The sequence below is a fragment of the Anthropogastromicrobium sp. genome, assembly GCF_037349415.1.
Classification (GTDB): Bacteria; Bacillota; Clostridia; order Lachnospirales; family Lachnospiraceae; genus Anthropogastromicrobium; species Anthropogastromicrobium aceti.
Map to the genome: position 1 here is coordinate 1 of NZ_JAXWCK010000056.1, position 47,726 is coordinate 47,726.

37 protein-coding genes and 2 pseudogenes are annotated in these 47,726 nt (G+C 40.8%); 10 read left to right on the forward strand and 29 right to left on the reverse strand.

What is annotated here, in order from left to right:
- Nucleotides 1–412: pseudogene (locus tag WJP93_RS12535) on the reverse strand (hypothetical protein); the annotation flags it as partial.
- Between the two features lie 15 nt (nt 413–427).
- Nucleotides 428–1,369, reverse strand: coding sequence for an ABC transporter permease subunit (locus tag WJP93_RS12540; RefSeq protein WP_066556624.1), 942 nt, complete (start codon nt 1,367–1,369; stop codon nt 428–430).
- A gap of 251 nt (nt 1,370–1,620) precedes the next feature.
- Here WJP93_RS12540 and WJP93_RS12545 point away from each other — a divergent pair, with 251 nt between their 5' ends.
- The 3 genes from WJP93_RS12545 to WJP93_RS12555 all read left to right on the forward strand — a co-directional run bounded on the left by WJP93_RS12545 (nt 1,621) and on the right by WJP93_RS12555 (nt 4,290).
- Nucleotides 1,621–2,637: a LacI family DNA-binding transcriptional regulator gene (locus WJP93_RS12545; protein WP_337548642.1), complete on the forward strand. Its 1,017-nt coding sequence runs from the start codon at nt 1,621–1,623 to the stop codon at nt 2,635–2,637.
- A gap of 10 nt (nt 2,638–2,647) precedes the next feature.
- Nucleotides 2,648–3,841 (forward strand): metallophosphoesterase, encoded by a 1,194-nt coding sequence (locus WJP93_RS12550; RefSeq protein WP_262537843.1) that lies wholly within the window; start codon nt 2,648–2,650, stop codon nt 3,839–3,841.
- Between the two features lie 68 nt (nt 3,842–3,909).
- The gene (locus WJP93_RS12555; protein ID WP_066556632.1) at nt 3,910–4,290 is read left to right on the forward strand and encodes a DUF1622 domain-containing protein; all 381 of its coding nucleotides are present in this window, start codon (nt 3,910–3,912) and stop codon (nt 4,288–4,290) included.
- Between the two features lie 53 nt (nt 4,291–4,343).
- On the opposite strand, the gene WJP93_RS12560 is transcribed toward WJP93_RS12555, so the two are convergent.
- The 12 genes from WJP93_RS12560 to WJP93_RS12615 form a co-directional block, all read right to left on the reverse strand.
- Complete coding sequence (locus WJP93_RS12560) at nt 4,344–11,288, reverse strand: prepilin-type N-terminal cleavage/methylation domain-containing protein (protein ID WP_337548643.1); 6,945 nt, start codon at nt 11,286–11,288, stop codon at nt 4,344–4,346.
- 41 nt (nt 11,289–11,329) lie between these two features.
- The gene (locus WJP93_RS12565) at nt 11,330–12,373 is read right to left on the reverse strand and encodes a type IV pilus twitching motility protein PilT (RefSeq protein ID WP_262537836.1); all 1,044 of its coding nucleotides are present in this window, start codon (nt 12,371–12,373) and stop codon (nt 11,330–11,332) included.
- Between the two features lie 11 nt (nt 12,374–12,384).
- Nucleotides 12,385–14,064, reverse strand: a complete 1,680-nt coding sequence (locus tag WJP93_RS12570) for a GspE/PulE family protein (protein WP_337548644.1) — start codon at nt 14,062–14,064, stop codon at nt 12,385–12,387.
- The gene (locus tag WJP93_RS12575; RefSeq protein WP_337548645.1) at nt 14,054–14,767 is read right to left on the reverse strand and encodes a hypothetical protein; all 714 of its coding nucleotides are present in this window, start codon (nt 14,765–14,767) and stop codon (nt 14,054–14,056) included. The genes WJP93_RS12570 and WJP93_RS12575 overlap by 11 nt, the downstream gene beginning before the upstream one ends.
- Nucleotides 14,757–15,395: a hypothetical protein gene (locus tag WJP93_RS12580; RefSeq protein WP_337548646.1), complete on the reverse strand. Its 639-nt coding sequence runs from the start codon at nt 15,393–15,395 to the stop codon at nt 14,757–14,759. The genes WJP93_RS12575 and WJP93_RS12580 overlap by 11 nt, the downstream gene beginning before the upstream one ends.
- A gap of 21 nt (nt 15,396–15,416) precedes the next feature.
- Nucleotides 15,417–16,331 carry a pilus assembly protein PilM gene (pilM, locus tag WJP93_RS12585; RefSeq protein WP_337548647.1) on the reverse strand — a complete coding sequence of 305 codons (915 nt, stop codon included), beginning with the start codon at nt 16,329–16,331 and terminating at the stop codon, nt 15,417–15,419.
- Between the two features lie 12 nt (nt 16,332–16,343).
- The gene (locus WJP93_RS12590) at nt 16,344–17,549 is read right to left on the reverse strand and encodes a type II secretion system F family protein (RefSeq protein WP_337548648.1); all 1,206 of its coding nucleotides are present in this window, start codon (nt 17,547–17,549) and stop codon (nt 16,344–16,346) included.
- 12 nt (nt 17,550–17,561) lie between these two features.
- On the reverse strand, nt 17,562–18,350 hold the full coding sequence (locus WJP93_RS12595; RefSeq protein ID WP_337548649.1) for a prepilin peptidase: 789 nt from the start codon (nt 18,348–18,350) through the stop codon (nt 17,562–17,564).
- An 8-nt stretch (nt 18,351–18,358) separates the two neighbouring features.
- A complete protein-coding gene (locus WJP93_RS12600) occupies nt 18,359–18,778 on the reverse strand; it encodes a prepilin-type N-terminal cleavage/methylation domain-containing protein (protein ID WP_262537824.1) in 420 nt (139 codons plus the stop codon).
- 15 nt (nt 18,779–18,793) lie between these two features.
- Entirely contained in the window at nt 18,794–19,321 is a 528-nt protein-coding gene (locus tag WJP93_RS12605) for a type II secretion system protein (RefSeq protein ID WP_227100525.1), read from the reverse strand.
- Between the two features lie 106 nt (nt 19,322–19,427).
- The gene (locus WJP93_RS12610) at nt 19,428–21,974 is read right to left on the reverse strand and encodes a glycoside hydrolase family 2 protein (protein WP_337548650.1); all 2,547 of its coding nucleotides are present in this window, start codon (nt 21,972–21,974) and stop codon (nt 19,428–19,430) included.
- Between the two features lie 111 nt (nt 21,975–22,085).
- Complete coding sequence (locus tag WJP93_RS12615; protein WP_337548651.1) at nt 22,086–24,377, reverse strand: hydratase; 2,292 nt, start codon at nt 24,375–24,377, stop codon at nt 22,086–22,088.
- A gap of 195 nt (nt 24,378–24,572) precedes the next feature.
- On the opposite strand from WJP93_RS12615, the gene WJP93_RS12620 reads away from it, so the two are divergent.
- Nucleotides 24,573–25,583 carry a sugar kinase gene (locus WJP93_RS12620; RefSeq protein ID WP_118611924.1) on the forward strand — a complete coding sequence of 337 codons (1,011 nt, stop codon included), beginning with the start codon at nt 24,573–24,575 and terminating at the stop codon, nt 25,581–25,583.
- A 75-nt stretch (nt 25,584–25,658) separates the two neighbouring features.
- Here WJP93_RS12620 and WJP93_RS12625 read toward each other — a convergent pair whose 3' ends face one another.
- Nucleotides 25,659–26,069, reverse strand: a complete 411-nt coding sequence (locus WJP93_RS12625) for a hypothetical protein (protein WP_337548652.1) — start codon at nt 26,067–26,069, stop codon at nt 25,659–25,661.
- Nucleotides 26,070–26,081: 12 nt separating this feature from the next.
- The gene (locus tag WJP93_RS12630) at nt 26,082–27,254 is read right to left on the reverse strand and encodes an aldo/keto reductase (protein ID WP_337548653.1); all 1,173 of its coding nucleotides are present in this window, start codon (nt 27,252–27,254) and stop codon (nt 26,082–26,084) included.
- Nucleotides 27,255–27,641: 387 nt separating this feature from the next.
- Between WJP93_RS12630 and WJP93_RS12635 the strand changes: the two genes are divergently transcribed.
- The 4 genes and pseudogenes from WJP93_RS12635 (at nt 27,642) to WJP93_RS12650 (ending at nt 30,648) form a co-directional block, all read left to right on the forward strand.
- Nucleotides 27,642–28,856 carry an ATP-binding protein gene (locus WJP93_RS12635; protein WP_337548654.1) on the forward strand — a complete coding sequence of 405 codons (1,215 nt, stop codon included), beginning with the start codon at nt 27,642–27,644 and terminating at the stop codon, nt 28,854–28,856.
- Between the two features lie 190 nt (nt 28,857–29,046).
- On the forward strand, nt 29,047–29,754 hold the full coding sequence (locus WJP93_RS12640; protein ID WP_337548655.1) for a 5'-methylthioadenosine/adenosylhomocysteine nucleosidase: 708 nt from the start codon (nt 29,047–29,049) through the stop codon (nt 29,752–29,754).
- Nucleotides 29,755–29,816: 62 nt separating this feature from the next.
- Nucleotides 29,817–30,128 carry a thioredoxin gene (gene trxA, locus WJP93_RS12645; protein WP_262538587.1) on the forward strand — a complete coding sequence of 104 codons (312 nt, stop codon included), beginning with the start codon at nt 29,817–29,819 and terminating at the stop codon, nt 30,126–30,128.
- A gap of 31 nt (nt 30,129–30,159) precedes the next feature.
- Nucleotides 30,160–30,648, forward strand: a pseudogene (locus tag WJP93_RS12650) (QueT transporter family protein).
- Nucleotides 30,649–30,693: 45 nt separating this feature from the next.
- On the opposite strand, the gene hslO reads toward WJP93_RS12650, so the two are convergent.
- From hslO to WJP93_RS12680, 6 genes are read right to left on the reverse strand one after another with little or no spacing between them, the layout of a single operon-like run.
- Entirely contained in the window at nt 30,694–31,560 is an 867-nt protein-coding gene (gene hslO / locus WJP93_RS12655) for an Hsp33 family molecular chaperone HslO (RefSeq protein ID WP_337548656.1), read from the reverse strand.
- Nucleotides 31,561–31,577: 17 nt separating this feature from the next.
- Nucleotides 31,578–32,342, reverse strand: a complete 765-nt coding sequence (locus tag WJP93_RS12660) for a class I SAM-dependent methyltransferase (RefSeq protein WP_337548657.1) — start codon at nt 32,340–32,342, stop codon at nt 31,578–31,580.
- Between the two features lie 49 nt (nt 32,343–32,391).
- Nucleotides 32,392–33,450, reverse strand: a complete 1,059-nt coding sequence (locus WJP93_RS12665) for an FUSC family protein (RefSeq protein ID WP_337548658.1) — start codon at nt 33,448–33,450, stop codon at nt 32,392–32,394.
- A 24-nt stretch (nt 33,451–33,474) separates the two neighbouring features.
- Nucleotides 33,475–34,503, reverse strand: coding sequence for a HAMP domain-containing sensor histidine kinase (locus WJP93_RS12670; protein WP_337548659.1), 1,029 nt, complete (start codon nt 34,501–34,503; stop codon nt 33,475–33,477).
- A complete protein-coding gene (locus tag WJP93_RS12675) occupies nt 34,500–35,174 on the reverse strand; it encodes a response regulator transcription factor (RefSeq protein WP_337548660.1) in 675 nt (224 codons plus the stop codon). The genes WJP93_RS12670 and WJP93_RS12675 overlap by 4 nt, the downstream gene beginning before the upstream one ends.
- 12 nt (nt 35,175–35,186) lie before the next feature.
- Nucleotides 35,187–36,629, reverse strand: coding sequence for a phospholipase D family protein (locus WJP93_RS12680; RefSeq protein ID WP_337548661.1), 1,443 nt, complete (start codon nt 36,627–36,629; stop codon nt 35,187–35,189).
- 184 nt (nt 36,630–36,813) lie between these two features.
- Here WJP93_RS12680 and WJP93_RS12685 point away from each other — a divergent pair, with 184 nt between their 5' ends.
- On the forward strand, nt 36,814–37,809 hold the full coding sequence (locus WJP93_RS12685) for a DUF6709 family protein (RefSeq protein ID WP_337548662.1): 996 nt from the start codon (nt 36,814–36,816) through the stop codon (nt 37,807–37,809).
- A gap of 241 nt (nt 37,810–38,050) precedes the next feature.
- On the opposite strand, the gene WJP93_RS12690 is transcribed toward WJP93_RS12685, so the two are convergent.
- The 3 genes from WJP93_RS12690 to WJP93_RS12700 form a co-directional block, all read right to left on the reverse strand.
- A complete protein-coding gene (locus WJP93_RS12690) occupies nt 38,051–39,355 on the reverse strand; it encodes an O-acetylhomoserine aminocarboxypropyltransferase/cysteine synthase family protein (RefSeq protein WP_066556735.1) in 1,305 nt (434 codons plus the stop codon).
- A gap of 145 nt (nt 39,356–39,500) precedes the next feature.
- Entirely contained in the window at nt 39,501–40,412 is a 912-nt protein-coding gene (locus tag WJP93_RS12695) for a LysR family transcriptional regulator (protein ID WP_227100548.1), read from the reverse strand.
- A 237-nt stretch (nt 40,413–40,649) separates the two neighbouring features.
- A complete protein-coding gene (locus tag WJP93_RS12700; RefSeq protein ID WP_337548663.1) occupies nt 40,650–42,062 on the reverse strand; it encodes a Sapep family Mn(2+)-dependent dipeptidase in 1,413 nt (470 codons plus the stop codon).
- A 198-nt stretch (nt 42,063–42,260) separates the two neighbouring features.
- Between WJP93_RS12700 and WJP93_RS12705 the strand changes: the two genes are divergently transcribed.
- Complete coding sequence (locus tag WJP93_RS12705) at nt 42,261–43,613, forward strand: MATE family efflux transporter (RefSeq protein ID WP_337548664.1); 1,353 nt, start codon at nt 42,261–42,263, stop codon at nt 43,611–43,613.
- A 75-nt stretch (nt 43,614–43,688) separates the two neighbouring features.
- Here WJP93_RS12705 and WJP93_RS12710 read toward each other — a convergent pair whose 3' ends face one another.
- From WJP93_RS12710 to WJP93_RS12725, 4 genes are all read right to left on the reverse strand, one after another.
- Nucleotides 43,689–44,384, reverse strand: a complete 696-nt coding sequence (locus WJP93_RS12710) for a CvpA family protein (RefSeq protein ID WP_337548665.1) — start codon at nt 44,382–44,384, stop codon at nt 43,689–43,691.
- A 20-nt stretch (nt 44,385–44,404) separates the two neighbouring features.
- Nucleotides 44,405–46,756: a hypothetical protein gene (locus WJP93_RS12715; RefSeq protein ID WP_337548666.1), complete on the reverse strand. Its 2,352-nt coding sequence runs from the start codon at nt 46,754–46,756 to the stop codon at nt 44,405–44,407.
- Between the two features lie 20 nt (nt 46,757–46,776).
- The gene (gene recR, locus WJP93_RS12720; RefSeq protein WP_227100553.1) at nt 46,777–47,376 is read right to left on the reverse strand and encodes a recombination mediator RecR; all 600 of its coding nucleotides are present in this window, start codon (nt 47,374–47,376) and stop codon (nt 46,777–46,779) included.
- Nucleotides 47,376–47,726, reverse strand: a 351-nt coding sequence (locus tag WJP93_RS12725; RefSeq protein ID WP_337548667.1) for a YbaB/EbfC family nucleoid-associated protein, incomplete at its 5' end; no start/stop codon positions are given. The genes recR and WJP93_RS12725, both read right to left, overlap by 1 nt.

Genomic DNA, 47,726 nt, shown 5'->3' on the forward strand with positions numbered 1-47,726 from the left:
TCTTGGCTTCATCCCAGGGGCAAGCCCCTGGGTTTTCGCCTAAAAATTTTATAACATAGAAGATCATGATTGCGCGTCGAAATGGAATCGTCTTTTTTGACATACAATAACCTGTCGTCAATACAAGTGCAACAGATACTACTGTTCCAAGAACAGTATAATAAATACTATTCAGATAGCCGCCTGCAATTGAGTTTTCTTTAAATACTCTCTTGTAACCCTCAAATGTGATCTTCGAAGGCAATAAGAATGTTTTTCTCGCATAAACCTCATATGGATCAGAGATTGACGCAATTAATACATAATACAGCGGATACGCTACTAAAATAACAAGAATCAATAAAAACGCACCATTGATAATGTCAAATGTCTTCTCGGAAGATTTCTTTTTTATTTTCATATTGCTTGCCATATCTTATTCCCCCTTTTAAATAAAGCTCACATCTGACAGGCGTTTACATACTGTATTCACCACAACCAGCAACACTATATTAACAACAGTATTAAACAATCCAACTGCTGTTGAAAAACTGTACATTGCCTTCAAAAGACCCTGCTCATATACATAAGTTGCGATAATTTCTGATGTTGCCTTGTTTAAGCTTGTCTGAAGCAGATATGCCTTTTCAAATCCGACATTCATCAAGTTTCCAAACGACATAATCAGCTGAATTACAATAACAGGTATAAGTTCAGGAATGTCAATATAGAAGATTCTCTGAAGCGGTGTCGCACCATCCACTCTTGCAGCTTCATGCAGTGACGCATCTACGCTTGATAATGTTGCAATGTAAATGATTGTTCCCCAACCTGCGTCCTGCCATACACTAGATGAAATGTAGATGGTACGAAATGCAGTTGCAGAGTCAATTAAGTTAGTTGCTTTTCCGCCGAATGCCTGAATGATTGTACTGATCAGTCCTCCATATGGAGAAAGGAAAATACGAAGCATACCACACAGGATCATTGTTGAAATAAAATGAGGTGCATAGAGTATCGTCTGCGAAACACGCTGGAACTTTTTCCACTTCACCTGATTGATTAAAAGTGCCAGTATGATCGGAATTGGAAATGTCCACAAAATACTGTAAAGACTCAACACTACCGTATTTTTAATCATTCGCATACTGTTATAATTATTAAAGAAACGCTCAAACCATTTCAATCCTACCCACGGACTTCCAAAAAAGCCTCCAACTGGATTGTAATCACGGAAAGCAATCTGTACACCATACATTGGAACATATTTAAAAATAATTGTCAGAATGATGCCTGGAAGCAGCAGCACATAAAACTCCCAATGCTTTGCGATTTGCTTCCACAGATTTTTCTTCGGAACAGGCACTGCTCCTTGTTTTGCCTTCTTCATGCTCTTCCCTTCTTTCTTTTACTTTGAGTGTTACTTGAAACGTTTCATGTTTGCATTTTTATTATAGTTATGTTTTTTCATATTGCCAACTATTTTCCTTGTATTTTTCTCATTTATATGCAGTATATTCAATTTTATCGTCTTGCTTTTGTGCGTATGTAACAATATAACGTTTCATATTTTTGTGGTATACTATTTATAAATAAATTATGATATACTATTCATTAATATCTTGTTTCAGGAGGATCTTTATGACAAAAACAAACGCGCCCACTATGAAAGACGTTGCTAAGGAGGCTGGAGTTTCACTTGGCACCGTATCTAAAGTTATTAACGGAATTACTGTGCGCGAGGAATATAAAAAGAAAGTGGAAGCTGCCATTGCCAGCCTCCACTATGAAATAAATACCTATGCACGAGGATTAAAAACAAAAAAAACAGGACTAGTTGCCGTGATTATTCCCAACATGCTGAATCCTTTTTTTGCTGCCTTTACCGATTACATTGAGGATGCCTTATATAAAAAAGGCTTAAAAACAATGCTTTGCTGCTCAGATGGTATTCCTGAAAAGGAGATTACTTATTTAAATCTGGCAACGCAAAACAAAGTTGACGGAATTGTTGCACTGACCTACTCAGATATTGGAAATTTTATCAATCCTGATATTCCGATTGTTGTCTTCGACCGCTTCTTTAAAAATCGCAACATTCCTCGAGTTGGGTCAGATAATTATAATGGCAGCATGATGGCTATTGAAAAGCTGCTTGAGCTTGGCTGTCGCCATCCAGTATACATTCGTTTTCATTCTATCTTTCCTGGAGAATCTGACAAGCGAAAAGATGGCTATTTGGCTGCCTGCAAAAAATTTCATATAACTCCCGACTTTCTTGACATGGAAGATTGTGATAATTTCATTGATATGATGAAGCAATTTATTGATAAGCATAAAAAATCAGATGGCTCTCTTTCCTTTGACGGAGTTTTCTGTCATACAGATTATCACGGTTATCTATTCAAGAAGCTTTTGCAAAAGGAAGGATACCGTGTCCCAGAAGATGTACAGCTTATTGGTTTTGACGGTATCCGCAAATTTGGTGGGTTAAAAGAAGATCTTTTTGTCTCCTCAATGTGCCAACCACTGCCGCAGCTTGCCGCAAAATGTGTAGAAATTATCACAACAAAGGATCGTTCTATGATCCCTAGCCTGACACTTCTTCCAGTGACTTTCGAGGATGGCGGCACAACACGATCACTCAAAAAAGGTTAAGGTAACGCCTATGCTGAAATGGTTCATGCTAACTGTCTATATAACCCTCTGCTGCTACGTTATGTGGTCATTTTGCAGATGGACAAAAAAGATATATCTTCCAAAGCGCCGCGCCTTTAACATTATTGTGTGCGGACTAATATTAATCTTTGCTGCCAGCATTTTTTTAGGGAAATTTCTTCCTGAAAATGATTATCAGCTCTTGATTTTGCGATTCAGCAATTATTGGATTGGCTTCTTAATTTATCTGATTTTCTTTATTCTCACAGCTGATCTTTTTTTGCTGCTTCTAAAGCTTGCTTCACGTTATATAAAATCAAGCAAGCATCTTTTGTCTTCTGTATTTCTTCGCACTATACTTGGCTTTCTTGTCATTTTACTTAGTATCAGCTTTACCGTATATGGATGCTTTCACGCAAAGATGCTGACTACCGCCCACTATAAAGCCACTATTCAAAAAAGTGCCGGCAATCTGACAGATTTACGAATGATTTTACTTGGAGATTTTCATCTTGGCTACAGTGTTGGCTGCTCCCAGATTGAGGACATGGTTGCTGCAATTAATTCCGAGAATGCTGATATTGTTGTTATTGCAGGAGATATTTTTGATAATAACTTCGATGCTCTTGATAATCCAGAGCGCCTCGAAATGCTCCTGTCACAGATAAACAGCACTTACGGAACATATGCCGTATTTGGAAACCATGATGTGACAGAGACATTGATTGCCGGTTTTCCAATTTCTTCAAAAAATGCACCGCGCGATCCGCGCATGTATGAATTTCTTAAAAAAAGTAATATTAGCGTGCTTGAGGATGAGACAGCAATAATAGACAACAGCTTTTATCTTACTGGACGTCTTGATGAAAAACGCACCGGAAATGGAACAAAAAAACGTGCTTCTCTTGATGAACTCACAAAGAATCTTGATCCATCTATGCCGCTTTTTGTGATAAGCCATGAACCTGATCATCTGTCTGATTACAATGCGCACGGTGTTGATATAGTTCTTTCTGGTCACACACATGCCGGCCAGTTTTTCCCACTGACGATTGTTCAACCGTTTGTGTGGGAAAATTACTGGGGCATGAAAATGATTGACAGCATGTACAGCTTTGTCACTTCCGGCATTGGTGTCTACGGACCCGACATGCGTGTTGGAACAAATAGCGAAGTCATGGTAATTGATGTTCATTTTGAATAAAAAATCATTTGCTATTTCCTCCTATGTATACTATGATGGATGTTAAGTATACACAGGAGGATTTTTTTATGTCGGCAGAATTTCTTGATTTTATTCTTGAAGTGGTCATCTCATATCTTGTTCCCATCCTAGAACTGATCGGCGTCTTTATTGTCGCCTATGGAACGATAAAATCATTTATCAAATTTATACGTTCCGGTCTCAATTCCGATGATACAAGAGTAAAGATTGATCTGGCTGAAACACTGGCGCTGTCTCTGGAATTTAAAATGGCAGGCGAGATTTTAAAAACAGTTGTCTCCCATACAATTGAGGAACTGAGTATTCTTGGAGCCGTAATTGTACTGCGTGCGCTTTTAACATTCCTGATCCATTGGGAGCTGAAAATGGAACGCCAGACAGAGCATGCCGAGCGCGAACATGCTAAAATTCAGGAAAAAACAAAGTAAAATTAGAAAAAGCTCCCCTAGCTTATTTTGAAGCTAGGGGAGCTTTTTCTAATTTACTCGCTAATTATTTCTACATCAATCTGTCCATAATATGGGCTGTCCTCATCCTGCAGTACAACTGCTGTCTCCACATGATCAAGCTGCATCAGCTGCAGTTTATTTTGTTCTGCATCTGTATACTTGTCTGGTACTTCTTTTGGAACTGTCAGTGTAAACTGATATTGTGTACTTCCGTCTGTAAGAACAGTGGATGTTATCGTAAGTACAGCTTTTACTTCGAATAAAAACGATTTTAAGCTTGGTGCTGCTGCGCGCAAAATGACATTCTTTCGCTCAATCTTTGCCTCTTGCACTGGTGCTGGTGATTCCTCCTCCATCGTCTGCTGTATCTCTGGCAGTGATGTTTCTGACTGCTGCATCGGCGTTTCTATAACTTGTTCTAGCGTTGTGCTTTCTGCTGCAGACGTCGGCACTGTTTCTGATGATGGCAAAAGTGTTGTCGCTTCTGGCGTTTGCAGTGGTGTTGTACTTTCCTGCTCTTGTGTCTGCGTTGTTTCTTCTGAGGATATGCTTTCTTTAGAAGTCGCCTCTATAGTTGTGGAAGGCTCACTAGACGCACTTTCTGTTGTTGCCTTCTCACTTGAAGCTTCCTCGATAGAACTTTCTTCTGTAGAGCTTTCTTCTGTCGATTTTTCTTCTGTTTTTTCCTCAGTAGTTTCTTCCTCTTTTGCTTCACAAACTGTCAGTTTTTCCAACAAACTGCTTCCATATGATGCTTCCCATGCAGCAGGATCCTTTATCCAATCCTCTGCCCTCCAATAAAAGGTAATCTCTTTTGTCTGACCATCTTGACAATTAAAGAAAATTGTCGCATCAAAACCTGCTGCCTTTTCCCAGTCGCTGTTTAAGCTCCAGGAAACTTCATTTGTCTTTGCCAATATCTCTGACACAGGCTGATTAGTTTGATCTAAAAGCGTATACGATTTCTCTTTCTCACCTGCCAAACCAGTAAACTTTGGCGCTGTCAAACGACCAAGGCTTGTATTTTTTGAAAGTACAAATGTCTTATTATCACCGTCATGTGCGCTTGCACTAATCTTTGACCAATCACTTATGCCAATCTCATCCATCGATGCAAAGCAAATGGAAAGATCGTATAAAAGATATGGCTCGTTTCCATTGACTTGCTCAGTATAAGGCACTGCATAACCGTCTTCTGGTAAATAGACACTGTATCTCTTTTGAACACCATCTGCATCATATTTCCAATAAACAGGAAGCAAACGATATGTGCATGTTTGTTTTCCTTCCCTTGTAACACGCTGCTGCATAGTTTGAACAAGATATTCACTAATTCCAGTTCCTTGTGCAAAACAATATGCAAAGCCTGTATTGTCACATTGCTCTACATTGGCATCAGAAAAAGTATCCTCCATCTTTTCTTTTTCTTTCTGTGTCTTTTTAAATTCATCTGTACCTTTATCTCGATAAAGGCTTGTCACATCTGAATCTAACCACTGCTTTTGTTCACCCTCTGCAGTCGTTGTCTCTGCAAGTGCCTGCACACTCATTACAGCACAATCTGAGTCTGCTATGTAAGCCTCTCCAAGCGGTGCTGCTCCATCTGTCACAAACACTTCAAACCTGGCAGAAAGAATATCTCCATTTTCATCTGTCGTGTTTGTCTGCTTTAGCCATGCATATACAAGGACCTTTTCCTGCTTACTTTCACATGAAACATAATATGGAATAAGATATGTATAGATACCATTTGAACGGTCTGTATACATCTCATATACACCAATAAGGCCACCCTGTGTATCATTTTGCTCCATCGTGTAGCCGCCTGACTTTGTTGAAAGCATACTGCGAACATAAAAACCTGCCTGACTGTCATCCTTTACAATTTCAAAGGAAAAGGCATCGCGATAAAAAAGTGTATCTCTTGTCATTTGCCTTGATTTAAGCAGTGACAGCACATTGATCTTATAGCCTGCACATCCTTCTTCATTCGCATCCACATCAAAATAAATGCTTCCCTGCCATGCAGATGCCTTTCTTCCAGAATCTTTCCAGTTTCCATTTTCATCCAGATCAAAAATCGGGTACAAAAATTCCTGCTTTTTGTCTGAAATAAAAAGCTCTGGTGCTGCAAGAGGTTCTGGCTCTGGCGGTGTCTCTGACTCAGATTCGCTTTCTGATTCAGACTCACTTTCTGTCTCAGTCTCTGATGGCTTTTCAGATTCACTTTCTGTTTCAGTCTCTGGCTCTGATTCGTCTTCTTTAATACGCACAGAAAGTGTACTTGTTGATGGTCTGCTTATTGTAAATCCATTTTTGTCTGTAATGCCTTCTCTTTTTACCTGCACAGTCAGGCTTACACAGTCTTCTGGCACACTGACATGACACGAATATGAAGTTTCTTCATCTGAAGCTATTTCTTCTTTTGATAGTAAAAGTGTCTCCTCGTTTGTCTTCGATAAAGCTGTAACGTTAACTTCATATGATGTACCCTCATACTTTGGTTTCTCACTTTCAGCATCCCACATGACAAGCGCGCCATTTGAAGCATCAATCTCGTCATCATCTGTTGTCTTTTTATTTACGCTAATCAATACAGGAAGTGTAATTTCGCTTTCTTCTTGAGTAAGTTCATAGCGCCAAACACCGTACAGACTCTGATCAGATGATGAGTGCTGCATTAATGCGCTATTTTTCAAAAGAGGTGAATAATAAAGTCTGTAGCCATCATCTTCTGCTAAAATCGCATAGCCATCCATAACTTTTCCTGACTGAATCAGACTGTTACCTAATGAAAACGCAGGATCTTCTGGCGCAGCCAAAACTCCATCATTTGTCACTCGCGCTGCAAGAAGCTCTGACGCACTCCAACTTTCGCTTCCATTTGCCTGACACACAATATGACCAAGCTCAACCTGACCTGACATTAAGGTAACAGGATATGCAACAACTGTCATTTCAGTACAATCAGCTGTATCAAAATGCATCTGCTCCATCTTGTCTGTGCTGCATTTCTTTATTGCTGCCTGATACTGAACCGGTACCTGAAGCTCTTCATCAACAGCCTCTAACGCTGTTTGAATCTCCATTTTCTTCTTTTGTGCATGACCTGCCAAAATCTGATACAAAGATGCATCCTTGTTTTTAAAACCAGAATACATTCTGTCTGGCTTTAATGAAGTATCAAATACCGCTTCGTTTTCACATACAGTATTTGCACTCAGCACATCAAATGTTTTTTCTGAATAGGTAGAGCTCTTATAACCTTGACACGACACACGACAATTAATAGTAATCGCCTCTTCACTTGTAACTGCAATATTTCCTGTCTCTTCCCATCCAAACTTCACAGATGATGATTGACTTTTTTCTTCATCTGAATCGGCTGATGAATACACAGCTGTCACTGTTAACTCTCTGTCGCCAGCAGTAATTGACGTAAAATCATCCTTGTTGTCAATTACAATCTCATACAAGGCTGTCTTATCTTTATCATCTGACACACTAGTGTTTTCGCTGCAAAGCCTCAGATGATATGACAAAGCTGGCAGCTGTATTCTTTCGTCTGCCGCCTGCGCAGTACTCCACTCAGACGTTCCCTCTTTATTGACGGCTCTTACATGAAATACAACAGCGTCAACCTTTTGTCCTTCTAATTCATCTGGCAGTTCTAAGAAATTATCTGTTATCTCTCCATTCTTACTTCCAATTTTAATCCACTTTAAAAGACTGTTTTCCAGAACAGGCTGATTATTACTGTCTCTTTCATATGTTTCATACTCAGCTTCATACTCATAGTATTCGGCAAAAAGACCTGGCCAAAAACGAATCATCCATGATCCGTTCTCCTTTGTAAATGTGATTCCGCCTGGAATACCAGGCTTTGGCTCTGACTTATCGAATACTGTAAGATCTGTCAACTCACTGCTTAGCTTTTCCCATACACGTATACGTATATTTTCACTGTCCTCATCTGTCTTTGCTTCTTCTGTATTTAAAAGAAGAGGTGAGACAGACAAACTTCCTGCAAAAGCTGTCCACTTTGTGTAAATTTCCGCCTGATCTTCTTCTGTAAGTTCATCTTCTTTATAAACATACAGCTCAGTTCCGATACCTGGTGTTTTTTGCTCCTTTTCTGACTTATTATCATCTGTATTTTCTTTTTGGTCTTCCTGGTCTTCGTTATTGTTTGAATCATCTGATTCACAGGCAACTTTTACGCCTTCAGTGTTCCAGCTTCCTGCTGCCTCGATGCTTCCTAGTGCCACGTCACATCCATCTGTCGCACCTGTCACTATGATTTTGAGCGCACTTGCCTCTACTGCGTCAGGTGCTTTCACAGAAACTGTACCACCATCATCAGCATCCTTGCCTGCTGCCTGCAAACCTGCGGCAAGTTCCTTCCAGACACCGTCCTCTGCATCTGCGTACAGCACATCAAACTTATATGTCCCTTCATTAAGCCATGTAAGCGTCACATCGGACAGCTTGCATGTGCCATTCAAAAAAGCCGTATAGATAGGGCAGCGCTGCTCTTTTATATCAAATGAGGATGCTGGAAAAACAGGAACATCTACCGACTGATGTTTAATCAGATTTTGAAGCTGTTCTTCTGATGCTTCCATAAATGGATACTCTCTGTAAGAGCCATTTGCATCTGTCTCGCCTATTGTAAGTGAAATATCACATATATCAGCTAGCAACGCATCTTCAAGTTTTTCTCCTCCTGATATGAAATACAGGCAGTTTTCACTTTCATTTGCATCTGCTGCAATTGGATAAACGTTTTCACTCACGCCGACACAATCAGTCAAATTTGCTGTTAAATTACTCGTAATGCCATATGACTCGTTGTCAGAGGAAATTATCGGTGCATAATTCTGACAGCGCATCAGAACCAGATTTTCGCATTCTGCTGTTGTGATTCCTGCTGCCACAGCTGCCTCTATTACTCCTGTGTTAACACAATCTTCCAATAAAACTTTTTCTTTTGTCTGTGCCACAATTCCTGCGGCTGTCCCGTCTGCTGTAACCTTTGCATGATTGACAAGCTTTGAAAGTGTCTCATCTTCCTCCTTCATTGGAAGTGATGTTGCAAAAATACCAGCTGCAAAATCTTTTGCTTCAATACTTCCTGCAACTGTCAGATTTTCCAGCGTTCCGCCATTGTAAGCACAAACTGCTGCCGTATTCTGATCACCAGTAACTGACACATGATCAAGGCAAAGATCATGAATCGTACCTAAATTTTCCAGTACAAATGCTGTGCCATCGCCCTGCGGATACCAGCGGATTGAACTTCCTGTTCCCATATTTGCTGTATCTGACAATGTAAGGTAGTCAATCGTGCAAACTTCATCGCCGTCCTTAGAGCCAAGACTACTTCCCTCTCTAAGCTGTGTAATCATAGGAAATGCTGTGTCTGCCTCTTTTACCGGAAGTCCATTTTGATAGACCATTCCCTTCGCCAAAATTGAATCTGACTCTTGCAATGTCTCATCACTCTCGTCATCTTCTTTTTCATAGCCCCAGGCAAAGTCTCTTGAAACGATATATGCATTTTCGCTTTTTTCATCTTCCTCTGCTGCATAGACAGCTGCATCCGTAATCATTTCTGCAAAACGGATGTTGTAAAGATGTCTTGCGTTTTGAATTTCATACGATGTACCAATGTCCTCATCAGTATCTTCGCCATCCTCACGCGCAAAATACATAAGCTCAGAATTGCTTTGTCTGCGCCCTGTAATTTGATAGCCTGATCCGCCGCCCTGCACAATACAGCTGATTTCATCAACACCATATTGTTCCAGTCCAAAACGATGCAGACTAAGCGTATTCATAAGCTCACCTGGCTCGCCTGTTCTTCTGTATGTCTCATAGGCAGCCTGTGTTGCACTTAAATCAACTGCATCAAGCACGAGCGTGACGTTTAGCTCTTCATCTATATATGCAAGAAATGGATATGTACCAAGCTTTTCTTCTTTTTTTCCTGCAAAGCTCGTCACTTCTGCCGCAACCACCTTTAACTCATCCTCTGCCGACTCAGATGGTATACTGTAATAATAACCTTCTTCTGTTTTCTGTCCGCTTAAAGATGCGTTATTAAAAGAAATCTCAAGAAGCTCCTCATTCGTCTTTGCATCGCATATCATAACCTGATAATTCATCAGGGAAACTGCCGTCTCTCCCTTAGAAAGCTTCCATGTTAGATTTAAAGTCTCTTCATTATGTAAAGATGCATTTAAAACCTTAACTTTAGTCGCTGTATCAGCTGCCTTTGACAAGGAATCTGCTCCATAATAGCCAAAGCAAAGACCTGTAGAATTGTCACTTCCGCTTCCCTTTCTGTTTTCTTTGGAACGGTTTACAATATTTGCCATCGTGCTTGTACAGCCCGTGTAGGAAAGTGCTTCCACGCGATCACTATACAAAACAGAGTAGACAAGTCCGTCTCGTGCATCAAACTCCACACTCACACAGCCATTTGCCAGCAATGTTTTGTCATAAAGGTAAGCATCAAAAATATCATACAAAAGCGTATGTGAAGCATCAGCACTGCCATTTTTGTAGGCTTTATAATCAGCTGGCGTTCCTGTCACATAGTACAAGTTCGAAGTGGTCTGTCCATCATCGTTTTTCCAGATCGTTGATACATTTACCACTTGTCCGTTTTCATCAGTAATTGGAACCAAAAGCTTGTTTTGTCTTACAATTGCCTGTGCAGAGGTTTGTGCTTCCTTATCAAACGCCTCAAGATGCTTATCAGTGCTATACTGTGTCATGCCTGACTGCGCCGCTAAAAACAGCGTACGGGCATAGTGTTCCTGACGCTGCCATACCGACCACTTCTGGTAATAAAAAATGCCTGCTGCCGATGCGCCAAGCAATATGCCAACAAGCACCATCGTCACCATAAGCTCTACCAGTGTAAAGCCTCCCTTGCTTTCTTTGATTCGCTGTAAGATATTTCTGATCAAAATCAAACCTCCCAAGCTGTCTTATCGTTTAAATTTGCTGCTTAAAATATACACTGCTCCAGCTCTCTTTTATCCTGTGCGTATTTGAGCGCTGTTTTTTTCTCAATCAGCCCACGTGAAACAAGCTTTGCCAGATCATAGTCAAGCGTATGCATACCTGCTGCTGCGCCTGACTGCATTACACTTCCAAGCTGATGCGTTTTTCCTTCACGTATCTGACTTAGCACTGCATCTGTTCCTGTCAGAACTTCTGTTGCCGCTATTCGGCCGCCGTCTATAAGCGGAACTAGGCACTGCGTCACAACACCCTTTAATACGCCTGCCAGCTGAATACGAATCTGATTTTGTGCCTGTACCGGACACACATCTATAATACGGTCTACTGTCTTAGCTGCCCCTGTCGTATGAAGTGTTGACAGCACAAGATGACCAGTCTCTGCCGCCGTAACAGCTGCTGAAATCGTCTCGTAATCACGCATCTCTCCGACAAGAATAACATCTGGATCCTCTCGAAGTGCAGAGCGAAGTGCTCCCGCAAAAGAACAAACATCCTTTCCCACCTCTCTTTGATGAATCACAGCTTGATCCTGTTCGTACACATATTCAATCGGATCTTCAATCGTTAAAATATGATCTGCACGTGTATGATTGATATAATCAACCATTGCCGCAAGCGTTGTTGACTTTCCTGAACCAGTAGGTCCTGTCACTAAAATTAATCCTCTAGGCTCATTTGCGAGATTTTGAAGCACTGGCGGCAGATGAAGCTGAGATAGTGTAGGCACTTTTGCATTAAGCAGACGAATTGCTGCCGCGAGGCGTCCTTGCTGACAAAATACATTGACTCTCTGACGGTTTCCATCTGATGTTTCAAGTGCAAAATCTGCATCCTCTCCACGCCAGATGCTTTCCTGTCTTTCTTTTGTAAGAAGAGACAAAATAAGCTTTCGCGTCATCTCATCTGACAGCTCTAAGTCACTCTTTATGAGCTTTCCATCAATGCGAAGATACACTGCCTGTCCTTCGCTTATATGAATATCAGAGGCACGCTGGCTTCTTGCCTCACGTATCATTTTTTCTATCATATACAGCTCCTTTAAATATAGTATGCCACCTTCTTAAGCTCCTCGACAGTAGTTGTACCATCCGCTACAAGCTTAAGAGCCTCATCAGTTAGCGACTCCATGCCAAGATAATGCGTTGCATAGCTTCTAAGCTCCTCCATAGGAGTTCTCTGTGTAATCATTCTTCGCATCTGATTGTCCACGCAGAGAATCTCATGGATTGCACGTCTTCCGACATATCCAGTATGGCTGCAGCTGTTACATCCCTGTGCGCGGCGCACGCGCGTAATCTTTGGCCCTATAAAAGCTTTTTCCTGCTCTGTCGGCTCATCCCAGTAACCACACTCAGGACAGACAACACGTACAAGACGCTGTGCCACTAGACCGACTAGTGAGTTTGCAACCATATATGGCTCAACTCCCATATCAATCAGACGAATAATGGATGACACTGCATCATTTGTATGAAGTGTTGAAAATACAAGATGACCCGTAATTGCAGCACGTACTGAAATGGCTGCCGTCTCCTCGTCTCTTGTCTCTCCAACCATAATAATATCCGGGTCTTGACGAAGAAGAGAACGCAGTCCGCGCTCAAATGTCAGCCCCGCAACAGTATTTACCTGGCACTGATTGACACGCGGAATATTCCACTCTACCGGATCCTCAATTGTTGCGATATTCACCTTGCGGTTACTAAGCTTTTGAAGTGCCATATAAAGTGTTGTTGTTTTTCCAGAACCTGTCGGACCTGTAATGTAAATCATGCCATTTGGTGCCTCAAGCATTTTGCTAAACTGTTCAAAATGTGCCTGATTCATGCCAAACGTCTCGGCATCTGCCACCATATTTCCAGAAGCTAAAAGACGAAGTACGGCCTTTTCTCCAAATACAGTCGGAATCACTGATGTACGAATATTGACATCACGGTTTGCGATTCTTGTCCGAAAATGACCGTCCTGCGGAAGTCTTTTCTCTGCAATATCCATCTGTCCTAAAATCTTTACGCGGGCAATCAGATTTTTATGAAGACTCTTTTGCAGCACGACATAATCAAGAAGCTGACCATCTACACGTATTCTGACAGATGTTTTCTCCTCAAACGGCTCAATATGAATATCAGACGCATTCATGCTAAATGCGCGTGCAAGCAAGTTGTCAAGAAGCTTAATAACCGGTGCATCAGAATCTCCCTCATCAGCATCAACCTCAAGTGCCTGCTCACGTTCTCTTGCCATCTCATTTGCTGAGCTGGCGGCCTTTTTTGCCTCGATTTCTGAATAATAGTATTCAATTGCCTGATTTAAAGGCAAAAGCTCTGTCAGCCAAATTTCAAGGTTCATGCCAGTAGTCTGGCGAATATCCTCAATTCCATAATAATCAAGAGGATCATTCAATACAATTGTAAGATTATTATCCTGGTACTGCACAGCAAGCATATGATATTTCTTTGCAAGCTGGACTGGTATCATTGCTACCGCCTCTGTCTGTACCATAATTCTATCAATCTTTACATAGCGCTGTCCAAGACGCGCTGAAAGTGCTTCTAACTGCTGGTGCTCTGTGATAAAGCCAAGCTTAATCAATGCCTCACCAAGACGAATGCCTTTATTATTTTTCTGATACTCTAGTGCCTCATCAAGCTCGTTCTGATTGATATAGCCGGCCTGAAGTAACACATCACCAATTCGTATATTTTTTTCATTTGCCATCGCTGCTGCCTCGTGTCATATAAATCATCATGCTGACCTCCAGACGCTTTCCTGCCTGAAGAACATCCTGTCCATTATTTGTTGTCTTAACTGCTGCATCACTTATTGAAAAAGATACTATTCTGACCCCTTCCTTTTCTGAAAGCTTATCTAAAACAGCAAGTGCCTGATTTTTTGTACCTATCGCCGTATAATCTGCCTGAGCACTGTAGATATACTCTGTCTTTGTATCTATCTCATCCTTCTTTGAGTCTGCAGATTCATTAATACCTGTCTGTGTCTGTTTAGCCTGTTCATTTTTCTTCAAAAACGCCATACGTTCACTTAAGCTGTAAGGTGTAATCTCATCAAGCTGTCCGGCGCGAAGCGTCGAATCCTGCATAATCATCCCCTCACTCACAAACACATCTGTCAGATAACGATTAAGTTCTTCATTAGTCTGATATGGAAAGAAATGACTTTCTAATTCTGCCAGCTGCTTTTTTTGCTCCTCATCACGTTTTTCATCCACCGGAAGAGCCGCTATATGTACCTGCATCTGAAGCTGCTGCATTTCTAACTCCTCCTGCTGCACTTCCAGCTTATCAAGGCAATCCATCTGCGGCTTCACACCAAACCAGTAAAAGCAAAAAACTGCTGCACAGACTGCCAGACCTGCTAATAAATTTTTATCTCGTTTTGTCACTGTAAAATCAATTTTCATCTGCGGCCTGCCTTCCTGCATGTTCACTTAAAATACAGACAACCTTCACGGTATAACCATCCTGTGCCTGATTCTGCGTATATCCTGTAAAATATACGCTCTGGAAAATATCAAGTGTCTTCCATATCTCAATAACTTCTGAAACATCGGTAACTTCTGGTGCTACTGCGTCAAACTGCAGCTCTCCTGTTGCACAATTGTATCCTGTTATTGTAATTAATACTTTATCCGGACAGCAATCCTCAAGCGTTTTGAACACATCACTTGTCACAAGAGGATAAGAATATATATTGGCTTTTGCATTTTTCATATCAGAAATCATGTTGTCCTGCTTTTCCACCTGATCTCCAAGCTTTTGTGCACTCTTATCAGCTGCCCGATTCGTTTCATCCTCTAAAAACGCTTCCAGCTTAGCAATTGTTTTTTGATATTCTTTTTCACTATGCTTTAAAACACCAATCACATGTCCGGCTGCCAGAAATGCTGCTATCACAAGTGCCGCTGTTATTCTTTGCTTCTTTCTTCTTTTTAACTGCTCTGGACCATTTAACAGCCGATAGTAAAAATCAATCCTTCGATCCGGAATCGCTTTTATCTTTCTTATCTTTTCTGTCTGATGCTTCTCCATTTTCTCCACCTTTCGCAGCTTTTACAAAAGCAGATTTCCGATTCCATAAATGTAAGATGCCGGCTCTGCATTAATTTCTCCGTGATCACTTACTGCTGTTTTTACAAACGAAATTCCTTGAATCATACCTGGTGCCTTCGCCCTGATGCCATACTCCTGCATATATGTATCAAGCTCTTTTACCACGTCATCACTGCCTCCTGCTATACCAGCCAGATATATACTGTCTAGTGTATAGCTGCTGTGACGCTGTCTGTAAAACTGACGTATTCCGTCTGCAATCTGTCCCAATTCCTCGATCCATTCAGCGCTTCCCTGATCATTTAACATACGGTTTCTGCGGCTGTAAATATAATTTCCATTTTCAAATAATACACTGATCGTAGTGCTTCCCTGTACCAGCATAAACACGCATGTCTCATAGGCAAACATTCCTGTTGCCGTCACTGCTCTTAAAAGACATCCAAGACCAATGCTGATTCGTTTTACCTTCAGCTTAAGATCAGAAAACAAGGATAAATAGCTTTCAATTACACTTTTTTCCAATGCTGCGCAAAAAATATGATTCATCTCATATGGACTATTCTTTGGGAACGGGAAATAATCAGTTACAAGATCAGTCTTCTCTCCGTCTGCAAACTCCTTATTAATGCAGGAAATCAGCTCCTTATCCTTCATATAAGGAACTTCAAGCATTTTTGTCATAATCTTTCCTGAATCAATTACAAGGCAAATTCCTTTTCTTGGAAGTGAATAACGATTCCAAATCTGTTCAAGTCTCTCCTGTAATCGCTGTTCTCCTGTAATGATACCATTCATAATCGTCCCCTCTGGGACTGCCAGACTATATACTTTTTTAATCTTTGCCTTTGATTTTGACCCTGTTCCGGCCACGATTTCTATTCGTTCATTTGAAATATATACTGAAAGCTCCATCCTCTTTTCTCCTTACATCGTTCCACTTGCCTCAATCTCTGCATACATATTTAACAACGGAAGCATCACAGCAATCATAATCATTCCGACAATTACTGCCATCACAATAATCATTGCCGGTTCTAAAAAGCTAATCAGACGTGAGATTGCCTGCTCAGATTCATACTCAAAATTGTCAGCCGCTGAGATAAGCATGGTATCAAGACTTCCTGTCTCCTCACCAATCGCTACATTTCCTGCCAGCTTTTTATGAAAGCCATCAATATGTGCCAGAGCATCTGACAAGGACTCTCCACGCCTCACCATAGCAATTGTTTCATCAAATTGCGATTCCAGATAACGATTTCCAATCGTATCTTTGCTCACCTGAAGCGCTGTCACAATAGGCAGACCGCTTGTGTAAAGAGAACAAAGTGTTCTTGCAAAACGCGCTGTATAAATCGTCTGAATCAAAATGCCAATTTTAGGAATCTTTAACTTAATTCGATCCACCTCTAAACGAATCTGCGGAAGCTCAAGCACTGCTTTTGCAATCACATATAAAACAACAATGCCAAACAATACCCACAGCCAGTTTCTCTTCATAAAACCAGATGCAGCCATCAGTGCCACTGTCACAGCTGGCAACTCCAAATTAGCAAACACATCCATAAATTTTGGCATAATATAGCAAAATAAAATCATTACAACCACAACAATTACTCCGCACAAAATCTTTGGATACAGCGTAGCGCTCTTAATCTTTGCACTTAAACGATACTCCTTTTGATAATGCTCTGCCATTCTAAGTGCTGTCTGATCCATACGTCCTGACTCCTGTGCTGCGCGAAACATATTTATGAGCAGCTCTGGAAAGGCATCTCCCTGATCCTTCATCGTATCAGCAAATGAATTTCCACGACGGACACTTCTAATCATATTTTCATATATTGCCTTTTGTTTTGGCTTAATCGTCTCCTCTGCCTGCATCAGATTAAGAGCCCTCACAAGCGGAACACCTGCGCCAAGCAAAGTTCCAAGCTGCCTACAGAACTCAGAAAGCTGCCTTGGAGTAAGATGATATGTATTTTTTTTCTCCTTTTGTGCCAGACGGCAGGAAATCAAAAACAGATTTTCTCCCCTTAAAAGCTCGTAAAGTGCAGCCTCATCAGCTGCCATAAGCTGCCCTTTTTTCTTCTTTCCTGCGACATCCTTCGCCGTATATTGATACTTTGGCATAATTCCCCCCTTTTAAAAAATTATGGATAGATACCAGGAAAGCAGCCATTCTCCCACAAATAAAGTCAGCGCTGTCCCTGCGCACAAAAACGGGCCAAATGCAAAATGCTCTTTTGCACCCTTTTTCTTTGACAAGAGAAGTCCGATTCCATAAATACCTCCTGAAAATACAGCAAGCATAAACGCAGTCAGACTCATTTTCCAGCCAAGAAAAAATCCGATCACCGCCATCAGCTTAATATCTCCGCCGCCAAATGCTCCAGGCACAGCAAGCGTTATCGCAAATAGTGGCAGACTGACTGAAAAAAATCCAATCAGCCGTTCTGTTAATGTGACATCTGGAAATGCAAATACAGCCATCGACGCTGGCACTATGCAGGCAATAACAAGACCATTTGGAATCTCCATTGTCTGCTGATCAATCTGTGCAATGATTAATAAAAGTGTCAGTAAAGAAAAGACAGTTACAACACAAAGGTTAATCTCATGCCAGTAGCCATTCCAACCTCCAAAACATAATAAACTAATCTCTGCGGTTGCCATTCCCATTGCTTCCGTAACAGGATATCTAGCTGGAATCCGACACCTGCACTGTCGGCATTTTCCTCTAAGAAGCAGCCAGCTGACTACCGGAATCATATCATACCAGGCAAGTGTATGACCACAAGATGGACAATACGATCTTCCCTTTACAAACGAGATTTTTCTCGGAAGTCTGTCTGCAACAACATCTGCAAATGAAAATATACAGCCCCCCATCAGTATGAAGGGAAGGCTGTATATCAATTCAATCCATGTCATTTTGCCACTTACTCGATTTTGATCGTTCCATCTGTAATCGTGCAGGTCTTTTTTATTCCGCTGTCGGTTACACTGACAGAAATAACCTTTCCAGCCTCAACTGTAATTGCATAGTTTCCACTTCCATACTGCGTCAAAAGACCGCCAGAAAGTGAATCTACATCTGCAAGATTCTTATCGTCTGAAAGGATATCTGTAGTATTGCCGTTTGCATACTGCTCGCTCGCTACTGTCTGAGCTGCCAGATAAATGCTTCTTGTGTTTGCTGTCAGTGTCTTTTCCTTTGCCTTGTCGATATAGCCATTTAACGCACCTAACATCAAAGATGCCAAAATACCGATAATGACAAGCACTACGATAATTTCAACAAGTGTAAAACCCTTTTTGTTTTCCTTAGCTTTCTTTAATTTCTCTGTAAATGATCTCATTTTGCTCCTCCTGACTTAATCAATCGTAAAATCCTGATCGTTTTCATCTACATCCTTTGCATGCTCATTTAAAGAAGACCAATTGTCTGATACAACAATTGCACCCTTATCAATGATTTCCATCTTTGCAGTAGCAGATGAATTATACGCTGTATTCGGTGCCAGGTACTGAGCTGTAATGTCACCCGTCCAGCATGCAACACCTATGACATTGCACTGAGAATCATACTCAACTACACAGCCTGTATCAGAACCAACATCCGGATTTTGCTTTACGCCTGAAAGCTCCTGCACCTGTGTACGCGGACGATACGCCGTCTTTCCTGAATAAACCTCAGATCCAACTGTATTAGCCGCTAATACTACACTTCTGCAGTCAGCAAGCACTTCCTTTTCCTTTGCCTTGTCTATGTAGCCATTCAGTGCACCTAACATCAAAGACGCCAGAATTGCAATGATAACCAGCACGACGATCATCTCAACCAGAGTAAAACCACCCCGGTTCTTTTTGCATTGTAAAAACCGCTCTCTTATCTTCCCCATAGATTTTCGACCTTTACCTTTCCAATTCTTTCTTACATCAGAATAGCATGATATGGATTATTTTTCAAGTTGTTTCTCTATTACAACTTATTGAAATATATTACTTTCACTGCTCATATGTATCACGAAGGCTTCTTACCTTAAGTGTTTTTCGCACATTATCTGCGCTAAGCACCTTTCCAGACAAAACATCTTCCTTTCGTATGCAGATTGTTTTTGTCTCTTCCGATGTTAAGTCAAAACAGTTATCGGAGAAAATAACATCATCTTCTATTTCTAACCATACAAACGGTGCAAAACAGTCTGCACTTATCTGTATTTCAATAGTGCCATCCTTTTCTGTTACAGAAGTCTCGATCTGCGGCTGCAAAAGATCCATATGCTTATACGGAACAAAGCTTTCTGCCTCAGTACTTGTCGTGCCGCCCTGCCATGTATAAACTGCCTCTGCAAACACGCGGCGCTTCTTTGATCCGATCACATCTGCAAAATCTCGCTCCAGCACATGAATACTGCTCTGTGCCTTTACTGTCGTCTCCACAGTTTCCTCAAATAATACATTAAACTCCACATCCCTTATGCGCACTGTTACGGTCAGTGACTGATTCTCAAGTGTCTCATTTGTTGCACTGATAACTGCCTTTGTTCCCTCTGTATAAATATAACCGGCCTTTGGTGCAAAGAAACGGGCTGCCATGTAATGAAGTGCCTTCCAGCGTCCAAAATAGTCGATACTTGCCCACGATGCCACTGGCCAGTTATCATTTAACTGCCAATATAGCGCACCCATGCAGCGTCCTCTGTTTGCTCTCCAGTGATCTACTCCTGCCTTAATTGCAATACCCTGAAGCACCTGACTTACATATACTAAGCTGTCAAAGTCCTTTGGATAACGGAAATTCTCTGAAATATAATATAAAATCTTTCCGTTTGCTGTACCATTTTTCTGATGACTCTCCATAACTGGTGAGAAAATATTGCAGTCCTGCGGCAGCGCAAATGTATCAATTGTCTTTCTTTCCGGGAAGGACTGGAATCCAAACTCAGAGCAGAAACGGAAATAATGACTGCGATAATCTGAAAATGGCTTCATGCCATGCCATACATCCCAGTAATGGCAGTCTCCTCTGTCATGATCGTCTGGATTATCAAGACATCCGCCTGATGATGGTGATGATGGCCAATAAAATGTCGCATGATCCTCTGCCTTTGTTACCTTCGGAAGCACGTATTCAAACTGCTTGATATAATCTCCCTTGAGCAGTGGACTATGTGTCTCTGAAATACCCCAATGATCCCATGCAGACTCTAGTTCATTATTTCCGCACCATAGTCCCAGACTTGCATGGTGACGCAGACGGCGCACATTATCTACTGTTTCCTGACAAATATTCTTTTCAAACTCTTCTGTAAAGTCATAGACATTGCATGCATACATCAGATCCTGCCATACAATCAAACCATACTGATCGCACAAATCATAAAATGTATCAGATGGATAATAACCGCCGCCCCATACACGAAGCATGTTATAGTTAGCTTTTACAGAAGAACGGATCAATGCCTCTATGCGCTCCTTCGTGATCCATGGATAGATGCAGTCCTCTGGAATATAATCAGCTCCCATTGAGAAAATATAGATACCATTTATTACAAATGCAAACTCATTTCCCCACTCATCCTTCTTTGTGCTGACTATAAGTTCACGAAGACCAATAGAATATTCCTTTGAATCAAGCACGCACTGATTGTTATCCACCAAAGATACCTGCACCTTATACAGTGGCTGATCCCCAAGCCCATTGCACCACCAAAGCTTTGGCTGCGCTACCAAAATTTCTGCACAGACTGCTTCTTTTATTGTCGGCAAAACGACTTGCTCTAGCTGCACGCCTTTTGGATCTGTCAATGTGACTATTACTTTTGTATTCTCTAAATTTGTATCCTGTTCAGGCTTCACCTCCACACTAAGAGAAACTGTATCAGACTGCTCAACTGCCTCAATATATTCCTCTTGAGACAGCTCACCCATCTGAGGGCGCTCTTTCCATGTGTGCTTCTGACGAATTACCACATCCTCGATGCGGCCTACATTATAACACTCCAGATATAAATCTCTCCAGATGCCTATATCTGGCAGCTGTGCGCCCCAGTCCCAGCCAAACATAGAATGTGCCTTTCTAATATACTGATTGCCTAAAATACCACCTGTTGGCTCATAGGTAATCTCCTTTCCCGGCGTTGCCTCATACTCACGAATATAAGTCAGCGCTGAGTGAAAGTAAATGCGAAGATGATTTTCCTTTTGCAATGCGTCCTTGCAGTCAAAGCGCCATGTGCGGTGCATATTATCAGCCTTTCCGACTAGCTTCTCATTTACGTAAACATAAGCCAATGTATCAAGTCCCTCGCAAACTAATACGCAGTGCTTCTTATTTAATTGCTCCTCTGAAATACAAAAATCAGTTTCAAAGACATAATCCTTTGCTAGAAGTTCTCTTGCTTCATATTCATTTTCACGGTAATACGGATCCTGCATTTTGCCTGCCTCTAAAAGACCGGATAAAACAGTTCCCGGCACACTCACTGGCGTCCACTCATTGCTGTTTGCCTTGGCAAAACGCCAACCTTCCTGTAAATTAACACGCTCCATCGTCATTCCTCCCAATTATAAGTTTCGATTTTGTAAAAAAGCAGCGATTTTCCAGCACATATCTCTGCGCTGAAAAACCGCTGCTTAAACTTATCTGAATAGTATCAGATTTTAATGACTTTTATAGTAGTTGATCAAGCAGCCATCAAGAATAATCTGTCTCTCATCATCTGTAAGCGGCTTAATCTCCAGCTCAAAGCTCTCAAGTGCGTTATCCTTGACAGCATAAGCTGTTACCTTAGGCTGCTTTTCCTTAACAGCATCACGAATATCTGGAACAAAAATATAATCCAGATTTGCAAATGGAAGCTTCTCTGGCTCAAAAATAAATGGAATCATACCCCAGTTAATCAAATTCGAGCGATAACGCTTTGTTGCATACTCTTTCGCAATATTAGCAAGACCGCCAAGTACACGCTGGCAGGATGCTGCCTGCTCTCTTGCAGAACCATCTCCCGGCTTTACTGCATAAATTACAGAGCCAATCTCTGTCTCGCTTGCCTTTACATCTGGGAACAGCTTATGAATCTCATTAAATGCAGCTGCTACCTCATCATCTGCCTGACATGGACACTTTCCATCCTCACGTGCTTCTTCTGCTGCACGAACCTTCTTAGCACGTCCAACATACTCCGGATCCTTTCTGGAGAGCGTAAACTCAGCAAGACCAAGCGGATTAGAACGGAATGATGATGTTTCACCAGATGGAATTAGTTCATCAGTTGTCGTTACAGGATCGTGGATCTCAGATACAACCTTTAATAAGATATTATCGGTCAGCGGTACCATTGACGGCCAATCCTTGATATTTGGTCCAAACTGAATTTCTACAGATGGATCTGCCTTTCCTACACCATTATAAACACGCTTCTCGTAGATATGACTGTCAAAATAGTACTTTGGCTTTGTAAAGTTCACATCAATATCAGTTGCTGCTGTCAGACGGCCCTTATTAAGTGCTGTCGCTGCAATTGAACGTGCATCCATAAGTGCAACTGATGCGATCTGTCCGTTGTTGACCTTTGAACCCTCACGATTTGGGAAGTTTCTTGTTGAGTGGCGAATTGAAAATGCATTATTTGCCGGAACATCACCTGCACCAAAGCATGGTCCACAGAATGCGGTTCTAACAGTTGCACCAGTTTCCATGATCTTTGCAATGCTACCGTTTCTAATTAATTCCATGTAAACAGGCTGAGATGCCGGATATACACTTAATGAGAAACGTCCGTCACCGATGCTCTGTCCATCTAACATATCGGCAACATCACACAGATTCTCAAAACCGCCGCCTGCACATCCTGCGATAACACCCTGATCAACATACATCTTGCCGTCTCTTACCTTGTTACGCAAAGTAAACGGAACTTTATTTCCAAGACTCACTGCTGCACGCTTCTCTACGTCAGCCAGAATATCATCAAGATTAGCATTCAGCTCATCAATCGTATATGCATTGCTCGGATGGAATGGCATTGCGATCATCGGACGAACTGCTGACAGATCAACACATACAACACCGTCATAATATGCCACTGCTCCCGGATTTAACTCTCTATACTCCTCCGGACGTCTGTGTATCTCATAGAAATCCTGTACCTTCTCATCCGTCTTCCAGATAGATGACAGACATGTAGTCTCAGTAGTCATAACATCGACACCTATACGGTAATCAACAGACAGATTGTCAACGCCAGGTCCAACAAACTCCATTACCTTATTTTTTACATAGCCGTTTGCAAATACAGCCTTGATGATTGCCAATGCGATATCCTGCGGGCCAACACCCTTTACAGGCTTTCCTGTCAGATAAATTGCAACAACCTGAGGCATATCAATATCGTAAGTACGGCCAAGAAGCTGCTTTACAAGCTCTGGTCCTCCCTCACCACATGCCATTGTTCCAAGTGCACCATAGCGTGTATGGCTGTCTGAACCAAGAATCATCTTGCCGCAACCTGCAAGCATTTCTCTTGCATACTGATGAATAACTGCTAAATGCGGAGGTACATAGACACCGCCGTATTTTTGTGCGCAAGAAAGACCAAACATATGATCATCCTCGTTGATGGTTCCGCCTACCGCACAAAGACTGTTATGGCAGTTAGTTAAAACATACGGAACTGGAAATTTCTCAAGTCCGCTGGCTCTTGCTGTCTGGATAATTCCAACAAAGGTAATGTCATGTGAAGTAAGACGATCAAACTTCACTTTTAAATGCTCGTCGTCCCCTGATGTGTTATGCGCCTGCAGAATCTTATATGCCATCGTCTGCTTTGCCGCTTCCTCTTTTGAAATTGTACGGCCTGTCTTTGCCGCTACTTGCACTGCCGCATCTGCATTGTCTGCGATCAGCTCTTTTCCGTCAATCAGGTATGCACCACTTTCAAATAATTGAACCATACTGTATGTACCTCCATGCTGTCTTGTGCGTATCTAAGCTAGGCAAAAACCTAACTTAAATTCCATTATAGTTTACTATAAAAGATTTTGCAACCTGATACTATTTGAATTTTACTTGTAATTTTCTTACAGATTAGCTATAATGACAATAATAGTGAAACGTCTATAAATAGTGAAAGAAAGGAATCAAAAATCATGAAGTTTATCACAATCGGCGAACTTTTAATGCGTCTTTCCCCTCCGGATTATGAGAAAATCCGCACTACCAGCTCTTACGTTGTCAATTTTGGCGGTGCTGAGGCAAATGTTGCTGTCTCCTTAGCAAACCTTGGCGTTGATACTACCGTATTTACTGTCCTTCCTGACAATGATATCGGACGAAGCGCAGTCCGCTCCTTAAAGGCAAATGATGTACATACATCCCCTATTATCTTCGGCGGCGAGCGCATGGGCGTTTATTTCCTTGAGGAAGGAATTGGTGTGCGTTCCTCTAAAGTAATTTATGACCGTAAACATTCTGCCTTTGCAGAATATGACTATACTACAGTTGACTTTAAGGCTTTGCTTGAAGGCTATGACTGGCTTCACTTAAGCGGAATCACACCGGCACTTTCTAACAGCTGCCAGATCTTAATCGAAGCTGCAATCTACGCAGCAAGACAGCTCGGCATGACAATCAGCTTTGACTGCAATTACCGCAGTATGCTGTGGAGCTTCGATGAGGCAAGAGATATCATCAGCCGTTACCTTCCATATGTCGATGTGCTTATTGGTATTGAACCGCTTCATCTGCAGGATGAAAATGGCCACGATTTAAAGGATGGCATGTCCATGCAGCCTGATTACGAGGAGCAAGACCGCATCTTCCAGGCAATGGCAGACCGCTATCATTTCAAAGCAATTGCAAGACATGTTCGCTACACCCACTCAAGCAGCGAAAACTCCTTAAAGGCTTACCTGTATTATAATGGACAGACATACGAAAGCAAGCTTTTCCGCTTCCAGATTCTTGACCGTGTAGGCGGCGGCGATGCCTTCTCATCTGGCCTTATTTATGCTCTCATGAACAATTATAAGCCAAGAGACGTTGTCAACTTTGCCGTTGCTTCCTCTGTTATGAAACACTCCATCCATGGCGATACAAATATCACTGATGTTGAAAGTATCCAGAGACTTATGAACCAGAGCTTTGATGTACAAAGATAAATAAAATAGAATAAAAGTACACTATGAAGAGGGAGACACAATATATTTTGTATCTCCCCTTTCCATCTATATTGATTATTTATAATTCTTATTTACGAGAAGGTATTCTCCTGCTTTTCCACCTTCCCACTCTTCATGATAATAGGCAACTCCATTTCCAAAATAAACAAATCTGCAATCGTTGCCGCGAGCAATCTCAATTGCTTCTTTTATCGAAAAAAAACCACATTGATCTGGTGTTATCACATACCCTTTTGAAGTTCCTCCTGATTGCTGAATCACCTTTTGCAATTCTGCATTGCCTTGGACGTCCAATGCTTTAAATAAATTCTGATTTAAATAGGTTCCAAAAAAGAAACGTGAAAGGCCATCTGACCTTTTTCGTGGGCTTTCTAACTCCCACAAGGTTCGTTCCTTTCGATTTGAAACAATAAATAAATCAACCATTTCTTTCTCTATTTTTAAATCAATTTCTTTCTCATCCATCTTCGTTTTCCTTTAATAAAAATGCAAAAAATGCGTTCCCCAATTTATAATCTTAAACATCGGAGTCTCAAGCTCCTTTTTAGCTTCCTTCAATAACTGCGGTATATCCAGATGCTGAGGACATTTCTTTGTACAGGCACCACAGCCAACACATTTTGCAGCATTTGTTGTCTCTTTTCTAAATGTCGTCATCTGAATATAGCGCCAGCGCGCATGACTGTCCTCTGACAACTGATTATAACACTGAAAAACAGCTGGAATATCTACTCCTTTCGGACATGGGCAGCAATAATTGCATCCTGTACAGCCTACCTTTACACTATTTTTGATATCGTTTTTCACATCCTCAATCAGCTGTCTCTCATCAGCTGTCAGGCAACCTGGCAATGCCAGTGATGCAGTTTTACAATTCTCATTTACCATCTCCATTGAGTTCATTCCGGATAACACACATGTTACCTGTGGCTGATCGTAAAGCCAACGAAGTGCTAGCGAAGCAGCTGACTCATTTACATTAGACTTTGCAATGCGCTTTTTCGCTGTCTCTGGCAACATTCCAACAAGACGTCCTCCGCGAAGAGGCTCCATAATGATCACCGGAAGATTTTTTTCTGCCGCATACAAAAGGCCTTTTTTTCCTGCCTGAATATTTTCATCCAGATAGTTATACTGGATTTGGCAAAAATCCCAGTCAAACGCATCTACAACTGGCTTAAAATTCTCAGTATTGCCATGATAAGAAAAACCTATATTTCTAATTTTTCCACTGTCCATCTTCTCCCTTATCCATGATTCAATACCAATCGCCTTCAAACGTTCCCATGATGCCACATCATTTAACATATGCATCAGATAATAATCAACATGGTCTGTCTGCAAAAGTTCCAATTCCTGATTAAAAATTTTTTCTGCCTGTGCAATGGAACGCACCATATACTGCGGAAGCTTTGTCGCAATATAAATCTGATCTCTGCAATTGTTCTCGGCCAGAATACGTCCAAGAACTTTTTCATTATTTTTGTAGACATATGCAGTATCAAAATAGTTTATACCCTGTCTGATTGCCTCCATCACCTGATCATTTGCCTTTTGAAAATATTCTCCTGTTCCGCTTCCCTCAAATCGCATACAACCAAATCCTAATAAGGAGATGTCATTGCCTTTTCTATCTTTGCGATACTGCATTCTGTCTTTCCTTTCTCTCTATATAAAGTCTATTTTCCATTTTTTATTTTACTCCTTTTTTTGCAAGTGTTCAAATAGATTTTTTCCACAAGGTTTCTGTTTCTATGTGTATTTATCGTGCAATCTCACAAAAGGTTTGGCAGAATGCCCACATTTTTAACTGTTTTGGTGTGTTAATAATATGTTCCTTTTATTGGGTCATCAAAGTGATTCAATTTTTCCTAGTTTCTTCGATGAATTTATCCAGTTTTATCTTTTATACTCGATAAAATTCTTAATACATTCAATTTTATCTTTTATACTCGATAAAATTATAATATTCACTTGTTTTATCTAGTATACTAGTGATATGATATACTCACTATTATATGAAAGGAGCCTCTTTTTATGATTAAACGTCAATTATATATGAAACGCATCCGACCATTTATCGGAAGCGATTTAGTCAAGGTTATGACTGGTATCCGTCGCTGTGGAAAATCCGTTATGCTAGAACTAATAAAGGATGAATTAAAAGCATCTGGTGTTGATTCGTCCCAATTTATCTCAATTAACTTTGAGGATATGAGATACACCTACCTGCAAACTGCACAGGCTCTGCATGATGAAATCACAAAGCGTGCTTCTTCCATAAATGGAAAAGTCTATCTTTTCTTTGATGAAATTCAAGAAGTAACAGATTGGGAAAAATGCATTAATTCTCTACGAATCACGCTTGACTGCGACATTTACATTACAGGTTCTAATGCCAAACTGTTGTCTGGCGAGCTTGCTACCTATCTTGGTGGCCGATATGTTGAATTTGTTATTTATCCTTTTTCCTTTGCAGAATTTCTTGAATTGTACCATCTCACTGCACCAGATGAATCAATTTCAAGCTGTTTTCAAAAATATCTTGTATCTGGCGGTATGCCATACTTGTCTAATCTTCGTTATGCCAAGGAACCGTCCATTCAATATTTAACAGATCTTTTCAACTCAGTTCAGTTAAAAGATATTGTTAAGAGAAACAAGGTTCGCGATGTTGATCTGCTAGAGCGGATTACAGCTTATATTATGTCAAATATAGGGACACCATTTTCTGCTTCCTCTTTGGTGAAATTTTTAAAAAATGAGAAGCGTTCTGTCTCTGCAGATACCATTCTCAATTATTTGAAATATTGTTGTGATGCCTACCTCTTTTATCAGGTAAAACGTCAAGATCTTCAAAGAAAACAGCTTTTATCTTCAAATGAAAAATATTATATCGCAGATCACGGTATTCGAGAAGCCGTCTTCGGCGGTAATATGCGTGATATTAACCTAATTCTTGAAAATATCATTTACATGGAACTATTGCGCCGTGGCTACATTGTCACAGTCGGAAAGGAGAGAACAAAAGAAGTCGACTTTGTATGTGAAAAGCGTGGAGAACGCCTCTATATTCAAGTAACCTACCTACTCGCCTCACCTGAAACCATTCAGCGTGAATTTGGCGTGTATGATAACATTCGAGACAACTTTCCAAAATATGTCGTATCTCTTGATGAATTTGATATGAGTAGAAATGGAATCAAGCATCGAAATATTCGTGACTTTCTGCTAGAAGATACTTGGTCATAATTTAGAACGCATGTGCTGGAATTCTCGACCATTCAATGACCGAGTCATTCACTATCTGATACTTGCAATCTTCGAATTGTACTGATATACTGTATCTTACCGGGGGCGCAATCTCCCCTGGGGTCAGTTCACTAAATTCCAGTTTATCCGTGCCTGACCTTAATTGTCAAGAAAGGTGGTTTTTGTTTTTATGAAGAAAACACTTGGTATTATCGGTGCCGAGCAGCAGGAAATTGATCTGTTACTTGAGCGCCTTTTGCTTGAAAAGACCGTCAAAAAATCCGGACTGTCTTTTTTCTGCGGCACAATTGATTCCTATCCAGTTGTAATTGTAAAGGCCGGAATCGGAAAGGTAAATGCCGCAGCCTGCACACAGATGTTAATTGATCTGTTTGATGTGAAGATGATCGTAAACACAGGTGCTGCTGGATCCTTAGATTCCCGCATCAACATCGGCGATATTGTTGTCTCCACTGAGGTAATCCAGCATGATCTCGACGTTACAGATCTTGGCTATAAGCCAGGTGATGTTCCAGGTACTGGAAAGGTATTTACCTCTGATAAGCTGCTCCATGATCTGGCTGTTTCCTGCAGCCATGAGGCAAATCCGGATGTTACAGTCTATGAGGGCTTAATCCTAACTGGAGACCAGTTTATTTCAGGACAGGAAAAGAAAAATTGGCTTATTGACACCTTCCATGGTCTTTGTGCTGAGATGGAAGGCGGTGCAATTGCTCATGTTTCCACAATCAATGAGGTTCCATTTTTAATAATCCGCTCTATCTCCGATAAAGCAGATGGAAGCGCAACTATGGATTACACCCAGTTTTCCAAGATGGCATCATATCACTCTGCACGCCTCGTTGAAGCATTGATTGAAAAACTGTTGGCACTATAATTATTTTACTTGAATCATCACCCCTACTTGGGTGCATACTATTTCGCGAAAGGAGTTTTACTATGTCCGTTTTAACAATTACAAAAAGCAATTTTAATGAAACTGTTTTAAAATCTGATAAGCCAGTACTTCTTGATTTCTGGGCTTCATGGTGTGGTCCATGCCGTATGCAGAGTCCTATTATTGATCAGCTTGCCGCTGCTCATTCCAACGTCGTATTTGGAAAGGTAAATGTAGATGAGGAGGCAGATCTTGCCGCTGAGTATGGCATCACCTCTATCCCAACATTGATCATCTTTAGAGATGGCAGACTGATTAATCAGGTAACAGGTGTTACCTCTAAGGCTTCCCTTGAGCGCATGCTTGGTCTGTAATGTATTCTGACAGAAAGGCTCAGATCTACAAATGAAAAATAAACAAGTTTTACCTATGGTGCAGGCAGCTTTAATTGCAGCAATGTATGTTGTTTTAACATGGCTTGCAAATATTTTCGGATTAGCAAATGGTGCAATTCAGGTTCGCTTTTCCGAGGCTCTCACCATTCTTCCTTATTTTACACCAGCAGCAATTCCGGGACTTTTTGTTGGCTGCGTAATCAGCAACACCATAACCGGCGCTGCAGTATGGGATATTTTATTTGGCTCACTTGCCACACTTATTGGCGCTTTCTTTACTTATAAGCTGCGCCATATCAGCAAATGGCTGGCACCTCTGCCGCCAATTTTAGCTAATATCCTTGTTGTTCCGCAGGTTCTTCGCATCGTCTACGGTGCACCAGACTCCATCTGATACTTAACAGCCACAGTTGGCATAGGTGAAGTAATCTCCTGCGGCATACTTGGAATGATTCTTTTGTTTGCACTGCAAAAGAATGCCAATCAGATTTTTCAATAATAATCACAAAAGCCACACTCATTAAATGGGTGCGGCTTTTTTTAATTACATCATTTCTTTTAATTCATCTGGTGTAAAGACATACTTAGAATTGCAAAACTGACAGCAGGTCTCAATATTCTCTCCTGCATCAATCATTTCCTGAATGTCTGATTTTTTAATACTTGCGATTCCTCGTGCAAAACGCTCCTTACTGCATCCGCATTTAAATGAGACAGCCATGCGATCAAGAACTGCAAGCTCCATATCGCCAAGAAGCTCCTGCAAAATATCTTCCGGTGTTTTTCCAATGTCGAGCATTGCTGTTACTGAAGATACTTTTGCCAAACGCTTTTCTAGTGCAGAAATGGTTTCTTCTGATGCATCTGGCATAAGCTGAATAATAAATCCTCCTGCCTGACGTACAGTATTGTCCTTATTCATCAGCACGCCTAATCCAACACTAGATGGTGTCTGCTCGGAGACAGCAAAATAATATGTTAAATCCTCGGCAATCTCTCCGCTTACAAGATCTGTCTGTCCCACATACGGATCCTTCAGACCAATATCTTTGATTACGCTTAGCACACCCTTTCCAATAGCACCTGCTACATCAAGTTTTCCAATAGAATTTGCCTGAATAAGTACAACCGGATTTTGCGCATATCCCTTTACATGGCCATGAGAATCAGCTGTTACTGTCAAAGAACCAATTGGGCCATCACCCTGAATCTTAACAGTCAGAAGCTCTTTATCTCCCTTCAGCATGCTGCCCATCATGACAGCTGCTGTCATTGTACGTCCTAAAGCTGCGGTAACAACCGGACTTGTATTATGTGCATTTCTTGCATATTCTGTAAGATCTCTTGTGGTTGCGGCAAACGCACGGACCTGACCATTTGCAGCCGTCGCACGAATCATATAGTCACTCATGTTTCTTCCTCTTTTCTTTATAAGTTTTGCAGCGGTGTCTTTCCCTTTTCGCGTGCTATTATGTACACACGATCGGTATCTTTCGTTGCAGGTGCACCATTTTTATCAATTGCAGCAAGAAATATCATGCCCGACTCTTCAATTGCACAGCGCACCTCATCAATAGAAAACGCACGCTGCTCATGATATTCGTCAAAACGTTCATAACGATTATCCTCTTCCTGCACAAACAGCGTCAGCGCATAGCTGTTGATTCGTTTTTCTTTATCATAATCATTATCCCAAATAAAGCTTACCTCTTCATCTGCATCACAAAAACTCTGGCAGCCAATACTCTTAAAGTAATGGTCAGTCTTTAGATCAAATAAAAATATGCCATTTGGATCCAGATAATTATTGACGAGACGGCACACATTAACAAGATCATCGTATTCAGTCAGGTAATTCATTGTGTCACACAAGCTAATTACCGCGCGCACAGTTCCGTAAAGCTCAAACTCTCTCATATCCTGATTCAGATATAAAATAGATCTTCCACTTTGCTCACGCTTTTCAACAGCCTCTGCCAGCATTTCTTCTGAATTATCCACACCGATCATGTCAAATCCCTTCGCATCAAACATCTCGGTTAACGTTCCTGTTCCACAGCCTAGCTCCAGCATCAAACCATCCTCAATGCCAAATTTTTTAAGCTGATCGGTTACAAAATTGCACCACTCCTCGTATGGAATTTCCTCCATCATACGATCATAGACAAGTGCAAATGCATGATATGCGTTCATAAATTCCCACGCCTTTCTTTTTTCTCCTCCACAACGGTTCAAGAACTTATTATACCTGATTTGAAGCTAATTTACAAGATTTTGACATCATCCAATAAAATAGAATACAAAATACTAGTGCAAAAGCAACACCAAACACGTTCTGTATCACACGCAAACTTACTGCACCCTTAAGTCCATAAGTCTGCGCAGCAATTGCAAGTGCGCCAAACGTATTAAATACTGCCTGCCATCCATATTTTACTGAAAATCCAACTCCGATTCCTCCGATAATTCCAATATATGCGTATATCGATGGCGGAAGCAGATAATACAATGCAACAAAGCAGATTACACCAGCAATGTTTCCAATAATTCTTTTTCTGACTCTATACTGCATATCCTCCATGAAAGGTACTATTGCTGACATAGCTGCAATACCCGCCCACATTGCTCTCGGCATTTTACATACCTGTGCAATAAAAAGCACTGTTGGCACACAAAGTATCTGGCACAGCTGCCATTTTGTTCTTGAGGATGTAATGTCAAATTCTCTTACAATATCTTTAATTGTTCTCTTATAAGTTCTATTTTTATGATTTCTGAAAAATACAAGACAGGTAAGCAATGCTCCTACCACCATTGCTGCTAATCTCATCTGATAACTTTTTCCTGTCACGTCATATCCATACAAAAGTAAGTATCCCAAAACTAAAGTTGACTGGTTAAACATAAATGGATTATGACATCCAAAAATAATAAACACTGCAAGTGCTGCTATATTCAAAAGTATACCCAACACAGGTGACACATGATTAGCCAAATGTGGAAATACTGCCATAATTACAAAGAACAATGCAAGTAATATCGTTGACTGTCCTGTATGGATTCCCAAATCTGCATTTCTAAATACCATAAGGCATAATAAAACTACTACACCTACAATACTATTTTCATTGCCAAACAAAATGCTAAAAACAGTAACAAAACCAAAGCAAAATATCATTGTGAGCGCAATCTTTACAAGATATACAAGCATATGATATGCTTTTTCCTTCCCTGTCCCACTTGTCTTAAGCATCTTTTTTGATCCTGCCTGATTTAACTGCAATTCCTGATAAAACGTCATATCCTTCCTCCTAGTATTTTATAATTATTGTAATGGAAGCTGCACAACAAACCTGCATCCTCCATATTCGCGATTTTGTGCTTCAATCGTTCCGCCTGCACTGTCAATAATTCGCTTTACAAGTGCAAGACCAAGACCATTTCCTTCTGCCTTATGGGAACCATCTGCCTGATAAAACTTATCAAATATCCTGTTTTTTATTTCCTCGTCAATTCCAGGGCCTTCATCTTCCAGAATAAATTTTACCTGATCATTTTCCTGTTTTAAAAACATCGTAATTATTCCCTGATTAGGACTAAACTTAATGGCATTATCCAAAAGATTTATCCAGATATGCATAAAAAGTCCTTCATTTCCTACATATTTAACAGCCTCCATCTCTACCTGAAATCCAATTTTCTTCTGTGTCCACTTTGATTCTAGCGAAAGGATTGCCTGTCTGATCTGCTCATCAAGACGATATTTTGTCTTTTTCATTGGAATATTCTGATTTTCCAACTTAGACAGCAGAAGAATATTTCCAACAAGACAAGACAATCTCTGAGTATTAAACAGGATTTTCTCTACATATTCATTTTGTTCATTCGAAAGCTCCTCTCCCTGTAGCAGCATCGTATAGCCCTCAATTGCATTTATAGGTGTTTTAAACTCATGTGAAACATTAGAAACAAAATCCATCTGCAATATTTGTGTAGCACGAAGCTCTTTTGTCATCACATTAAAGCTATTATATGATTGTGCCACTTCTGCAATACGACTGCTTGTTTCTAACTGTTTATCAAAATCTCCCTGCGAAACATCCTTCATTGCCTCGCTAAGCTTTGTGATCGGCTCCAAAACCTTTCCATTTAAAAGCACTGTAATTAATCCTGCAATCATTGTATTAAAAATCAACAACCAGACAATCGCAGGAATATTTTCCGGCATTTCCAGAAAATGCTTTAAAAACGCAAAAAGTAATGCTGAAATTATCATCGAACAGGTCAATGCCAGCCAAATAATGCCTGTCAGATATGTGCGAATTTTAAATTCCTTCTCTTTTCTTTTTTTCATGATTTCTTTACCACCTTATATCCAATCCCTCGCATAGTGACAATTTCAAAATCAGAGTTTTCCTTAAATCGCTCTCTAATTCTTCCAATATGAACTTCAATCGTATGTGGATCAGCCTCTGTTTCCACTCCCCAGACATCGTCCATCAGCTGCTGTTTTGTAAATGTACGTCCTGGCGATGCTGCCAATTTGTACAAAAGCAGAAATTCCTTTTTGGGAAGCACCTGAATTTCTGAACCTATTTTAACAGTCATTTGATCATAATCAAATTCTGTAGAGCCAATTACGATTTTATGTTCACTAAGGATCTGCGCACGCCTCAGCAATGCCCCAACTCGTAAAACCATCTCATTTACATTAACTGGCTTTACCATATAGTCATCACTTCCTGACAAAAATCCCTGACGCATATCATCAAACGTACCTTTTGCCGTAATCATCAGCACTGGAATCTGATATCCTGCTGCCCGTAGCCTAGAAACAAGCTCATACCCATCCATTACAGGCATCATAATATCAGAAATGATCAGATCAATATATTCTGTATCAAGTGTTTTTAATGCCTGCAAGCCATCTGACGCGCATTTGATCTGATATCCATTTTTTTCAAGTACTTTTTGAAACAATTGACTCAATTCCTTATCGTCTTCCACTATTAAAATCTTAAACATGTCTCCTCCATATTAAAACAAAAATCGTACCCATCCAAGCAAATGCTGTACTAATAAAATCTTTATCTGTTTCTTTTTTGTTAATGCAATTGGCTCCACATTATATGGATTATTGTATGTTCCATCTTCCAACACCTGTCTTGACATTTTTTCATACGTCATCATGCCTTCCTCAAGCTGTCTGTTAATTTCTCTGCTTCGGATAACTAACATAAGCTCTGTATCAAGATATGCACTTCTCATATCCATATTAAAAGAACCTATCACTGATAAATTATCATCAATCAAAATACTCTTTCCATGATATGAGAAACCACCTTCATACTCCCAAATATCAATCCCTGTATCTACGATTTTATCCCTGTTTACTGCATAATCTGCTGAACCAAACGGATTCCCATTATTTGCAGCAGAATTTGTCATGACAGAAAATTCTGAAACATTCTTCGCAACATCTGCCCATGTATTATACATCATTTCATTGCAAATGATATACGGTGTATGGATCTTTACACGTTCTTTTGCATTTTTCATAAGTTCTCCAAGCGTATACCAAACCACAGGCTCTTTTGCGCCTGTATGGATAGGATTTGACACCAGCGTAATCTTTTCTGTCTCAAATGTTTCCTCTGTATAATCGCTGTCAAAAATACGTTTTTTATACTCTGCAGCATATTCTTTATATTCTTCTTCCATTCTTAAAGCTGCTTTCTTCACAGAAGTCTTATCTGCCAATTTTTTATCTTCATGAAAATAAGCACAGTCATCCTGCTTCCATATATTTTCAAAATAATCCAGCAACTGACTGACAGAATTTTCCTTCTGTGAATTCTCGCATATAACAAGGACATCTCTGTCATAATTTTTATATTTTTCAAAATCACCAAGAAAATAATTATACGTATTTCTTCCACCAAGAATATATATACTTCTATCTGCTATCAAATATTTATCATGCATCCTTCCCATCATTTTCCATGGTGTTAATGGATTTGCCCGATTATAAATCTTTACTTCAATATTTTCATGAGAAGATAACGCATAAAAATAAGGATTCCATTCCATAGCAGTCCAGCTTTCAAAGCCGTCTGCCAGTATGCGAACTTTAATGCCTCTGTTTGCAGCCTCAAGAAGAGCTCCCATAATCAGCTTTCCGCTCTCATCAGAGTGAAATGCAAAAGTAGATAAAATAATCTCTTCCCTTGCATTTTGTATCAAACGGATTCTCTGTAAAAGAGCTTCGTTGTTTTCTTCTATAATCGTGGCTCGTTCTGGGTTCTCACTAATCTGATTCCAATTTTTAATTTCCTCTTGAACGGCTATTTTTGTTTCAGAAGATACTTTAGGCTGTTTTTTATATGCAGTGTAAATCCCAATTGCTTCATAAAAAACAATGACAAGAATCACTGCCAGTATACAAAAAATAATTTTTTGGATTTTACGCTGTTTGCTCATAGTATATTATCTTCCTTTCTTACTTGCTGCATGTAGCATACAAATAAAAACTCAATTAAACCTCAACAGAGGCTGACTTTTCCCAAAAACACTTTATTTTATTTACAAAAACAAAAAAATCCAGTATACTCATTGTATGGTGAATCTACATTGACATGATCTCTCACAAAGGAAAGGAAACAATATGATTTTATCCTATATCCGAAAAAATCAGTGTAAGCGCCTTTTTTACCCGCTGATGCTGCTTGGCGTCGTGATTTTTCTTGTATGGCGCTCGCCTGTCACTGAATATGTGACAAAACGCACAATCAGCAATGCCGTGCTTATCAATGATTCCATGGCAAAAAAGGTTTTGTATGCGAAAATTAAAACGGGGACACTCTACTACAGCGGCGAGGACTGTCTGGCAGGCGGTGAGCTCGTTGGACATTATTACTACGAGCTTATAGGCGGAAGCTGTCATTTTTATCTCATCCGTGCTGTGGCTGGCTATCCAGCTTCCAAAACACTTGAAGGACAGACTATTATAGGACGCGTTGATGCTTTTGAACCCGAAATTCTAGATCCGCTCACACAAAAGCTTGCTGAAGATATTTCATGGGATGCAAAATCCCTTAAAAGCGTTTGCCAGAAATATTTTGTCAACCAGACTGCCTATCTAAACAGGCGTGAAATTGTGCTTATGGTTGTCCTTCTTTTGGTGTTTGTCTTAATGATTGTGGTTTTTATTCGCACATTTTTATATATCATAAATCCACGTCTAACAAAAACCTACCGAAATCTGGAGCACTATGGCAATCCTGAGAAAATTTTAAATGATGTGGAAAAACAAATTCGTCGAAGGATTCTTCTGCAGACAAAGACACTTATTCTGACGCCTCGCTATCTTGTTGAGCTCTCTGATGATATATGTGCCATTATCCCACTGCCGGAAGTATTATGGATCTATGATCATGCTGCTATGCGCCGTACCATAAAGGGACGCCAGTTAAGCTATACAATCCATGTTGTCACCATGAAAGGTGAAGAATATACATTGACTGGCAAATCACATCGTGAAGTCAGCGCTATATATCACGAGCTAAATACTCGTTATCCGAATTTTTTCTTCGGTTATTCAAAAGAACATCAGGAAATGGTTCAATATGTGCTGCATGAAATGAAAAATGAAAAAGCATAAGAAATCTGTATATAAAATGAATCAGAGGACATAATAAAAATGTCAGAAATCTAGCGGCATTTTAAATGCCGCAGTCAGCTGACAGGCGGTTATGATTCCCCCCTCTAAACCGCACAGCTTACAAATGATATCATTTATTATTTATCCTCCCCTTTCAAAGAAGAGCCTGCGCAGATGCACAGGCTCTTTCTTCTATAGAAGACATATGATACCCACGGCTTGTGACTTTTCGACCCTTGTATCACTTCGAGATTGCTTCAAATGCTTCCTGAAGATCATAAATAATATCATCAATATTTTCTGTACCAATTGAAAGACGAATGGTGTTTGGCTTGATTCCCTGCTCTGCCTGTTCAGCCTCGTTTAACTCAGCATGTGTAGTAGATGCCGGATGAATGACAAGAGACTTTACATCTGCTACATTTGCAAGCAGTGAGAACAGCTTCAGCTGATCAATAAACTCTTGTGCTTCCTTTGCGCCGCCCTTAATCTCAAATGTAAAGATAGAGCCGCCGCCATTTGGGAAATACTTCTTATAAAGAGCCTGCTGCTCTGGGTCTTCTGATACTGACGGATGATTTACTTTTTCTACAAGCGGCTGTTTCTTTAAGAAATCTACAACCTTAAGTGCATTCTCTACATGTCTCTCTACACGAAGGGACAATGTCTCAAGTCCCTGCAGGAAGATAAATGCATGGAACGGTGAAAGAGTTGCACCTGTATCACGAAGTAAAATAGCACGGATTCTTGTAACAAATGCTGCAGGACCTGCTGCATCTGCAAAGCTAATTCCATGATAGCTTGGATCTGGCTGTGTCAGCTGTGGGAACTTTCCTGATGCTTTCCAGTCAAATGTTCCTCCATCTACAATGACACCTCCGATGGTAGTTCCATGACCACCGATAAACTTTGTTGCGGAGTGTACTACTACGTCTGCACCGTACTCGATTGGTCTTACAAGATACGGTGTTGCAAATGTATTATCAATAACAAGCGGAATCTGATGCTTGTGCGCAATCTTTGCAATTTTCTCAATATCAACAACCTCTGAGTTTGGATTTCCCAGCGTCTCGATGAAAACCAGCTTTGTATTCTCCTTGATAGCGCCCTCAATCTCTTCATAATTAAATGGATCTACGAATGTTGTGTTGATACCATATGATACAAATGTATGTGCCAGCAAATTGTAGGTACCACCATAGATATTTTTTGCTGCAACAACATGATCACCTGCAAATGCCAGATTCTGGATTGCATATGCAACAGCTGCTGCGCCAGATCCAACTGCAAGTGCTGCAACACCACCCTCAAGGCTGGCAATTCTCTTCTCAAATACATCCTCAGTCGGATTAGTCAGTCTTCCGTAAATGTTGCCGGCATCCTTTAATGCAAAACGGTCAGCTGCGTGCTGAGAGTTATGAAATACATAGGAAGATGTCTGATAAATTGGAACGGCTCTTGCATCTGTTACTGGATCAGCTTCCTCCTGTCCTACGTGAAGCTGCAGTGTCTCAAACTTTAATTTTCTTTCCTTTAATGTACTCATATTTAAATCCTCGCTTTCAGGTGGTGTTTTTTTGTTTCACTGTCTGTATTATAGCGAAGGCGCCTGTCTTTGTCTAATACACAAAAGCAAACGCCTGTTATTGGATTCTCCTATAACTATATTGGATGATTAAAGTGGTTTTTCATCACTTCAGCACCAGATTCTTGTATTTTGCAAGCTCATTAACATAAAGCTGCGCCAGTTCACTTAACTGAATACTTTTTCTCTTCACATATCCTATTGTCATGACCTCTGTTTCCTTAAGCGGAACTGCCGCATAGTCACTTCCGTTTAACTCCTCACAAATAATACCTGAACACAAAGTATAACCATTTAAGCCAACCATCAGATTTAGCATACTTGCGCGATCATCTACCTGAATTGTCTGTTTATACTCGTAGGTACTAAAAACCTCCTCTGCAAAATAGAATGAATTTGTCTTTCCCTGATCAAACGTAAGACATGGATACTTTTCAAGCTCCTGTAAGCTAACACTAGACTTTGATGCAATCGGATTTTTCTTCCACACATATACATAAGTATTGCAGTCAAATAGTGGGATAAACTCAAGCTCACTCTCATGAATCAGCTTCATCAAAATCTTCCGATTAAAATCACTCATATAAAGAATACCAATCTCGCTGATAAAATCCTTTACATGCTCAATAACAGTTCCCGTCTTTGTCTCATGAATTGCAAACGCATAATCGTCCATACCAAATTCCTTTACCATCTCAACAAATGCCTTAACGGCAAAGGTATAATGCTGCATGGAAACGGCAAAGCGCTTCTTTGTTTGTGTCTTCTCTACGTATCGCTGCTCCATCAGACGGTACTGTTCAACAACTTGTCTGGCGTAGCCTAAAAATTCATTTCCCTCTGTTGTTACAATGATGCCTCTGTTTGTTCGTCCGAATATACGGATTCCAATCTCTCCCTCAAGCTCCTTTACTGCCTCTGAAAGACTTGGCTGAGAAATAAATAATTTTGCTGCTGCCTGATTCATTGATCCGCAGTCCGCGACCGCAATCGCATATCGTAATTGCTGTAATGTCATTGCTACCGTCTCCTATTTTGTATGTTAGTACATGATACAGAAAAAGGCCCTGCTCTCTGCAGGGCCAAAAGGGAATAAAAAGGGGAGGGATGCCGATTACTTCATCGGCTATGAAAAAGATATATGAATGTCCAGTTGATTTCTCAACTGTGCCTACATCATAACCGATAAATGTGTTCATTTTTTGTCCAAATTTTTAACGATTTGTGAATGGATGGCACTTTTCCCACTTTTTTTTCATTTTCCGCAGAGCTTTACGATTGCCAGCGCAAAAATTTCTGCACTCATAACAAGCTGATCAATAATAACAAACTCATCCGGTCCATGCATATGGTTATCTACAGACGGATCTGCACATCCACATGCCACACCATTTTCAATATGATGAACGTAGGTTCCTCCACCAATTGCAAGTGGTTCTCTTACTTCACCAGTCACATCTGTATAAGTCTCAAGTAAGGTTTTTACAAGTTCAGAATCCTTTGGAACATAATGAGGCGGATTCAGCGGTGAATCATTTGGCTCAAAGCCGGCATCTGAAAGCTTCTTTTGAACAACATTCTTTGTATTTTCCTCTGTTGCACTGTTGCATGCACGACAGTCAAAGGTTCCGCTCATCTTTGTATCATTTAATTCAAACAAATCAAGTGTCAGAGTTGTCTTTCCTGAAATTTCATCCTCAAGGTTCACACCAAGTCCTCCTCCGCAGTAATCACCGTGTGGGAACAAAGCAGTTACATTATGAAGCAATGTCTTTGTCTTGCTTTCTGCAAGCGGTAGGGATGAAAGCAGCTTAAGAAGTGCAGTCAATGCATTGTTTCCATCCATTGGACTTGCCGCATGTGCAGATACACCATCTGCATGAATCATAAGAGCACCATCTTCAGCCAAAGAAACAGTAAACTTCACACCAGTCTCATCTTCAGCTTCTTTTACATATTTATTCATCTCATCTGCTGTCATTCCTTCAACAACGGCATCTGCCTTTGCTGGAACAACATTTACCTTAATTCCACTGACAGCACTTCTTACTCTAGGAAGACCTTCCTCTAGTGAAACTTCTGCTGTAAATGTAGTGTGAAGGCTTCCCTTCTCTAAAAATACAAGCGGAAAATCAGCATCCGGTGAAATTGTCATCGGTGCATGAGTATTCTTTCCAAAATAGTAGGCAATATCAGAGCTTCCGCACTCTTCATCAGATCCTAAAATCAAACGAACATCTTTATCTAACTCAAAACCAAGATCACGCACTGCCTTCATTGCATAAAGTGCCGCAACAGCTGGTCCCTTATCGTCAGATGTTCCGCGTCCGTACATCTTTCCATCCTCAACTATAGGCTCAAACGGTGTTGTCTTTGTCCATCCGTCTCCGCCTGGAACAACATCAAGGTGTGCCAGAATATCAAGTCCAAGTTCCTTTCCATTGATTACTGTGTCAATCGCATAATTATCCCAGTTTTTTCCTAAAAAGCCGTGCTTCTCAAAAAGAGACAATCCTGCACGAAGTGCCTCTGCTGCCCCCTCGCCATATGGCTTTCCTGGCAGCGCCTCTGCGCGAGCACTGTCTACTTTGATCAATGTCTTAATGTCTTCAACCATCTCATCGCGATGTACGCTAAGATACTCATGAATCTTTTCCTGTACTGTCATAATCTTTCACCTTTCTATATTTGCTATTGGTAGCATTATGCTACTATGATACCCCTAGCCGCGCAAAATTGCAATGCTATTTTGCATAGCTAGAAATAGTTTCAAAAAAGCAAAAAAAACACTTGCAAACGTTTTATAACCTGCTATAATGTGCTGGAAAAACGTCAAAATCAACTTAAAAAAAGGAGCATAAGAAGTATGGCAAAAAATGCAACAAGGGAGATGACATCTGGAAGCCCGCTCAAATTAATTTTAAGCTTTGCAGTTCCGCTGCTGCTTGGCATGCTGTTTCAGCAATTCTACAGTATGGTTGATACTATTATTGTAGGAAAAAGTTTGGGCGTTGATCAGTTGGCCGGTGTCGGATCGACAGGAGCAATCAACTTTATGATAATTGGATTTTGCAACGGTGTCTGCAGCGGATTTGCTATCCCAATAGCACAAAGCTTTGGCGCAAAGGACTACAAGCGACTGCGAAAATTTGTCGCAAACGCAGCCTGGCTGTCCATCGCATTCGCAGCTGTTATGACAGTTGTCGTCTGTGTACTATGCAGACAAATTCTTTCCTGGATGGATACACCAGAAAATATTTTCGAATATGCTTATAGCTACATATTTATCATTTTCCTTGGAATACCTGCCACATATCTTTATAACTTGCTGTCAGGTATTATACGTTCTCTCGGAGACAGCCGCACACCAGTTATATTTCTGGTTATCTCAGCCATGTTAAATATTCTTTTTGACCTGCTGGCAATTCTTGTTCTGCATATGGGAGTGGCAGGCGCTGCATGGGCTACTGTTCTTTCCCAGCTGATTTCCGGTATTTTATGCTTCTTATATATGAGAAAGCAGTATGATATTCTCAAATTTGAAAAGGATGAGATGAAATTTGAGGGGCGTCAGGCGATCATACTTTGCAACATGGGCATTCCAATGGGTCTGCAGTACTCCATTACAGCAATCGGAAGTGTTATCTTACAGACTGCAGTAAACTCACTTGGTTCTCAGGCCGTAGCCGCAGTTACAGCTGCCGGCCGTATCTCTGGCTTTAGCTGCTGCCCGTTTGATGCACTTGGCTCCACAATGGCAACATATGCCGGTCAAAATGTCGGCGCCGGGAAGCTTGATCGCGTTGGAAAAGGCTTGAAATCCGCAAGCTTCATAGGCGGCATCTATGCCATTATTGCTTTCTTTGTATTATCATTATTTGGAAGACAAATTGCACTTCTGTTTGTATCGGCAGATGAAATTGCCATTCTTGATCATGTTAAGCAGTTTTTAGTTTTCAACACGGCTTTCTATATTCCGCTTTGTCTCGTCAATACCGTGAGATTTTGCATACAGGGAATGGGCTATTCCCGATTGGCAATTTTAGCAGGTGTCTGTGAGATGGTTGGACGAATTATTGCCAGTCTTGTTCTTGTACCGCTCATTGGCTTTGTTGGCATATGTATTGCCAGTCCAATTGCATGGATCATGGCAGATCTGTTTCTCGTTCCAGCATACTGTCATACAATAAATCGAATGAAAAAAATATTAGCTTCTTAAATTTAAAGCAGCTAATCAAAAAATACCCCTCGACAGGCTGCTTATGTGTGCAGACTGATCGAAGGGTATTTTTTATTAACGTACTGCCTTAAGCAGTGCATTTAGCAAAAAATTATTATTATAAAGAAATGTCAGCAGTGTACTCTGTGTAATCATTGAAAGTGCCTCGCGTCCCCAATCTTGTGCTGCAAATGCAGTCACAACAATACCTCCGATCCATATTATAATCAACGCAGTACAAAGCCCGCAAATGGCACCTGCAATACAGTCAATCTGATGCAAAACAGGCAGTTTCACAATTCCTGCTAAAACCATTGTTACAATACGAAGCAAAATCCATACAACAACAAAACTGATAATACAGCAAACAGCCTCAAATGCCAAATCTGTGAGCCATCCCGTAATATAGGCTGCTATATTTTGAATGCCACGCTGCTCATAAACTGCCTTGCTGTTGCTTTGCTCTAAAGATTTTGTCAGAACATCCGGCAGATTCAGACTATCAATGACCTTATCTGTCAGCTGCGCCTGTCCTGCCTGAATCTCTTGTGTCTTTTCTCCCACAAATGAGCTAACACTAGTCTCTATTGCTGCATAAATCCCTGTCTGGTCTTTCACAAAATCAGACACAGGCTCGCGGACAAACAGCATGATTACCAAGCTTACAAAAAAGGACGCAAATGAAAGAACTGTTTTTACAAGTCCTCTTTTTGCACCAGCCAGTGTCGCAAGTACAATCAATACGATTACCGCTATCACAAGCCAATTCATAGAATCACACCTTTCTTTTTTCAGCCAACTTCAAAATCCTTATCACGCAAAATCAGGCAGCCTCTCTTGTCATATTTGCTCTGGAAGAGCTTGCGCATAGATTTTTTCTCGGCCTTCTCAATTGCATTATTTACAATCATCTCAACAATACGCTTTTTATTGCGCTCCTGATTACCTGCAATTACCTTTAAGCGCTCCATCAGTGCCAGCTCACCTGATTTATCAAACACACTGTCCTCTCTATCTGCATATCCTCTTGCATACTCAAGAAGCTCAGTAACAGAATATGTCTCACGGACAAATTGAGCCGTAACTACCTGTGCAAGCTGCGGGTAATCAATAAGCAGATGACGAATTGAGGCCGGTGTATCGATGAATACAACAAGCAAGCTTCTGTCAGTTGGATCAATGATCTTACAAAATTCATTGATGACACGCTCATTCATGTCTGCCGCATCTTCAATCAGAATTGTCTTTCCAAGCAGCTTGTCAATTGACTTAACAAGTCCCTTCTGATTCAGCTTCTGACCTGTAATTTTCACAACAGATCTCGGAACTGCACGTGAAGAGCGTTCTGCCAGTTCCTCTAAATATTCAAGTGCCAGTTCAATATCATCCTCATCTGGCATCGCCTGAATAGCAAAATGCCATACACGTGACATATCCTCCGGATTGACAATTGGAAGTCCGCTGTTTGCTGTCATCTCCACTTGACGGCTCTCAGCAAATTCTTCCTGAGGCTCTTCCTCTTCTGGTTCTTCCTCAAATTCTTCCTGAGGCTCTTCCTCTTCTGGTTCTTCCTCAAATTCTTCCTGAGGCTCTTCCTCTTCTGGCTCTTCCTGAATTTCTTCTTGAATCTCCTCCTGAGTCTCTGCTTCTTCTGGATCTTTTTTAGATTCTTCTTGAATCTCTTCATGAGGCCCCGCTTCTTCTGGCTCTTTCTCAAGTTCTTCCTGAACTACTTCCTGAGGCTCTTCTTCCTCTAGCTCTTTTTCAGATTCTTCTTGAACTTCTTCCTCTGGCTCTACTTCCACCGTTTCTGCCACTGGTGCTGCCCACTCAGAAATCTGCGGTTCTTCTTCTGGCTTATATGCTTCAAACCAAACAGCCTCATCAGCGTTTTCACTATCTGAGGTTTTCTCTGAAGTTTCGGTGTTTGCTGTTTCAACGTCTGAGGTTTCGTTTTCTGAAGTCTCGTCATCTAAAACTTCACTTTCTGTAGTTTCGTCCTCTGAAATTTCATCATGCATATAGGAAATATCCTCAGGCACCTGCAGTTTTTCTTTCTCTTCAACATCTGAAGGAATTTCAGAAACCAGCTCCAAATCCTTCTCTCCGGCAAGCTGCTGCACCTGCTGTACCTGCTTTGCCAACTCATCCTGCAGCTCGTTCTGGGCATCCTCCTGCTTTGCACGCTGAATTACTGCCATAATTTCGTTCATGTCACTCGTAACAACACTTTGTCTAGCATGTTCTAATCTTTGTTCCTTCTTTAAGCGTTCTACTGCCTCAAGTTCCTCTTCACGCTGCTTACGAAGCTTTTCTTCACGCTCTAGCAAAGCCTTCTGCTCATCCTCTCGCGCTTTAGCCTCTTTTTTAGCTGCCTCCTGCTCTGCCTGATATGCCTTTTCCTGCTCTTCCTGCCACTTTGAAATTTTTTCCTGTGCGGCAGCTTTTTTAGCCAACTCTGCCTGTGATTCTTTCTTTTCCTGCTCTTCTTGCTTTTTCTGAAGCTTTTCGTTTTCTTCCTGTGCCTTTTTGTCTGCAAACTTCTGAACCTTTTCCTTTTGCGCCGGTGTTAACGGTGCAAACTGACTCTTAAGAGAAAGTGCCTTTTCTACATATTTTCCAAGGCCAAACCAAAGAATAATATCATCACACAGTTGGATACACTTATCCTTCTCATTATTCATCGCATATAAAACAGCCAGCTCATAAGCCCATTTCTCATCAAAATCCTCTCTCTTATAAGCTTCCAGAATTTTGATTTTTTCATCAAGAGTCGCCTTCTGATAACGTGCCATCTTATATAAAAGAATATATCTTCCCTGATCGTTTGGTGCTATACGGCAAAACTCCTCGAAATAATTTTTTGCATCATCATAGCTGTCTGCCTTCAATGCAAGCTCCGTCAGACGGTACACAATACGGCGTCCCATCGCTGCATACTCATATGCCTGCTGCAAAATATCGATTGCCTTTTCATACTCCCCTACTGCTGTATAGATATCCGCAGCCAGTGTCAGCATTTTTACATCGCGGATTTTTGTCCAGTCAATAGTATCGCACAGCTTTGCAGCCTCTCCATACTCTTTTCTGGCTGCAACCTGTCTGATATGCTCTGTTTTTAACTGATATTCGTATTTATCCATTTTGTCACCATTTCCTGCAACTATAATTCCACACGTCCATCAAGTGCACGTGTTAATGTCACTTCATCTATATATTCCAAATCACCGCCTACAGGCACACCACTTGCAATACGTGTTACCTTAATGCCAGCTGGCTTGATTAATTTACTTATATACATCGCTGTTGCTTCTCCTTCCAGACTGGAATTTGTCGCAATAATCACCTCTCGCACATCTTCGCGCTGCAGGCGCACCAGCAATTCCTTTATTTTAATGTCTCCCGGTCCTATTCCAAGCATAGGAGAAATTGCCCCGTGAAGAACATGATACACACCATCAAATTTTCCTGTTTTCTCATAAGCTGCCAGATCTCTGGAAGTTTCCACCACCATAATCACTGACTTGTCTCTCTTTGCACTGCCACAGATCGGACATAGCTCCTGATCTGTCAATGTGAAGCATTCCTTGCAATAGCGGATATTGCTGCGCGCATTCACCATCGACTGCGCCAGCTGTTCCACCTGCTCTTTTGGCATATTAATAATATGAAATGCCAGACGCTGAGCTGATTTTGCTCCAATCCCAGGCAGTCTGGACAATTCTTCAATCAATTGATTTACTGTTTTGCTGTAAAAATCCATCAGAACGGAAAGCCTCCGCCAAGACCACCAAGGCTGCCGCCTAAACCACCTGCTAATTTGCCCATTGACTGAGAAGAAGCCTCATCAACCTGACGCATAGCCTCATTTACAGCTGCTACGATCAGATCCTGCAATGTCTCGATATCATCTGGATCAACAGCCTCTTCTGCCAACTCAACATTTGTTACTTCTCTTTTGCCAGAAACAGTAACCTTAACAACACCGCCGCCTACACTTGCAGTAAATTCCTTTTCCTCAAGCTCCTTCTGCTGCTCCTCCATCTGGCGCTGCATTCTCTGTGCCTGCTTCATTAAATTGTTCATATTGCCCGGCATACCGCCTGGGAATCC

What these genes read in the sequence shown, in the direction of transcription:
- WJP93_RS12540 (WP_066556624.1), bottom strand. Translation starts at nt 1,369, where the DNA reads ATGAAGAAGGCAAAACAAGGAGCAGTGCCTGTTCCGAAGAAAAATCTG.
- WJP93_RS12545 (WP_337548642.1), top strand. Translation starts at nt 1,621, where the DNA reads ATGACAAAAACAAACGCGCCCACTATGAAAGACGTTGCTAAGGAGGCT.
- WJP93_RS12550 (WP_262537843.1), top strand. Translation starts at nt 2,648, where the DNA reads ATGCTGAAATGGTTCATGCTAACTGTCTATATAACCCTCTGCTGCTAC.
- WJP93_RS12555 (WP_066556632.1), top strand. Translation starts at nt 3,910, where the DNA reads ATGTCGGCAGAATTTCTTGATTTTATTCTTGAAGTGGTCATCTCATAT.
- WJP93_RS12565 (WP_262537836.1), bottom strand. Translation starts at nt 12,373, where the DNA reads ATGATAGAAAAAATGATACGTGAGGCAAGAAGCCAGCGTGCCTCTGAT.
- WJP93_RS12570 (WP_337548644.1), bottom strand. Translation starts at nt 14,064, where the DNA reads ATGGCAAATGAAAAAAATATACGAATTGGTGATGTGTTACTTCAGGCC.
- WJP93_RS12575 (WP_337548645.1), bottom strand. Translation starts at nt 14,767, where the DNA reads ATGAAAATTGATTTTACAGTGACAAAACGAGATAAAAATTTATTAGCA.
- WJP93_RS12580 (WP_337548646.1), bottom strand. Translation starts at nt 15,395, where the DNA reads ATGGAGAAGCATCAGACAGAAAAGATAAGAAAGATAAAAGCGATTCCG.
- pilM (WP_337548647.1), bottom strand. Translation starts at nt 16,331, where the DNA reads ATGGAGCTTTCAGTATATATTTCAAATGAACGAATAGAAATCGTGGCC.
- WJP93_RS12590 (WP_337548648.1), bottom strand. Translation starts at nt 17,549, where the DNA reads ATGCCAAAGTATCAATATACGGCGAAGGATGTCGCAGGAAAGAAGAAA.
- WJP93_RS12595 (WP_337548649.1), bottom strand. Translation starts at nt 18,350, where the DNA reads ATGACATGGATTGAATTGATATACAGCCTTCCCTTCATACTGATGGGG.
- WJP93_RS12600 (WP_262537824.1), bottom strand. Translation starts at nt 18,778, where the DNA reads ATGAGATCATTTACAGAGAAATTAAAGAAAGCTAAGGAAAACAAAAAG.
- WJP93_RS12605 (WP_227100525.1), bottom strand. Translation starts at nt 19,321, where the DNA reads ATGGGGAAGATAAGAGAGCGGTTTTTACAATGCAAAAAGAACCGGGGT.
- WJP93_RS12610 (WP_337548650.1), bottom strand. Translation starts at nt 21,974, where the DNA reads ATGGAGCGTGTTAATTTACAGGAAGGTTGGCGTTTTGCCAAGGCAAAC.
- WJP93_RS12615 (WP_337548651.1), bottom strand. Translation starts at nt 24,377, where the DNA reads ATGGTTCAATTATTTGAAAGTGGTGCATACCTGATTGACGGAAAAGAG.
- WJP93_RS12620 (WP_118611924.1), top strand. Translation starts at nt 24,573, where the DNA reads ATGAAGTTTATCACAATCGGCGAACTTTTAATGCGTCTTTCCCCTCCG.
- WJP93_RS12625 (WP_337548652.1), bottom strand. Translation starts at nt 26,069, where the DNA reads ATGGATGAGAAAGAAATTGATTTAAAAATAGAGAAAGAAATGGTTGAT.
- WJP93_RS12630 (WP_337548653.1), bottom strand. Translation starts at nt 27,254, where the DNA reads ATGCAGTATCGCAAAGATAGAAAAGGCAATGACATCTCCTTATTAGGA.
- WJP93_RS12635 (WP_337548654.1), top strand. Translation starts at nt 27,642, where the DNA reads ATGATTAAACGTCAATTATATATGAAACGCATCCGACCATTTATCGGA.
- WJP93_RS12640 (WP_337548655.1), top strand. Translation starts at nt 29,047, where the DNA reads ATGAAGAAAACACTTGGTATTATCGGTGCCGAGCAGCAGGAAATTGAT.
- trxA (WP_262538587.1), top strand. Translation starts at nt 29,817, where the DNA reads ATGTCCGTTTTAACAATTACAAAAAGCAATTTTAATGAAACTGTTTTA.
- hslO (WP_337548656.1), bottom strand. Translation starts at nt 31,560, where the DNA reads ATGAGTGACTATATGATTCGTGCGACGGCTGCAAATGGTCAGGTCCGT.
- WJP93_RS12660 (WP_337548657.1), bottom strand. Translation starts at nt 32,342, where the DNA reads ATGAACGCATATCATGCATTTGCACTTGTCTATGATCGTATGATGGAG.
- WJP93_RS12665 (WP_337548658.1), bottom strand. Translation starts at nt 33,450, where the DNA reads ATGACGTTTTATCAGGAATTGCAGTTAAATCAGGCAGGATCAAAAAAG.
- WJP93_RS12670 (WP_337548659.1), bottom strand. Translation starts at nt 34,503, where the DNA reads ATGAAAAAAAGAAAAGAGAAGGAATTTAAAATTCGCACATATCTGACA.
- WJP93_RS12675 (WP_337548660.1), bottom strand. Translation starts at nt 35,174, where the DNA reads ATGTTTAAGATTTTAATAGTGGAAGACGATAAGGAATTGAGTCAATTG.
- WJP93_RS12680 (WP_337548661.1), bottom strand. Translation starts at nt 36,629, where the DNA reads ATGAGCAAACAGCGTAAAATCCAAAAAATTATTTTTTGTATACTGGCA.
- WJP93_RS12685 (WP_337548662.1), top strand. Translation starts at nt 36,814, where the DNA reads ATGATTTTATCCTATATCCGAAAAAATCAGTGTAAGCGCCTTTTTTAC.
- WJP93_RS12690 (WP_066556735.1), bottom strand. Translation starts at nt 39,355, where the DNA reads ATGAGTACATTAAAGGAAAGAAAATTAAAGTTTGAGACACTGCAGCTT.
- WJP93_RS12695 (WP_227100548.1), bottom strand. Translation starts at nt 40,412, where the DNA reads ATGACATTACAGCAATTACGATATGCGATTGCGGTCGCGGACTGCGGA.
- WJP93_RS12700 (WP_337548663.1), bottom strand. Translation starts at nt 42,062, where the DNA reads ATGACAGTACAGGAAAAGATTCATGAGTATCTTAGCGTACATCGCGAT.
- WJP93_RS12705 (WP_337548664.1), top strand. Translation starts at nt 42,261, where the DNA reads ATGGCAAAAAATGCAACAAGGGAGATGACATCTGGAAGCCCGCTCAAA.
- WJP93_RS12710 (WP_337548665.1), bottom strand. Translation starts at nt 44,384, where the DNA reads ATGAATTGGCTTGTGATAGCGGTAATCGTATTGATTGTACTTGCGACA.
- WJP93_RS12715 (WP_337548666.1), bottom strand. Translation starts at nt 46,756, where the DNA reads ATGGATAAATACGAATATCAGTTAAAAACAGAGCATATCAGACAGGTT.
- recR (WP_227100553.1), bottom strand. Translation starts at nt 47,376, where the DNA reads ATGGATTTTTACAGCAAAACAGTAAATCAATTGATTGAAGAATTGTCC.